The sequence below is a fragment of the Pseudomonas sp. A-R-19 genome, from assembly GCF_019956575.1.
Taxonomy (GTDB): Bacteria; Pseudomonadota; Gammaproteobacteria; order Pseudomonadales; family Pseudomonadaceae; genus Aquipseudomonas.
On record NZ_JAHBDR010000011.1, the window covers coordinates 1 to 55,076 of the forward strand.

At 59.9% G+C, this 55,076-nt stretch carries 55 protein-coding genes and 4 tRNA genes (1 of these 59 running past the window's edge); 22 read left to right on the forward strand and 37 right to left on the reverse strand.

Annotation, left to right across the window (positions count from 1 at the left end; genetic code table 11):
* Positions 1–93: 93 nt before the first annotated feature.
* Complete coding sequence (rdgC, locus tag KGA88_RS00265; RefSeq protein ID WP_110662726.1) at positions 94–1,014, reverse strand: recombination-associated protein RdgC; 921 nt, start codon at positions 1,012–1,014, stop codon at positions 94–96.
* Positions 1,015–1,173: 159 nt separating this feature from the next.
* Between rdgC and KGA88_RS00270 the strand changes: the two genes are divergently transcribed.
* The 4 genes from KGA88_RS00270 (at position 1,174) to KGA88_RS00285 (ending at position 1,717) form a co-directional block, all read left to right on the forward strand.
* Positions 1,174–1,249 (forward strand) — tRNA-Val (locus KGA88_RS00270).
* Positions 1,250–1,268: 19 nt separating this feature from the next.
* Positions 1,269–1,345, forward strand: a tRNA-Asp gene (locus tag KGA88_RS00275).
* 200 nt (positions 1,346–1,545) lie between these two features.
* Positions 1,546–1,621 (forward strand) — tRNA-Val (locus KGA88_RS00280).
* 19 nt (positions 1,622–1,640) lie between these two features.
* Positions 1,641–1,717: transfer RNA gene (locus KGA88_RS00285), tRNA-Asp, on the forward strand.
* 188 nt (positions 1,718–1,905) lie between these two features.
* Here KGA88_RS00285 and KGA88_RS00290 read toward each other — a convergent pair.
* Entirely contained in the window at positions 1,906–3,042 is a 1,137-nt protein-coding gene (locus tag KGA88_RS00290) for a catalase family protein (protein ID WP_223588138.1), read from the reverse strand.
* Between the two features lie 28 nt (positions 3,043–3,070).
* Positions 3,071–4,873 (reverse strand): di-heme-cytochrome C peroxidase, encoded by a 1,803-nt coding sequence (locus tag KGA88_RS00295; protein ID WP_223588141.1) that lies wholly within the window; start codon positions 4,871–4,873, stop codon positions 3,071–3,073.
* A gap of 269 nt (positions 4,874–5,142) precedes the next feature.
* Here KGA88_RS00295 and KGA88_RS00300 point away from each other — a divergent pair, with 269 nt between their 5' ends.
* From KGA88_RS00300 to KGA88_RS00320, 5 genes are all read left to right on the forward strand, one after another.
* Complete coding sequence (locus tag KGA88_RS00300; RefSeq protein ID WP_103394837.1) at positions 5,143–5,859, forward strand: FKBP-type peptidyl-prolyl cis-trans isomerase; 717 nt, start codon at positions 5,143–5,145, stop codon at positions 5,857–5,859.
* Between the two features lie 293 nt (positions 5,860–6,152).
* A complete protein-coding gene (locus KGA88_RS00305) occupies positions 6,153–6,608 on the forward strand; it encodes a YkvA family protein (RefSeq protein WP_223588144.1) in 456 nt (151 codons plus the stop codon).
* A 114-nt stretch (positions 6,609–6,722) separates the two neighbouring features.
* Positions 6,723–7,064, forward strand: coding sequence for a helix-turn-helix transcriptional regulator (locus KGA88_RS00310; protein WP_110659356.1), 342 nt, complete (start codon positions 6,723–6,725; stop codon positions 7,062–7,064).
* Entirely contained in the window at positions 7,061–7,432 is a 372-nt protein-coding gene (locus KGA88_RS00315; RefSeq protein WP_046049139.1) for a hypothetical protein, read from the forward strand. The genes KGA88_RS00310 and KGA88_RS00315 overlap by 4 nt, the downstream gene beginning before the upstream one ends.
* A complete protein-coding gene (locus KGA88_RS00320; protein ID WP_110659345.1) occupies positions 7,433–7,840 on the forward strand; it encodes a sel1 repeat family protein in 408 nt (135 codons plus the stop codon).
* A gap of 231 nt (positions 7,841–8,071) precedes the next feature.
* Here KGA88_RS00320 and KGA88_RS00325 read toward each other — a convergent pair whose 3' ends face one another.
* Positions 8,072–9,862 (reverse strand): bifunctional diguanylate cyclase/phosphodiesterase, encoded by a 1,791-nt coding sequence (locus KGA88_RS00325; protein ID WP_223588146.1) that lies wholly within the window; start codon positions 9,860–9,862, stop codon positions 8,072–8,074.
* A 145-nt stretch (positions 9,863–10,007) separates the two neighbouring features.
* Entirely contained in the window at positions 10,008–12,089 is a 2,082-nt protein-coding gene (locus KGA88_RS00330; RefSeq protein ID WP_181432027.1) for a carboxy terminal-processing peptidase, read from the reverse strand.
* Between the two features lie 138 nt (positions 12,090–12,227).
* Between KGA88_RS00330 and KGA88_RS00335 the strand changes: the two genes are divergently transcribed.
* Entirely contained in the window at positions 12,228–13,190 is a 963-nt protein-coding gene (locus tag KGA88_RS00335; protein ID WP_223588149.1) for a zinc-binding dehydrogenase, read from the forward strand.
* Positions 13,191–13,302: 112 nt separating this feature from the next.
* Here KGA88_RS00335 and KGA88_RS00340 read toward each other — a convergent pair whose 3' ends face one another.
* The 6 genes from KGA88_RS00340 to KGA88_RS00365 all read right to left on the reverse strand — a co-directional run bounded on the left by KGA88_RS00340 (position 13,303) and on the right by KGA88_RS00365 (position 18,659).
* A complete protein-coding gene (locus tag KGA88_RS00340) occupies positions 13,303–13,956 on the reverse strand; it encodes an HAD family hydrolase (protein ID WP_110659350.1) in 654 nt (217 codons plus the stop codon).
* A gap of 34 nt (positions 13,957–13,990) precedes the next feature.
* Positions 13,991–14,980: an ABC transporter ATP-binding protein gene (locus tag KGA88_RS00345; protein ID WP_160390139.1), complete on the reverse strand. Its 990-nt coding sequence runs from the start codon at positions 14,978–14,980 to the stop codon at positions 13,991–13,993.
* Positions 14,977–15,777, reverse strand: a complete 801-nt coding sequence (locus KGA88_RS00350) for an ABC transporter permease (RefSeq protein WP_160390138.1) — start codon at positions 15,775–15,777, stop codon at positions 14,977–14,979. The genes KGA88_RS00345 and KGA88_RS00350 overlap by 4 nt, the downstream gene beginning before the upstream one ends.
* The gene (locus tag KGA88_RS00355) at positions 15,764–16,600 is read right to left on the reverse strand and encodes an ABC transporter permease (protein ID WP_181432028.1); all 837 of its coding nucleotides are present in this window, start codon (positions 16,598–16,600) and stop codon (positions 15,764–15,766) included. The genes KGA88_RS00350 and KGA88_RS00355 overlap by 14 nt, the downstream gene beginning before the upstream one ends.
* A gap of 5 nt (positions 16,601–16,605) precedes the next feature.
* The gene (locus KGA88_RS00360; protein ID WP_223588154.1) at positions 16,606–17,412 is read right to left on the reverse strand and encodes an alkaline phosphatase family protein; all 807 of its coding nucleotides are present in this window, start codon (positions 17,410–17,412) and stop codon (positions 16,606–16,608) included.
* A 179-nt stretch (positions 17,413–17,591) separates the two neighbouring features.
* Positions 17,592–18,659: an ABC transporter substrate-binding protein gene (locus KGA88_RS00365; RefSeq protein WP_110662181.1), complete on the reverse strand. Its 1,068-nt coding sequence runs from the start codon at positions 18,657–18,659 to the stop codon at positions 17,592–17,594.
* A 363-nt stretch (positions 18,660–19,022) separates the two neighbouring features.
* On the opposite strand from KGA88_RS00365, the gene phnR reads away from it, so the two are divergent.
* Positions 19,023–19,736 carry a phosphonate utilization transcriptional regulator PhnR gene (gene phnR, locus KGA88_RS00370; protein ID WP_110662182.1) on the forward strand — a complete coding sequence of 238 codons (714 nt, stop codon included), beginning with the start codon at positions 19,023–19,025 and terminating at the stop codon, positions 19,734–19,736.
* 108 nt (positions 19,737–19,844) lie between these two features.
* Here phnR and KGA88_RS00375 read toward each other — a convergent pair whose 3' ends face one another.
* The 7 genes from KGA88_RS00375 to minC all read right to left on the reverse strand — a co-directional run bounded on the left by KGA88_RS00375 (position 19,845) and on the right by minC (position 26,837).
* The gene (locus KGA88_RS00375; RefSeq protein WP_223588158.1) at positions 19,845–21,962 is read right to left on the reverse strand and encodes a mechanosensitive ion channel domain-containing protein; all 2,118 of its coding nucleotides are present in this window, start codon (positions 21,960–21,962) and stop codon (positions 19,845–19,847) included.
* Positions 21,963–22,088: 126 nt separating this feature from the next.
* Positions 22,089–22,265 (reverse strand): hypothetical protein, encoded by a 177-nt coding sequence (locus tag KGA88_RS00380; RefSeq protein ID WP_008048365.1) that lies wholly within the window; start codon positions 22,263–22,265, stop codon positions 22,089–22,091.
* A 235-nt stretch (positions 22,266–22,500) separates the two neighbouring features.
* The gene (locus tag KGA88_RS00385) at positions 22,501–23,790 is read right to left on the reverse strand and encodes a M18 family aminopeptidase (RefSeq protein WP_007974949.1); all 1,290 of its coding nucleotides are present in this window, start codon (positions 23,788–23,790) and stop codon (positions 22,501–22,503) included.
* 209 nt (positions 23,791–23,999) lie between these two features.
* Entirely contained in the window at positions 24,000–24,635 is a 636-nt protein-coding gene (locus tag KGA88_RS00390; protein ID WP_223588161.1) for an RluA family pseudouridine synthase, read from the reverse strand.
* 192 nt (positions 24,636–24,827) lie between these two features.
* Positions 24,828–25,082 (reverse strand): cell division topological specificity factor MinE, encoded by a 255-nt coding sequence (gene minE, locus KGA88_RS00395; RefSeq protein WP_007974947.1) that lies wholly within the window; start codon positions 25,080–25,082, stop codon positions 24,828–24,830.
* A 3-nt stretch (positions 25,083–25,085) separates the two neighbouring features.
* The gene (minD, locus tag KGA88_RS00400) at positions 25,086–25,898 is read right to left on the reverse strand and encodes a septum site-determining protein MinD (protein WP_223588164.1); all 813 of its coding nucleotides are present in this window, start codon (positions 25,896–25,898) and stop codon (positions 25,086–25,088) included.
* A 201-nt stretch (positions 25,899–26,099) separates the two neighbouring features.
* The gene (minC, locus tag KGA88_RS00405) at positions 26,100–26,837 is read right to left on the reverse strand and encodes a septum site-determining protein MinC (protein WP_046037759.1); all 738 of its coding nucleotides are present in this window, start codon (positions 26,835–26,837) and stop codon (positions 26,100–26,102) included.
* 118 nt (positions 26,838–26,955) lie between these two features.
* Here minC and KGA88_RS00410 point away from each other — a divergent pair, with 118 nt between their 5' ends.
* Positions 26,956–27,888: a lipid A biosynthesis lauroyl acyltransferase gene (locus KGA88_RS00410; RefSeq protein WP_223588166.1), complete on the forward strand. Its 933-nt coding sequence runs from the start codon at positions 26,956–26,958 to the stop codon at positions 27,886–27,888.
* 63 nt (positions 27,889–27,951) lie between these two features.
* On the forward strand, positions 27,952–29,124 hold the full coding sequence (locus tag KGA88_RS00415) for a patatin-like phospholipase family protein (protein WP_223588168.1): 1,173 nt from the start codon (positions 27,952–27,954) through the stop codon (positions 29,122–29,124).
* A gap of 114 nt (positions 29,125–29,238) precedes the next feature.
* Here the strand turns inward: KGA88_RS00415 and KGA88_RS00425 are convergent, their stop codons facing one another.
* The 8 genes from KGA88_RS00425 to puuE all read right to left on the reverse strand — a co-directional run bounded on the left by KGA88_RS00425 (position 29,239) and on the right by puuE (position 37,380).
* On the reverse strand, positions 29,239–30,024 hold the full coding sequence (locus KGA88_RS00425; RefSeq protein ID WP_110661893.1) for an outer membrane protein OmpK: 786 nt from the start codon (positions 30,022–30,024) through the stop codon (positions 29,239–29,241).
* Positions 30,025–30,401: 377 nt separating this feature from the next.
* A complete protein-coding gene (locus KGA88_RS00430; protein WP_223588171.1) occupies positions 30,402–31,187 on the reverse strand; it encodes an outer membrane protein OmpK in 786 nt (261 codons plus the stop codon).
* A 170-nt stretch (positions 31,188–31,357) separates the two neighbouring features.
* On the reverse strand, positions 31,358–32,716 hold the full coding sequence (locus KGA88_RS00435; RefSeq protein WP_223588173.1) for a nucleobase:cation symporter-2 family protein: 1,359 nt from the start codon (positions 32,714–32,716) through the stop codon (positions 31,358–31,360).
* A 161-nt stretch (positions 32,717–32,877) separates the two neighbouring features.
* On the reverse strand, positions 32,878–34,179 hold the full coding sequence (locus tag KGA88_RS00440; RefSeq protein WP_223588175.1) for a urate hydroxylase PuuD: 1,302 nt from the start codon (positions 34,177–34,179) through the stop codon (positions 32,878–32,880).
* Between the two features lie 50 nt (positions 34,180–34,229).
* Positions 34,230–34,733, reverse strand: coding sequence for an ureidoglycolate lyase (locus KGA88_RS00445; protein ID WP_085723223.1), 504 nt, complete (start codon positions 34,731–34,733; stop codon positions 34,230–34,232).
* A 122-nt stretch (positions 34,734–34,855) separates the two neighbouring features.
* On the reverse strand, positions 34,856–35,851 hold the full coding sequence (gene alc, locus KGA88_RS00450) for an allantoicase (RefSeq protein ID WP_110660462.1): 996 nt from the start codon (positions 35,849–35,851) through the stop codon (positions 34,856–34,858).
* A gap of 90 nt (positions 35,852–35,941) precedes the next feature.
* On the reverse strand, positions 35,942–36,457 hold the full coding sequence (gene uraD / locus KGA88_RS00455) for a 2-oxo-4-hydroxy-4-carboxy-5-ureidoimidazoline decarboxylase (protein WP_223588178.1): 516 nt from the start codon (positions 36,455–36,457) through the stop codon (positions 35,942–35,944).
* The gene (puuE, locus tag KGA88_RS00460) at positions 36,454–37,380 is read right to left on the reverse strand and encodes an allantoinase PuuE (protein WP_108218982.1); all 927 of its coding nucleotides are present in this window, start codon (positions 37,378–37,380) and stop codon (positions 36,454–36,456) included. Before puuE ends, uraD begins: the two co-directional genes overlap by 4 nt.
* A gap of 434 nt (positions 37,381–37,814) precedes the next feature.
* Here puuE and uraH point away from each other — a divergent pair, with 434 nt between their 5' ends.
* Positions 37,815–38,168, forward strand: a complete 354-nt coding sequence (gene uraH / locus KGA88_RS00465) for a hydroxyisourate hydrolase (RefSeq protein WP_008017679.1) — start codon at positions 37,815–37,817, stop codon at positions 38,166–38,168.
* Between the two features lie 193 nt (positions 38,169–38,361).
* Here uraH and KGA88_RS00470 read toward each other — a convergent pair whose 3' ends face one another.
* The 3 genes from KGA88_RS00470 to KGA88_RS00480 form a co-directional block, all read right to left on the reverse strand.
* Positions 38,362–38,988, reverse strand: coding sequence for a LysE family translocator (locus KGA88_RS00470; RefSeq protein WP_223588180.1), 627 nt, complete (start codon positions 38,986–38,988; stop codon positions 38,362–38,364).
* A gap of 72 nt (positions 38,989–39,060) precedes the next feature.
* Positions 39,061–40,410: an NCS2 family permease gene (locus KGA88_RS00475; RefSeq protein ID WP_015096117.1), complete on the reverse strand. Its 1,350-nt coding sequence runs from the start codon at positions 40,408–40,410 to the stop codon at positions 39,061–39,063.
* 316 nt (positions 40,411–40,726) lie between these two features.
* Positions 40,727–41,173: a MarR family winged helix-turn-helix transcriptional regulator gene (locus tag KGA88_RS00480; RefSeq protein WP_110660466.1), complete on the reverse strand. Its 447-nt coding sequence runs from the start codon at positions 41,171–41,173 to the stop codon at positions 40,727–40,729.
* 82 nt (positions 41,174–41,255) lie between these two features.
* Between KGA88_RS00480 and KGA88_RS00485 the strand changes: the two genes are divergently transcribed.
* The gene (locus tag KGA88_RS00485; protein WP_223588182.1) at positions 41,256–42,422 is read left to right on the forward strand and encodes a PLP-dependent aminotransferase family protein; all 1,167 of its coding nucleotides are present in this window, start codon (positions 41,256–41,258) and stop codon (positions 42,420–42,422) included.
* A gap of 113 nt (positions 42,423–42,535) precedes the next feature.
* Here KGA88_RS00485 and KGA88_RS00490 read toward each other — a convergent pair whose 3' ends face one another.
* The 5 genes from KGA88_RS00490 to KGA88_RS00510 all read right to left on the reverse strand — a co-directional run bounded on the left by KGA88_RS00490 (position 42,536) and on the right by KGA88_RS00510 (position 45,320).
* Positions 42,536–42,907 carry a glutathione S-transferase N-terminal domain-containing protein gene (locus KGA88_RS00490; protein ID WP_110659518.1) on the reverse strand — a complete coding sequence of 124 codons (372 nt, stop codon included), beginning with the start codon at positions 42,905–42,907 and terminating at the stop codon, positions 42,536–42,538.
* A 102-nt stretch (positions 42,908–43,009) separates the two neighbouring features.
* Positions 43,010–43,555: a GTP cyclohydrolase I FolE gene (gene folE, locus KGA88_RS00495; protein ID WP_003204506.1), complete on the reverse strand. Its 546-nt coding sequence runs from the start codon at positions 43,553–43,555 to the stop codon at positions 43,010–43,012.
* 77 nt (positions 43,556–43,632) lie between these two features.
* Positions 43,633–44,190, reverse strand: a complete 558-nt coding sequence (locus tag KGA88_RS00500) for a Smr/MutS family protein (RefSeq protein WP_110659502.1) — start codon at positions 44,188–44,190, stop codon at positions 43,633–43,635.
* Positions 44,191–44,278: 88 nt separating this feature from the next.
* Positions 44,279–44,599 carry a hypothetical protein gene (locus KGA88_RS00505; RefSeq protein ID WP_103394865.1) on the reverse strand — a complete coding sequence of 107 codons (321 nt, stop codon included), beginning with the start codon at positions 44,597–44,599 and terminating at the stop codon, positions 44,279–44,281.
* A 130-nt stretch (positions 44,600–44,729) separates the two neighbouring features.
* Complete coding sequence (locus KGA88_RS00510) at positions 44,730–45,320, reverse strand: cysteine hydrolase family protein (RefSeq protein ID WP_223588184.1); 591 nt, start codon at positions 45,318–45,320, stop codon at positions 44,730–44,732.
* A 239-nt stretch (positions 45,321–45,559) separates the two neighbouring features.
* Between KGA88_RS00510 and prmB the strand changes: the two genes are divergently transcribed.
* Positions 45,560–46,468 (forward strand): 50S ribosomal protein L3 N(5)-glutamine methyltransferase, encoded by a 909-nt coding sequence (gene prmB, locus KGA88_RS00515; protein ID WP_110659504.1) that lies wholly within the window; start codon positions 45,560–45,562, stop codon positions 46,466–46,468.
* A gap of 121 nt (positions 46,469–46,589) precedes the next feature.
* Here prmB and KGA88_RS00520 read toward each other — a convergent pair whose 3' ends face one another.
* Positions 46,590–47,381 (reverse strand): hypothetical protein, encoded by a 792-nt coding sequence (locus KGA88_RS00520; protein WP_110659505.1) that lies wholly within the window; start codon positions 47,379–47,381, stop codon positions 46,590–46,592.
* 99 nt (positions 47,382–47,480) lie between these two features.
* On the reverse strand, positions 47,481–48,479 hold the full coding sequence (locus KGA88_RS00525) for an alpha/beta hydrolase (protein ID WP_223588186.1): 999 nt from the start codon (positions 48,477–48,479) through the stop codon (positions 47,481–47,483).
* A gap of 84 nt (positions 48,480–48,563) precedes the next feature.
* On the opposite strand from KGA88_RS00525, the gene aroC reads away from it, so the two are divergent.
* From aroC to mtnC, 5 genes are read left to right on the forward strand one after another with little or no spacing between them, the layout of a single operon-like run.
* Positions 48,564–49,655, forward strand: coding sequence for a chorismate synthase (gene aroC, locus KGA88_RS00530; protein ID WP_085716874.1), 1,092 nt, complete (start codon positions 48,564–48,566; stop codon positions 49,653–49,655).
* Positions 49,656–49,684: 29 nt separating this feature from the next.
* Positions 49,685–50,836, forward strand: coding sequence for an MFS transporter (locus KGA88_RS00535; RefSeq protein WP_223588188.1), 1,152 nt, complete (start codon positions 49,685–49,687; stop codon positions 50,834–50,836).
* Positions 50,833–51,453 (forward strand): methylthioribulose 1-phosphate dehydratase, encoded by a 621-nt coding sequence (locus KGA88_RS00540; RefSeq protein WP_110659509.1) that lies wholly within the window; start codon positions 50,833–50,835, stop codon positions 51,451–51,453. Before KGA88_RS00535 ends, KGA88_RS00540 begins: the two co-directional genes overlap by 4 nt.
* A gap of 20 nt (positions 51,454–51,473) precedes the next feature.
* Entirely contained in the window at positions 51,474–52,019 is a 546-nt protein-coding gene (locus KGA88_RS00545; RefSeq protein WP_110659510.1) for a 1,2-dihydroxy-3-keto-5-methylthiopentene dioxygenase, read from the forward strand.
* Positions 52,020–52,023: 4 nt separating this feature from the next.
* Positions 52,024–52,707, forward strand: coding sequence for an acireductone synthase (gene mtnC / locus KGA88_RS00550; protein WP_223588190.1), 684 nt, complete (start codon positions 52,024–52,026; stop codon positions 52,705–52,707).
* A 108-nt stretch (positions 52,708–52,815) separates the two neighbouring features.
* On the opposite strand, the gene KGA88_RS00555 is transcribed toward mtnC, so the two are convergent.
* The gene (locus KGA88_RS00555) at positions 52,816–53,094 is read right to left on the reverse strand and encodes a DUF3509 domain-containing protein (protein WP_110659519.1); all 279 of its coding nucleotides are present in this window, start codon (positions 53,092–53,094) and stop codon (positions 52,816–52,818) included.
* Between the two features lie 369 nt (positions 53,095–53,463).
* On the opposite strand from KGA88_RS00555, the gene KGA88_RS00560 reads away from it, so the two are divergent.
* Positions 53,464–55,076: the 5' portion of a long-chain-acyl-CoA synthetase gene (locus KGA88_RS00560; protein ID WP_223588192.1), read on the forward strand. The gene runs 226 nt beyond the window's last position; only the first 1,613 of its 1,839 coding nucleotides appear in the window; it begins with the start codon at positions 53,464–53,466; its stop codon lies off the right edge, out of view.

A 55,076-nucleotide genomic window follows, 5' to 3' on the forward strand; every position in this document is an offset into this window, starting at 1 on the left:
GCTCGCGAAGGCGGAGTATCAGTCAGTTCATATGTCGACTGACACTCCGCCTTCGCGAGCAAGCCCGCTCCCACAGTTTGAGATCACACGCTTTTAAATCCCCTGCGGCGTCTCTTCGCCACCCAGCGCTTCAACCAGCGCCGGCAGGAAGTCGCCGAAGGTCAGCATCATCAGGGTGAAGCTGGCGTCCAGTTGGCCCAGGGCTTCTTCGCCGCCGTCCTGTTCCGCCTGGTCCTGCAGCAGGTCTTCGAACTTCAGGCGCTTGACCACCATCTTGTCGTCGAGGACGAACGACAGTTTGTCCTGCCAGGCCAGGGACAGTTGCGTGACCACCTTGCCGGTGCTCAGGTGCAGCTGGATTTCTTCGCTGGTCAGGTCCTGGCGCTTGCAACGCACGATGCCGCCGTCTTCGTGGGTGTCGCGCAGTTCGCACTCGTCCAGCACAAAGAAATCGTCCGCGGCTTTCTGGGTGGTGACCCACTCGGTCATGGTCGCGGTCGGGGACATCTTCACGGTCAGTGGACGCACCGGCAGGGTGCCGATCACTTCGCGCAAGGTCGACAGCAGGTCTTCGGCGCGTTTCGGGCTGGCCGAGTTGACCAGGATCAGGCCCTGTTTCGGCGCGATGGCGGCGAAGGTCGACGAGCGGCGGATAAAGGCGCGGGGCAGGAAGGCCTGGATGATTTCATCCTTGATCTGATCGCGTTCCTTCTTATAGACCTTGCGCATTTGCTCGGCTTCGATCTCTTCGACCTTTTCCTTGACCGCGTCACGTACGACGCTGCCCGGCAGAATGCGTTCTTCCTTGCGGGCGGACACCAGCAGGAAGTCACCGCTGACGTGTACCAGTGGCGCATCTTCGCCTTTGCCGAACGGCGCGACGAAACCGTAGGTGGTCAACTCCTGGCTTGCACATGGGCGCGCCAGTTTGGTGGCCAGTGCAGTTTCCAACGCCTCGGCATCAACAGGCAGATCTTGGGTCAGGCGATAGATAAGCAGGTTTTTGAACCACATGGGGTGAGTCTCTCCTTTATACAAAGGGGGGCATTATTGTCTTCGCCGTGCCATAGGCCAACCTTTCTCTAAGCCTTTGGAAGGGCTGAGAAAATTATTTTAAAAAGTGCTTGCCAGAGGTTAGGTCGCTCCGTAGAATGCGCGCCACACCGAAGCGAAGGGTGATTAGCTCAGCTGGGAGAGCGTCTGCCTTACAAGCAGAATGTCGGCGGTTCGATCCCGTCATCACCCACCATTCGTTTCAAGTGTTTAGCGCAGCGGTAGTTCAGTCGGTTAGAATACCGGCCTGTCACGCCGGGGGTCGCGGGTTCGAGTCCCGTCCGCTGCGCCATATTCGGTAACCTGGATCACTGAACGCCAGGTCACCACGGAAGAACCCGCAAACGCGGGTTTTTTTCTGCCTCAAAGTTTGTACGGTTGTACCCGCGGGATGTGTCGTTTTACCGGTTTTCGGATTTATTTGAAAAAAACTTCAATTAAATCAACACTTTACGAAAACTTGTGGCATAATGCGTCCCGTAACGAAGCGAAGGGTGATTAGCTCAGCTGGGAGAGCGTCTGCCTTACAAGCAGAATGTCGGCGGTTCGATCCCGTCATCACCCACCATTCGTTTCAAGCGTTTCGCGCAGCGGTAGTTCAGTCGGTTAGAATACCGGCCTGTCACGCCGGGGGTCGCGGGTTCGAGTCCCGTCCGCTGCGCCATATTCGGAATCTGGAACACTGAACGTCAGATTCCACAGAAAGCCCGCCTAGTGCGGGCTTTTTGCTGTCTGGGATTTGGCTTTCCCCGCGCTCTGCAGGAGCGAGCTGGCTCGCGCAGGTCGTGAACGATAACGCGTGACTTCAGATTCCCAGCGGCGCCTATGGGTTTTTCGCGAGCAAGCTCGCTCCTACAGTCCGGCATTGCGGCTGTGACGGTAGTCGCTGACGGCTTCGTACACGGCTTTGCGCAGGCGATTGATCCCGCCGATGGGGCGGTGCGCCTCAATGCCGAACCAGGGATTGAACGACTGGTTGTCGCATTGCAGGTTCAGCGCCGGTGTATCGAAGTCCTGCGCCGCAATCTTGATTAGCGCCACCGTCTCGAAGGGCGCATCGCTTTCGCGCCACTCAATACTGGTGTCTTCAATCGGCATGTACTTGTTGGCGTCCTGTCGCTGGATTTGCAAGACGAAGCACGCGGGCACCCGATCGGTCGAAAGCTGCTGGTTCAGCGCATTGCGCAGAAAGTTCGGCAACTTGCGATTTTGTTCCGGCAGGTTGTAGGCCGGGCAACTGTCCGGGTCAGGGGCGACCCGGAACTTCGCATTGGCTGCACCGAATTTGTAGGGCGAAACCGAAAAGTAGGTCGTCCGGGTTGGGCTTGGCGGGGCAGGGGACAGTGTCGCCAGGGCGATAAACAAGTGGCGAACCTGCCAGGCGCGCGGATCCCAGCTGGGGAAGAAAGCCATCATCTTTTTACCGTCGGCTTGAGCGGCGACGTTCTGACGGTACTCGGCGACATTGCTTACAAAGAAGTTCGGATGGCTGAACATCACAAAGTCCTGTTCGCCTCGCGCCTGTTGATCACTCAACAACTGCTTGCCCGGCACATCGAACAGTTTGATCGCCATGCCCCGGGCGTCTCGAATGCTGTCGAACTGCGGGTAGGCATTGCCATTGGACAGGCGCATCGTCGCTTGCCAGGTTTTGCCCGGCTCGCTGAACACCCCCTGGCGCAGTTCGCTGGCGAGTTCCGGCAGCACCTGAACCTCGGCCTTCACGCAGCCGTGGGCCTTGGCGTGGGCATCGCGCAGGTAGCGGGTGCTTTCGCGGTGCTGATCGACGATGCGCACGGCGGTCTGGATGATGTCCTGGGTCATCGCGGCTTCACCGTCGGGAATCAGCTCCTGTGCCGAGACCGGTCCGCGCTGCTGCCAGGCAAACCAGGCGGTGGCCAATGCCCAGCCAAGCACGCCGAGACCGAGTAACCACAGCAATAACGTGCCGAGGAAGGCGCCCAGTCGTAGCCAGAGTGTAATCAGCATGGGAGAGTCCTTTTGACTGGGTCTGTGATCATGGCAATTGCGCTTCCAGCGGGCCGCCCAGCACTTTCAGGTATTCCAGCAGTGCCCAGCGTTCTTGCGGCTGCAACCAGCGGCCGATCACGCCATCGCCGAGTTTGCCGGCACGGAATTCATGACCGCTGTTGTGGTTGCCGGTGATTCGCGTGTCGAACACAAAGGCATTGTCGAAGGCTTCGGTGCGATAACCCAGGTGTCCCGGGTCGTATTCGAAAGTGCCTTTGTAGAATGTGGTCGCACGCTCATCCTGAGGCGACAGCAATTGATAGATGCTCGGAACCGAACCGTTGTGCAGAAACGGTGCCGTCGCCCATACACCCGCCAATGGCCTGGCCTTGTATGCCCGTAACTCACGCACACCGATTGGCAGGCCGAAACCGTCCATTTGCGGACGCTCGGCAGGGGTGACCTTGGCGTCTTGATAGGCGCGGTCCTGGACATAGGCGGTGACATAGGCCAGCCCCTTGGCCACGGACATTTTGCTCAGGTCCAGTGGTTCGGTTGGTTTTGGTTCTACATCAAGTTTTTCCAGTTCCGCCTGCTTCCATTGCAGCGCTGTCAGGTCGAAGCGGTGGTCGGCGATGTTGTTGGCCGCGCCGGGGTCGGTGCCAATGTATTCCACCGGAATCATTTTCAAGTGCTGGACATACCGCCCCTCGCCCTGGGTGGTGCGCGGTACATGACATCCCGCGCAGTTTTCCGCGAACAAGACGCGACCCTTTGCTGCCAGCGTCTTGTCGACCGCGCCCAACAGATCTTCCGGCCAGGCCGGAGGCGCGAGGCGTTGCAGGGTTTCTTCGATCAGGTGCAGGTCGCGCACACGGACGCTGGAGGGGTAACGGGCATCGCCCATCAGCGGCTGGCCGTTCTTGTCGAAGAAGTTCAGCGTGGCACCGACACCAAGGGCCTCGCCGATGTTGCGCGCCATCGGTTGTTTCGCCGAGCCATTCCACTGCACCCATTCGAACGTCCACATGTCCCACAGCTGCGGATAATCGACCGGGGCATTGGCCACGCGGTAGTTGTCGGGGGAGATCGCGTCACCGAAGCTGGCGTTGGCAATGCGCCCGAAGGCATCTGTGCGCCCCGGGCCTTCCTCGGTCGGATAAAGCCCGCGATGGGTGTCGTTCCAGGCCACCTTGATGAACGTATCCAGTGAAGACTTGAGTTCTTTGCGTAGCTGTTGGTGACGGGCGTCGTAGTCCTTGCCCAGCACATTGCGTGCGAAACGTTCGAACTTCCACGGGTTGTAGTAGGTCGAGGCCAGGCTGGCTACCAGCGCTTGTCCGAAACTGCCCCCTTTGAGTGTAGGAACACTGGACGGCAGGACATGCTGCGCCGGGCCGCCGTCGATGCGCACGGCCTGGCCCTTGAAGCGAAGTTCGCCGGTGTGGCAGGCCGCGCAGGTGATATCCAGAAACATATCCGGGCTTCCCGCATTCTGATGCCGGGTGAAGCCGACCGGAAGGTTGCCGGGGTTGTTCGCTGTCGGTTTCTGGCCAGGGTCCACCAGAAAACCGAAGCGGGCGAGGTATTCGGGGGCGGCGAAGCGTTGCTGCGAGAAGGGCAGTTCAAGGGCGGTGAACCAGTCGTAACGCAAGCCTTTGACCTGAGTGCCCTGAGGGGTGAAGTAGTAGGTTTCGCGGTCGGCCGCGCTCCATTGCTCCAGGTAATGCACCTGTTGTGCCGGCGCCCAGACCGGCAATTTCGGGTTGGCGACGTAGTAAAGCACCACGGCCATGACCAGCCCGAGCAGTACTGCGATGAGAACCAGCAAGCGAATGAAGAGGCGCAAGATAAACATCCTTGTCGAATTATCATTCCGTTATGCCCGAGTGCCCGAGGTGCGGCAAGAGGCCATTACGCCAGATATTGTAGGTTCAGGAATCAGTCTGCATCGGAACAAGATGAAAGAAGCTTCATCAGCCGAATTGTGAAATGCGTTTAAACACCTGAACTTATCAATTGATTCCGGCTCTCATGCCGGTAGCCATTGGTCGTGGCGGCCTGATAAGCTCGCGGCTTTACTCGATTGCCCTTTAGGCGCATGAACAAGGAAATAGCATGAAACAGCATCGGTTGGCGGCGGCGGTGGCCCTGGTTAGCCTGGTACTCGCGGGTTGTGATTCGCAGACCAGCGTAGAGCTGAAAACTCCGGCGCAAAAAGCTTCCTACGGCATTGGCCTGAACATGGGCAAGAGCCTGGCTCAAGAAGGCATGGATGACCTGGATTCCAAAGCTGTAGCCCAGGGCATCGAAGACGCCGTCGGCAAGAAAGAGCAGAAGCTCAAGGACGAAGAGTTGGTTGAAGCGTTCGCCGCACTGCAAAAGCGTGCCGAAGAGCGCATGGCCAAGATGAGCGAAGAGTCGGCCGCTGCCGGCAAGAAGTTCCTCGAGGAAAACGCCAAGAAAGCCGGCGTGACTACCACCGCTTCGGGCTTGCAGTACGAAGTTGTGCAGAAGGCCGATGGCCCTCAGCCAAAGCCGTCTGACGTAGTGACCGTTCACTACACCGGCAAGCTCACCAATGGCACCGTATTCGACAGCTCCGTCGAGCGCGGTAGCCCGATCGATCTGCCGGTCAGCGGTGTGATCCCGGGTTGGGTCGAAGGCCTGCAACTGATGCACGTTGGCGAGAAGTACAAGCTGTACATCCCTGCTGACCTGGCTTACGGCGCTCAAAGCCCGAGCCCGGCGATTCCAGCCAACTCGGTGCTGGTATTCGACCTGGAACTGCTGGCCATCAAGGATCCGGCAAAAGAAGACGCCGCTGCCAAGTAATCAGCGCCTGCTTCGATAACAACGCCTCGCTCATGCGGGGCGTTGTTGCATCTGGCGTTCGGTACGGGTAAACAAAACGAACAGACGCTCTGGCCCGCAGTCTTAGCCATAGTAGCCTCGGCGGTAGACGCACAAGGCTGCCAAGTCAATGAAATTATGGGTTTTTTTTGATGAGTAAAAAACGCCCGATCTGAACGCAGGCCTTGTAAAACGGGGCTTTCAGCGGTGAAAAGCAGCTCTGTTCACAAGGTTATCCACAATTTGTGTGGATAACATTTCAACGGGAGGAATTGATGAAAGCACCCTGGAATTTCGCTCGTTTCCTGCCACTGGCCGGACGCCTGCTGGCACGCGGTCGATTGCCGACCCTGTTGTTCGCGGTCGCCAGCAAAGGCGCGAGCCAGGGCTATCGACTGGGCAAGATCAAGGATGACTTGAAGCTGTTGCAGGCACTTTGCCTGGCGTACTGGCGTGGTGAGTATCGAGCCATCAGCCCCAAGGCGCTGATTTCGGTTGTCGCGGGCCTGATGTATTTCCTCAGCCCGGTGGATGCGATCCCGGATTTCATTCCGGTTTTCGGCATGTTCGATGACATCGCGGTACTGGCGTGGCTGATGAAAGTGCTAGACGACGAACTCAATGCCTTCCGCGCCTGGCGAAAACGGCAAGTACCGGAGAAGCTCGCGGTGGTCGAGCGTCTGCCTGATAGCCCCGAGCAACTTCAACTTCAAGGCCCGAAAAAACACTGAGTCGATTTCGACCTGTTCACAGATAGATGCCCCCCGCGACCTTGGCCGCTGTTAGGATTACACTTCTAGGGAAAAGTGCCGACTCGCTAAGTGTTGTTGTCCTACGGGGTAGTCATGGATATTCAGATAATTACACGCGAAGGCGAGCCCGAATACGCGGTTCTGCCATGGGCTCAGTATCAGGCGTTACTCAAAGCAGCAGGCATCAAGGAGCAAGCGTCGCCGCAGGCCACGAAGCTTCAAGCCGCAACACCAGACGCGATTCTTCCTGGTCTGGATCAACTACGCAGTTTGCGCGAAGGGAAGGGCATCGCCATCGAGGCGCTGGCCCGCACGGTAGGCATCAGCCCGTCTTACCTGGCCATGATCGAAAGTGGCGAGCGTCTGCCCGACGCCGCGATTCGCCGCAGCCTGGCGTGGGAATTGACGGTGCCTGGGTGGAGGGAAGAATCGTGAGCGTACGCATCAGTCGTCAACATTGGGACGGATTGTTGGGCGAACTGGATCAGGCGCGCCGCCAGCGCCATCTGTTGACGTATCGGGCATTGCTGGAGCGTTTGCAGTTGCCGACCCCGGCCATGCTGACCCTGACGGCGGCCCTTGAGCATCTGGCCGCACTGGATGCCAAGGCGGAGCAGCCATTGCGCAGTTCATTGGTGATCAGCCAGGGCGCCAGCCGTTTGCCGCGCACCGGATTCTTTGAGTGTGTCGAGCGCCTGGGGCGTTTCTCGGGGCCTTCGGATGGCGTCGCCGCCGCGTCCTGGCACGCCTCGGAAGTGGTGCGGGTGTTCGAATACGAATACCCGGAATCGGCCGAGGCCTGAGTGTTTTTACAACTCAAGGCGCGGGCCGGCTACTGGCTCGCGCGCCGGCTGTTTCACTGGTCGTGGTTTGTCCGTCAGCCACGTGGCTGGCACTGGCTCGAAGGCCAGTTCGCGCGCATGGCCAACCTGGGCGATGTCGGCGCCCAGAGCTTCTATGGGCACATCCTGACGTTTCGCGGCGTCGGCCTTGGTGCTCGTGAGGAGGGCGTGCGTTTGTTGCGCCTGGCGGCCTTGGCAGGCGATGGCAAGGCGGCGTATCAAGTGGGCGTGATCAGCCTGGCGGGGACGGCGAGCAAGGCACCGGATCCGGTTGAAGCGGCGCGATTCTGGGGGATCGCAGCGAAGGCCGGGCATCCGTTGGCACCGATCAAGTTGCAAGAGCTGATGTCTCGCGAGCCTGACCTGTAACCCCAAGGCTGCAGGGTGATGGTTGTGAGATGCTCGACGTGATTGGGCGACGGTTGCGGACCAGGCCTCTTGAATCCCTGTAGGAGCTGGCTTGCCAGTGATGGCGGTGTGTCAGGCGAAGTAAATGTTGGCTGTGCCGGCCTCTTCGCGAGCAAGCCCGCTCCCACAGGTTTATTGGATGCTCCCGGGATTTGTGCCTGGTCGTGATTGCCCGCGATGGCGTCCGGTTAATCAGCGCTGCCCTGTCAGCCAAACCGCTTCGGGCTCCGGCACCACCAGGCTATCAATCACATGCACGCTATACCCTTGCACACTCTTCGCATGGTGCTTGGCCTGTGAGGCCATCTCGGCCAACTGGCTCGCATCGAGTTGTCCACAGGCCTGTGGATGCAAATGCACCACGCCGATCGACAGCGACAACAGTGCAAACTCCTGCCGTACACCCTGGCGGTTCGGTGCGATGAAGCAGCCGGCTTCCAGGTGCTCGCTGCGGTAGAAGCGTCGACACTGGCTCTGGAAGTCGTCGAGCAACTGGTTCAAACGTTTGCGCCAATCTTCCGGGCCGAGTACCAGCAGGAAATCATCACCGCCGATATGGCCGACGAAGTCGCGGGCCGGGTCGACGCGGTCGTTCAGGCATTGCGCCAGGCACAACAGGACTTCGTCGCCGCGGCCGTAGCCGTAGATGTCGTTGAAGGGTTTGAAGCTATCGATGTCGACGTAGCAGATCACCGATTCCCGTTGCTGTTGCAGCAGCCGCGTCAGGCATTGCTGAATGGGTACGTTGCCTGGCAGCAAGGTGAGCGGGTTGGCGTAGCGGGCCTGCTGTATCTTCAGTTCGGTTATCAGTTTGAGCACGTCTATCACCCGGCCCAGCCCGAGGTAGCCGCCATTGAGGGTGATGATGAAATCTTCTTCGATGCGCTGGCGGGCACGGCTGGTGATCAGGCGGCTGACCTGTTGCAGCGACTGGCTCAGCTCGACGGCGAGGAAGTCATCGTTCATCAAGCGGCTGATGGGCTTGCGGGCGAACAGGTCGGTGGCAAAGGGCTTGAGCAGGGCGTCGGAGAGCGAGTGCCGATGGACAATGCCGCAGGGCTGACCCTGTTCATCCAGGACCGCCAGCGAATTCAGGTTGGCCTGGCGGCGAAAGGCCTCGAGCACCGTGGCGGTCGGGGTGTCCCGGTTCACTGCGGGTTGCTCGTTGAGCAGGGCGCTGAGGTCGCTGCCGTCTTCGCTCAGTACAACGGCGGTGCTGTCGTGTCGGGGCATCAATGCCCGGGCATCCCGTGGCGGGTGTTCGTGGGGGCGGCAAAGCAGGTAGCCCTGCACCAGGTCCACGCCCATATCGGTCAGCACCGTGAGTTCTTCGGCTAGCTCGATGCCTTCGGCGATGACTTGTGCCCGCGATGCCTTGGCGATTTGCAGGATCGAGCCGACGAACTCGCGCTTGAGCGCATCCTGATGAATGCCATCAATGAAATGCCGGTCGATTTTCACATAGTCCGGCCGCAGTTCCGACCACAAGCGCAAACTCGAATAGCCCGCGCCCAGATCGTCCAGCGCAATCGAAAACCCCATCGCCCGATAGTGATGCAGGGCGGTTTGCAGCAGTTGGAAATCATCCGTCGGCGTTTGTTCCGTGAGTTCGATGACGACCTGACTCGGCGCAATGCCGAAGTCTTGCAGCAATTGCAGGGTGCGCCCCGGTTGATGCGCCGCTTCGAGCAGGGATTCCGGAGATACGTTAAGGAACAACAGCCCAGGCAGTTGTTGCTCCTTGAAGCGTCGGCAAGCGCTTTCGCGGCAGGCAATTTCCAGCTCGCTCAGGCGTCCGGCCTGGCGGGCGACGGCGAACAGGGCGACAGGGGAGTGCAGTGGGCTGTTGGAGGGGCCACGGCTGAGGGCTTCGTAGCCGAGAATTCGCCGTTCAGAGAGACTGATGATGGGTTGGAACAGGCTGTGTAAACCGCTTTGAGTCAGGATTGAGCTCAAGGCACTCAGCTGTTCGGTTGTGGTCATGGCGATCTCTGGCGATAAAAAAAGGACCGGGCGTGCCCTTGGTAAAAGAGCACGCCCGGTCCTTTATTTCACGACAGAATGATGACTGTTTGATGACGCTCCGGGGAGCGTCAGTATTAAATTGCCATCAGTTGCGTGTGAAAACTCAGTGCTTGGCCACGGCCGTGTTGAGTTTCAGGTAGTCCAGCAGAATCCGTCCGGTTTCGCTCAGGTAGGCATCGTCTTCCGGTTTGGTCTTGTCATCCTCGGCGGCAATGGCGTCCTCGTCTTCTTTCTTCAGCTCTTTGAGCGGTTCTTCGCCCTTGGCCTTGCGACGGATGTTTTCCATTGTCAGCTGCTTGGCTTCGATGTCGGCGTGTTGTGCGCGACGTTCGGCTTCGTTGAGGCTGACGGTTTTCTCGGCCATCAGTTTCTGCGCCAGGGCCAGCTTGTCGCGGATGAACACGAACTCCGCATCCTTGGCCGTGCGCAGGTCATGCTCGGACTTGAGCTGCGAGATGTACGGCTTGAACGGATCCACCGCAGGCTTGATTGCCGCCTTGATGGTGTCCCACGGCATGGCTTCCGGCAGGGCGCTTTCACCGATTTCCTTGGTGTCGATGATCGACGGGTAGTCGATGTCCGGCAGGACGCCCTGATGCTGGGTGCTCTGCCCGGAAACCCGGTAGAACTTGGCCAGGGTCAGTTTCAGTTCGCCATGGTTGAGCGGCTGAATGGTCTGCACGGTGCCTTTGCCGAAGGTCTGGCCGCCAATGATCAGTGCGCGGTGGTAGTCCTGCATGGCGCCGGCAAAAATCTCCGAAGCCGAGGCGGACAAGCGGTTGACCAGCAACGCCATCGGGCCTTTGTAGAACGCGCCCGGGTTTTCATCTTCCAGGACATCGACCCGGCCATCGGCGTTACGCACGAGCACGGTCGGGCCTTTGTCGATGAACAGGCTGGTCAGCTCGGTGGCTTCCTGCAAGGAGCCGCCGCCGTTGTTGCGCAGGTCGATGACCACGCCGTCGACTTTCTCTTTCTGCAGTTCAGTCAGCAGTTTCTTGACGTCGCGGGTGGTGCTCTTGTAATCCGGGTCGCCGGCACGGAAGGCCTTGAAGTCCAGATAGAACGCCGGGATCTCGATGACGCCGAGTTTGTAGTCCTTGCCGTCCTGCTTCAGGTTCAAGACCGACTTCTTCACGGCCTGGTCTTCGAGCTTCACCGCTTCACGGGTGATCGGCACGATCTTGGTGGTCTGGTCGTTCGGCGCATTGCTGGCCGGGATGACTTCCAGGCGCACCACGGTGCCCTTCGGACCACGAATCAGCTTGACCACTTCGTCCAGGCGCCAGCCCACCACGTCGACCATCTCTTTGTTGCCCTGGGCAACGCCGATGATCTTGTCGGCCGGAGCAACCTGCTTGGTCTTGTCCGCCGGACCTGCCGGCACCAGGCGCACGACTTTCACCTGGTCGTTATCGCTCTGCAACACGGCACCGATGCCCTCGAGGGACAGGCTCATGTTGATGTCGAAGTTCTCCGCGTTATCCGGCGACAGATAGTTTGTGTGCGGGTCGTAGGACATGGCGAAGGTGTTGATGTACGCCTGGAAGATGTCTTCCGCGCGGGTCTGGTCCAGGCGCGCCAACTGGTTCTTGTAGCGCTTGGTCAGGGTTTCCTGGATCTGCTTGGGTTCTTTGCCGGCGATCTTCATCCGCAGCACTTCATCCTTGACGCGTTTGCGCCACAGGTCGTCAAGTTCTGCAGTGGACTTGAGCCAAGGGGCGTCCTTGCGGTCGATCAGCAAGGTTTCCTTGGTGGTGAAGTCGATCTTGTCGACGCCTTTGTTCAGTTCGGCAAGGGCGAAGTCCAGGCGCGCCTTGACGCGATCCAGGTAGCGTTTGTAGATGGTGAACCCGGCGTTCAGGTCGCCGCTCTTGAGGAAGTCGTCGAACTGCGTCTTCCACTTGTCGAATTCGGCAATGTCGCTGGCCATGAAGTAGCTGCGCGACGGATCCAGCAGCTTGAGGTAGCTGTCGTAGATGATCACCGAGCGCGCGTCATCGAGTGGCGGCTTGCTGTAGTGGTGGCGCTTGAGCAACTCCACGACGTTCAGGCTGGCGATCACTTCGTCACGATCGGGTTGAAGCTTGTCCCAGCTATTGGCTGCGAATGTATTGCTCGACATCGGCAGCAAGCCGATACCGATGAATAGGGCGAGGGCAGTGCTGGGGAACAGATGCTTCATGCTGATTCGACGCGGGGACAATTGATAACGCATATTAGGCCGTCTTTGAAGTCGCCGGATCTTTGGGAACCGGTCGCATAATGCAAAAAGCCCGACGCTATAGCTTCGGGCTCAGTCCAGACTCACTATGGAGGCACTGTGAAAGCATTGCAAGGCGTTGACGGTCAAGTGGTGTGGGTTGATGAACCGAGTCCTGTGTGCGATGTAGGACAAGTTCGTATACGAGTGGCGGCATCGGGCCTCAATCGCGCCGATTTGTTGCAGAAAGCCGGTCTATACCCGCCACCACCAGGGGCCAGCCAAGTGCTCGGTCTAGAGTGCTCGGGGGTGATCAGCGAGGTCGGCGCCGGGTCCTCCTGGCAGGTTGGCGATCGGGTTTGCGCCTTGCTGGCCGGGGGCGGGATGGCCGAAGAGGTGGTTGTCGACGGGCGGCATGTGCTGCCGGTTCCCGACGGAGTGTCACTGGTCGAAGCGGCGGCATTGCCCGAAGTTTATGCAACAGTCTGGTTGAATTTGTTTCAACTGGCTGCGCTCAAGCCGGGTCAGAAGGTTCTGCTGCACGCGGGAGCAAGTGGAATCGGTTCAGCGGCCATTCAGCTGTGCAAGGCCTTCGGCAATCCGTGCTGGGTCAGTGTCGGTTCCGCCGAGCGGTTGGCGTACTGCGAAGCGCTGGGTGCCCAGGGCGGCGTGGTGCGTGACGGTAATCTGGAAAGCTTGCGGGACCTGGGGCCGTTCGACGTGATTCTCGATCCGGTGGGTGGCAATTACTCGGCATTGAACCTCAAGCTGCTGGCCCAGGATGGTCGCTGGGTGCTGATCGGTCTGATGGGCGGGCGCGAGGCCAAGCTGGATCTGGCCCAGGTACTGGCCAAGCGCGTGCAGTTGCTGGGCTCGACCCTGCGCAGCCGTGATGATCAGTTCAAGGCCGATCTGTTCAGTGATCTAAGCCAGCACGTGTGGCCGTTGTTTGCCGAGGGGCGCTTGAGCCCGCAACTGGCCAGGACATTCCCGATCAAGGATGCGGAGGCCGCGTTTGCCGAGCTGGCGAGCAATACCGTGGCGGGGAAGGTGGTGTTGGTGATTGACGAGAGTCTGAGCTGACAACACGGCACCTGTGGGAGCGGGCTTGCTCGCGAAGGCGTCGTGTCTGTCAATACATCGTTGAATGACACACCGCTTTCGCGAGCAAGCCCGCTCCCACAGGGGACTTCGATTACTTCCAGAGATGGATCGGCCAGCCTGCCTTTTCGGCGTGCTCAAGCAACACCGGATCCGGGTTCACCACATGTGGGAAATCCACCTTGAGCAACAGCGGCAGATCGTTGCGTGAGTCGGAATAGAAACTCGCGCCTTCGAGGTTTTCCTCCTCTGCATCCAGCCACTCCAACAAGCGGGTGATCTTGCCTTCGCGGTAGGTCAGGATGCCGACGGTATGGCCGGTGTAAACACCGTGCGCCACTTCCAGTTCGATGCCCAGAATTTCGTCGATGCCCAGGCGCGCGGCGATGGGGCCGACCAGATGGGTGCCCGAGGCAGAGATCACCAGAATCCGGTCGCCAGCCTTGCGATGAGCCGCGATGGTTTGGGTGGCGTCACTGAAAATGATTGGCTCGATGTGGTCTTCCACCCACGGTCCGACCAGATGGTCGACCTCTTCTGGCGTACGGCCGATCATCGGCTCGAGGCTGAAGGTCATGTAGTCCTCCATGCGTAATTTGCCGTGGCTGTAGGCGTCCATCATTTCATTGTTCTGCCGCATGAACGACTCGGCGTCGACCCAGCCCAGGCGGCCCATCTGCTCGCTCCAAAGGGTGGCGCAGTCGCCGTGGATCAGGGTTTCGTCCAGATCAAAAATTGCCAGGGCCATCAGTGCAGTTCTCTCTTCAGCATAAGCAAAGGCATCAGGCTACCTCACACAGGGCCGTCGGATCGATGGAAAGCGCCAGGCGCTGCCCATCGGGATGCAGGTCGGCCGCCGAGCGGTTCAGCACATCCACCACCAATTCCACGCCCCGGGCTTCGACCCGGTAGCGGATTACGTTGCCTAACAGGCTGTGGCTGCGTACCTGCGCGTCCAGTTCGCCGTTGAGGCTCAGCTCGATGGCCTCGGGGCGAATGGCGATGCGCTTGCTGATGGGCCGCTGCAGCAGCTTCGAGGCGCTGTCGGCGTCCAGCAGGTTGTAGTTGCCGATGAACCCGGCAGCGAACACATCCACCGGCGCAGTGTAGAGGGTTTCGGCGTCGCCACTTTGTACGATCTTTCCCTGATTCATGAGGAAAATCCGGTCAGACATGGTCAGGGCTTCTTCCTGATCGTGTGTGACGAAAATCGTGGTCAAGCCCAGTTCGCGCTGGATCTGACGGATCTGCTCGCGCAGATGCTTGCGGATCCGCGCGTCCAGCGCCGACAGCGGTTCATCCAGCAGCAACAGGCGTGGCCGCGTGACCAGGGAGCGGGCGAGGGCGACGCGTTGGCATTGGCCACCGGACAGCTGATGGGGATAGCGCGACGCGAAGTCGTTCAGCTCCACCAGCTTCAACACCTCGGCGACACGCTTCTGGCTGTCGTCGGCGTTGACTTTCTGCATGCGCAAGCCGAAAGCGACGTTCTGTTCCACGCTCATGTTGGGGAACAGGGCATAGCTCTGGAACACCATGCCGATCCCGCGTTTCTGCGGGCTCAGGGGCACGATGTCCTGGCTGTCGAGGAGGATCTTGCCGCCATCCACCGAAGTCAGGCCGGCGATGCAGCGCAGCAGGGTGGACTTGCCGCAGCCGGAGGGGCCGAGCAGGGTGACGAACTCGCCTTTCTGGATTTCGCAATTGATGTCGCTGAACACCGTGGTGCCCGCATAGTCTTTTTTAAGGTGTTGGACGCTGACGAAGCTCATTGGCTTTTGTCCTTGTTCAAGATGTTGGCAGCCCAGGTCAGGACCAGCACAAACAAGAAGTAGGAAATCACCAGCGCACTGGTGAAATGACCGCTGCTGTTGCGCATGTTGTTGAGGTAGACCTGCAGGGTTTCGTAGCGGGTGCCGACCAGGATGTTGGCGAACACGAACTCACCGAACAGGAACGAGAACGACAGCAGCAATGCCACCATCAGGCCCTTGCGCAGGTTCGGCAGCACCACCAGGAAGGCGGCTTGAAAGGTGCTGGCGCCGAGCAACTGGGCGGCGTCCATCAGGTCGCGCAGGTTGATCGCTTGCAGGTTGTTGGTGATCGCCCGGTACATGAACGGCAGCGCCACGGTGAAGTAGCAACCGATCAGGATCCACGGCGTACCGACCATGGCGAACGGTCCGGAACCATAGAGCTGCAGCAGCCCCACCGACGACACCACCGGTGGCACGGCGAAGGGCAGCAGGATCAGGATGTTCATCAACGCGTCGAGTTTCGGGAAGTGGTAATGCACCACGAACAGCAGCGGCAGAATCAGCACCACCGCCAGGATCAATGCGCCGACACACACCAACAGCGATTGGCCGAAAGCGCTCAGGAAGCGCGGATCGCTCCACAGCTGCGCGTACCATTTGATACTGAAACCGCTGGGCAGAATGGTTGCCGACCAACTGCTGGAAATCGAGTAGATAAAGGTGCCGAGCAGCGGCAGCAACATTATGGCAAACAGCAGGTAAACCACCACACGATGGTAGATGCCAGCGGGCCCCAGTTCAGCGCGAGACATGGTAGCTCCTCTTCAACAGCAGTTGATGCACGATGGTCACCAGCGTCATCAACGCCACCAGTACCACGGCCAGGGCACTGGCCAGATTCGGGTCCAGGGAAATGTCGCCCGAGACCATCGCTGCGATCCGGATCGTCAGCACGTTGAAGTTGCCGGTGGTCAGGGCGTACACCGTGGCGTAGGCGCCGAGGGCGTTGGCCAGCAGGATCACGAAGGTGCCGAGCAGCGCCGGGGTCAGTACCGGCAGACCGATGTGCCGCCAGAACTGCCAACCATTGGCGCCGAGCAGCTCGGCGGACTCGCGCCAGTCTTCGCGCAAGGCATCGAAGGCCGGGTACAGCAGCAGCACGCCGAGGGGAATCTGGAAGTAGGTGTAGAGAATGATCAGCCCGGTTTTCGAATACAGGTTGAAGTCCTGAATGATCCCGGCCTGTTTGAGCATGATGGTGAAGCTGCCGTTGAAACCCAGCAAAATGATGAAGGCAAAGGCCAAAGGCACGCCGGAAAAGTTGCTGGTCATGTTGGCGAAGGCGTTGACGAAGTTGCGCAGCTTCGAATCGACCTGACGCAGGGAGTAAGCGCCGAGTACCGCGATGATGATGCCGAACACGCTGGACCAGAAACTGATCTCGAGGCTGTACTGGATCGCTTGCAGGTAAAACTTCGAGCTGAAGATCTTGCTGAAATTGGCCAGGCCCCAGCCGAACTCTTCCGATTGCAGGCTGTTGATCATCACCCAGGTCAGCGGTGCGATTTCGAACACGATGAAGAACAGAGCGAACGGGACCAGGCACAGGGCAGCGAGCCATTTACTGCGGGTCATGGCATTCACTTGAGCAACTCCCGGCAGACCGGTTTGTCGTGGGGCACGCCCAGCAACGCGCAGACGGTCCCGCAGATATCGGTCTGTTTCGGCGCGGCGTCGGCGTCGAAGCTGAATGCGTCACCGAGAACGAACAACGGCACTTCGCGTTCTTCTTGCAGCAGGCCGTTGTGGGAGCGGTCGTTGTTCATGCCGTGGTCGGCGGTGACCAGCACCTGATAACCGGCATCGAGCCAGCCTTGCAGGTAGTCGGCCAGGATAATGTCGGCCGAGCGGGCGCTGTTGCGGTATTGCGGGGTGTCGAGGCCGTGCTTGTGCCCGGCATCGTCGATGTTCATCGGGTGGATCAACAGGAAGTTCGGCGCATGGCGCAAACGCAGGTTTTCGGCGTCGGCGAACAGGTGTGAATCCGGATAGTGGTCGTTCCAGTAGAAATGCCCGTGCTGGATCGGCAGTTGCGGGTCATCGGTGTGACGATCCCGGGCCGCCACGAAGGGTGAGCGGTTGTACAGCTCGCTGACCCAGTGATAGGCCGCCGCCGCAGTGACAAGACCTGCGTCGGTGGCGTAGTGATAGATGCTGCGCTGGTTGGACAGGCGCGAGACGTTGTTGTGGACAATCCCGCTGTCGATGGGCGCGACGCCGGTCAGGATGCATTCGTACAGCGGACGGGACAGGGCCGGCAACTCGCACTCCAGTTTGTAGAGTGCGGCACGTCCTGCACCGACGTAAGCCTGAAGGTGCCCCATGGCGTGGCGGGCAACCTCGTAGTTGAGGCCGTCGAGCACGACAAGGATGACGTTGTGCTTCATAGGGGCAAAACTCCGTGAAACAGATGATTCAAGTACGCAACCAATCCCTTGTGGGAGCGGGCTTGCTCGCGAATGCGGATTGACATTCAACATTGATGTCGACTGACACACCGCTTTCGCGAGCAAGCCCGCTCCCACATTTGGATCGCCATCAGATCCCGAGAAGAGGATCTACCCGGTTATTGCATATTGATGATGACTTCTTCCTGCCACTTCTGAGGAAGGGCCTTGGAAGTCTTTTCCCACGCATCCGCGTCCTTGATCGGCGTCACTTTCTTGTACTGCTCATTAGGCAGCAGCTTGGCCTGCACCTCGGCTGGCAGGGTCAGGTGTTCGGCGCGGATCGGACGGGCGTTGCCCTTGGCCAGGTTGATCTGGCCGGCGTCGCTGAAGATGTATTCGCGGGTCAGCTTGGCGGCGTTCGGGTTTTTCGCGTACTTGTTGATGATGGTGGTGTAGCCGGAAATTACCGAGCCGTCGGACGGGATCAGCACCACGTAGTCATCCGGATTGGCCATCTTGGCCTTGTAGCTCAGGCCGTTGAAGTCCCAGACCACGCCGACTTCGATCTCGCCTTTTTCCATGGCACCAATGACCGGGTTGGACATCGACAGGCGGCCCTGCTTGGCGATGTCGGCGAACAGATCCAGAGCAGGCTTGAGGTTCTTCTCGTCGCCACCATTGGCCAGTGCCGCGGCCAGTACGCCGTTCGCAGCCTGGGCAGCAGTGCTTACGTCACCGATGGAAACCTTGTACTTGCCGGTCTTGAGGTCAGCCCATTTGGTCGGCACTTCGGAACCGTGCAGCAACTTCTTGTTGACGATGAAAGCGATGGTGCCGGTGTAGGCCAGCGCCCAGTTGCCGTCCTTGTCCTTGGCCCAGGCTGGAACCTGGTCCCAGGTGGAGGGCTTGTAAGGCTGGACCACGCCTTGCTTGACCGCGATCGGGCCGAAAGCGGCACCGACGTCGCCGATGTCGGCGCTGGCGTTGTCTTTTTCCGCGGCGAACTTGGCGATCTCCTGGGCCGAGCTCATGTCGGTGTCGATGTGCTTGAGGCCGTACTTGTCGCTCAGGTCTTTCCAGGTGCCGGCCCAGTTGGCCCAGTCATCGGGCATGCCGACGCTGTTGACGGCGCCTTCCGCTTTCGCAGCGGCTTCCAGGGTTTTCAGATCGGTGTCGGCCGCCATGGCGGCGGTGCACATTGCAATGGTCGAGCCTAACAGTGATGCCAGGAAAAACTGTTTCATTCCGAAGCTCCTTGGGTCGTGTTCAACGCTGCGATTGCGGTTTGTGTTGGTCTAGGTCAGCAATACCTGAGCCAATTTAAGGGGGCTGGATGACACTTTGATGTCGTTCGTCGCCCGGAATGACTAATTGTTCGGCGGTATCGCCAGTGGCCTGCTAAGCGTAGACCATGGTCAAGGCCCCAGCTGGCAAGGGAGATGGCCGATGAATTGCAAGTCGTTGGAGGGCGAGAGCGGCGACCGTTGGGCGCCTTTGTCACACCTCGGTCATCTGCACTGCCTACGCTTGCAGGCTATTGAGTGAACCGGTTTACGCTGCGGTTCCGCCCTGAATTGGTGCTGGTCTAGTCCAGATAGGAAACATTGATGCGTGACGAGGCAACAAAAGCGGTGACCGCCATCGGCCAGGTGCTTCAGGAACAGATCGATCACGGACTGTTGGCTCCCGGCAGCAAATTGCCGGCCGAGCGCAAGCTCAGTGAGTTGTTCGGCACCACACGAATCACTTTGCGTGAGGCGTTGTTGCAGCTGGAGTCACAGGGGCAGATCTACCGCGAGGAGCGTCGCGGCTGGTTCGTCTCGCCGCCACGCCTGGCCTACAACCTGATGCAGCGCAGCCACTTTCACGCGATGGTCAGCGCCCAGGGGCGGGAGCCGTCCACCGAGGTGATTTCGGCGCGATTGCAACCGGCATCGGCGGCGGTCTGTGCCTGGCTGCAATTGCCGGCGTTGTCGAGCGTGATCCAGATCTGCCGTTCACGGCGCATCGACGGGCGACTGGTGCTGTATGTGGAGCACTATCTGAACCCGCAGTACTTTCCAGGGATCCTTGATTTCGATTTGAATCAGTCGATCACCGAGCTGTATGCGCGGCATTACGATTTGCACTACGGGCGGGTGCGTTTCGAGATTGTGCCCACGGCGTTGTCGGTGGATGCGGCGGCGGCGTTGAAGGTGTCCGTGGGTAGCCCGGGCTTGCGGATTGCCCGGGTCAACTATGACCAGCATGAACGGTTGATCGACTGCGACCTGGAGTTCTGGCGGCATGATGCGATTCATGTGAGTGTGGATGTGGTCTAGCGTCCGACCTTCCTGTAGGAGCGAGCTTGCTCGCGAAAAACCCATATGCACCGCTGGGCATCTGAATTTACGCGTTATCGTTCATGACCTTCGCGAGCAAGCTCGCTCCTACACGGGCCCCTCATTCTGTGGGCCACCACCAGCGGTGATCACCTGGATACTCATCCGCGGTGTCGCCAGATCCAGTCCGGCTTCATCCATGTGCCGCTTGAGCGACAGGTTGAACGCTCGCGACACTTCCCACTGCTTGATTGGCGCGGTCTTGAAGCGGGCGCGAAGGATTGCGTTGCCCGACTCGAAACTTTCCACTCCCTGGAACTCCAGCGGCGACCAGATATTGCGCCGTTGCAGCGGATCGGTGCGCATTTTCTGGGCAACTTCGCGCATCAGTTTGATGGCGTTGTCGATGTCCATGCTGGCGGGCACCGCGACCCGGAAGATCGCGTAGCCGAATTCCCGGGAGTAGTTCTTGATGCTCTTGATTTCGCTGAACGGGATGGTGTGGACGATGCCGTCGATGTCCCGCAGGCGCACGGTACGGATGGTCAGGCCCTCGACCGTACCGAGGTGGCCGCCGACATCCACGTAGTCGTCGATGGCCAGGGAGTCTTCGATGATGATGAACAGCCCGGTAATCAGGTCGGCGACCAATGACTGCGCACCAAAGCCGATGGCCAGGCCGATCACGCCGGCACCGGCCAGCAGTGGCGTGACGTTCATGCCCATGTTCGCCAGGGCGACAATGAGCGCGATGATAAAAATCGCGATGAACAGCACATTGCGGATCAGCGGCATCATCGTCTGTGCGCGGGCATTGGCCAGGCCTTTGCGCGAGCGGGTCAGGGCGTGGTGCACGGCGGTATCGCTGAGAATCCAGATCAGCCAGGCGAACAGCAGCGTGCCGGCAAGGCTGAACAGCTTGACGCTGACTTCGTGGCCGTCGCCTTCGGTAAAGCGGATCAACGACATGCCCCAGACACGCAAGCCAAGCTCGATGAAAGCCAGCCACACCATCAAGTGGACGATGGTGTAGAAGAAGTTTTTCAGTCGTTCCGAATACACGGCATAACGCCGGATGCCGCGCTGGGGTTTGAGGGCGTGGCGGCGTACCAGGCCGTTGATGACCATGCACAACACCAGCAAGACGGTACAGATCAGCGACTGGCGCAGGGCGGTGCTGGTGTCGCCGGCGGAAATGAACGTCGCGAACAGGGAAATAGCCACCAGCACCAGCGCCGGTACGTACCAGAAGGTGCCGAGAATCGACAGGGTGTCGTTGAGGGCGCGGCGGGTCAGGCGCCGGGACAGCGGTTGATTGCGGATCAGGTGGGCGATCGGCCGACGGAAGCGCAGGATGAACCGGCCGGTGGACAGCGCTGCCAGGACATTGGCGACGGTCGCGGCGGTATGGGCCAGATGGCTGCCGAGGCTGTTGACCAATTGCGGATCGCTCAGCGCTTCGCCAAACGCGGCGAAGCTACCGATCAGCCACAGTGGCCGAAACGCCTGGTGCCGCAGGATGTACAAGGCGCGGTGGCGGTGTGGGCCGTCGAGCAGGGAAAAGGCAATCACGCAGATGGCCGAGAAGCAGGTGCCGACCACCAGTGCATAGGCCAGCACCATGGCCAGGCTTTTGCCCAGGGACGAGGGCAGGGCGTAGCTCATGTAGACCGTGATCACCAGGGCGATCAGCCATGGCCCGAGCTTGCGCAAGGCAAAGCGCAACATGTCCAGGGCCCGAGGGTGCTGCGGCAGTTCTTCGGTCAGGCCGAAACGCATCCGCACGCGGTGGCTGATCCAGATCAGGGCGGCGGCCAGCAGGCTCCAGACCATCAGGATCATGGCGAAGGCGAACAGCATGGGCAGCCATTCATTGGCCGGCAGCGCCAGGGCCGTTAACTCTTCCTGGGCCTGATCGAACTCGCTGGACCAGCGCGTGAGCGGACTGTCGTCGCCGGAAAATTTCTTCTCGAGAGTGGCCAGGGTTCCGCCAATCAAGCCCAGCACGCCTTCTTCGGTAATTGGCTGGGCCTTTTTGGTGGCGTCGCGGAGCTTTTTCAGGTCGGCCAGCAGCTTGGTGCGTTGCTGATCGTTCTCCAGTGACTTGATCACTTCGTCCAGGGATTGCCCCAGCGGTTCCTGTGCTTCGGGTTGCGCCTTGGTCTGGCCACTGAGAAGGCCTGGCAGGCCGGCCGCCTGGGCAGGCGCCACTGCCAGCAGCGTCATCAGGCAGACCAGGAAAATACACGGGAGGGCAAAAAGACGAGCGAGCACTAGGCGGTCAACCTCACAAGGAGCGGATCGACCGAGTGTACGAGCCCGTCAAAATCAATGCGAGCCAAGGGTGATGAATTATTCGTTGAGTTTGGCGAGGATCTTGATCACCACGGTCGCGAGAATGGTCAGCATGCCGATCCACATGGCGAACACACCGGCATTTTTATCGCGAAAGTTGAAGCCGACGGCCAGCAGGAGCATCCCGGCGAGAATCGGGATCAGCATGGCGTGAAAGGTAGACATCGAAATCATGGAGACAGCCTTGTCGAGGGGTACTTGAAGTCTAGGTCGCTTTTGATGCGGCCGGTGTGATGTGTATCAATGCTGTATGGGCAACGAGCTTTTGTGGCGAGGGGGCTTGCCCCCGTTGGGCTGCGCAGCAGCCCCAAGCATTTCTGTCAGACGGACTGCATCAGCAGAATTTGCGACCGCTTCGCGGTCTTACGGGGGCAAGCCCCCTCGCCACATGTCCCTCATTGCATCGGATTTACGGCAACTCGCGGCAGGCGTAGAACGCGCTCAACACCTTGACCAGGTGCGCCAGGTCATGGCTGCCGCACAGTTCGCGGATCGAGTGCATGGCGAACGTCGGCAAGCCGATGTCCACGGTGCGTACGCCCAGGTGGCTGGCGGTGATCGGGCCGATGGTCGAACCACAGCCCATGTCGCTGCGCACCACGAAACTCTGCACCGGCACCTCTTCAGCCATGCACAGGTGACGGAAGAACCCGGCGGTTTCGCTGTTGGTGGCGTAGCGCTGGTTGCTGTTGACCTTGATCACCGGGCCGGCGTTGAGTTTCGGACCGTGGTTGGCGTCGTGCTTGTCGGCGTAGTTCGGATGCACGCCGTGGGCGTTGTCCGCCGAAACCAGCAGGGATTTCTGAATGGTGCGTACGAATTCATCACCTTCAGGCAACAGACGGCGCAGGGTTTGTTCAAGCATCGGGCCGTCGGCACCGCAGGCCGAGCAGGAACCAACCTCTTCGTGGTCGTTGCAGACCAGCACGCAGGTTTCGTCGGTGTCGGCCGTCAGCAGCGCTTGCAAGCCGGCGTAGCACGACAGCAGGTTGTCCAGGCGCGCGCCGGCGATGAAGTCGCCATGCAGGCCGATGACCGCAGCGCTTTGGGTGTCGTAGAAACTCAGCTCGTAATCGAGCACCACGTCAGCGTTCAGGCCGTGTTCGCGGGCCAGTTGATCGGTGAGCACGGCGCGGAAGTCCACGCGCTCGTCACCGGCAAATTGCGCGAGGATCGGCGGCAGTTCGGTCTGGGCGTTGATGGCCCAGCCCATGTTGGCTTCACGGTTGAGGTGAATCGCCAGGTTCGGAATGATCGCGACCGGTGCCTTGAAGTCAATTAACTGGCTCTCGACCTTACCATCACGACGGAAGGTTACGCGGCCCGCCAGGGACAGGTCACGGTCGAACCACGGCGCCAGCAGCGCGCCGCCATAGACTTCGACGCCCAGTTGCCAGAAACCCTGGCGTTGCAGTTCCGGTTGCGGCTTGACCCGCAAGCACGGGCTGTCGGTGTGGGCGCCGACCAGGCGAATGCCGCCATGCAACGGTGAATGGCGACCCATCTTGATCGCGACAATCGAAGAGTCGTTGCGGGTGACGTAGTAGCGACCGTTGGCTTCGGTATTCCACGGCTCGCGCTCGTCGAGGCGCTGATAGCCCGCCGCTTCCAGGCGCTGAACGAGGCTGGCGGTGGCATGGAACGGGGTAGGGGAGGCCTTGAGGAAATCGATCAGGCCTTGGTTCAACTCTTCGCGCATAAAGTAGCTCCAGACAGCAATGGCGCCAGTTTAACGTATTGGTCAGGGAATTGGCGTGGGACTGCTGGTGGGGAGGGCCCCGGTATCGAACCTGTAGGAGCGAACCTGCTCGCGATGGTCGTCAACGATAACGCGGGGAGCCTGGCGCCCCGCGGCGTTCTCGGGCTCATCGCTGGCAAGCCAGCTCCTACAGGGGGAGTGTATGGACCTCAGAACGGTGCCGGGCACTCGAAGCGCAGGCGTTCGCCGGTCTGCGGATGGGTAAAGCTGAGCATGCTCGCGTGCAGGCACAGGCGAGGCCAGGCGGCCAGCGCCTGCTCGTGAGCGTAGAGCCCGTCGCCCAACAATGGATGACCAATCGAGAGCATGTGCACGCGCAACTGGTGGGAACGGCCGGTGATCGGTGTCAGTTCCACACGGCACCAGTCGCCGCAACGTTCGAGCACTTGCCAGAAGGTCAGCGCGTGCTTGCCGAATTCGTGATCGACCACATGCCGTGGCTTGGTCGGCGGGTCGTAGCGCAAGGGCAGGTCGATGCTGCCGCTGTCCAGTTCCGGCTGGCCCCAGCACAGGGCGGTGTAGGCCTTTTCGGTTTCCCGGTCGTGAAATTGCCGGGACAGCTCGCGATGAGTGTCCGGATCGCGGGCCAGCAGGATGATGCCGGAAGTTTCCCAGTCCAGGCGGTGGACGATTCGCGCTTCCGGGTAGCCGTTTTCCTGCAGGCGGGTAATCAGGCAGTCCTTGTTGTCATCGGCCCGGCCAGGGACGGAGAGCAACAGGGTCGGTTTGTTCACCACCAGTACGGCGGCATCCTGATGGATGATGTGGATGTTGGACAACGGCATTAAAACAGCCTCGTAACAAACGCCAACGGCGGCTCGATCATTCTCACGCCCCTCATTGCAGGGGCCGGCTTGCTGGCGATGCAGGCAACGCGGTCTGACTGTTACAACGCGTTGAAGCTATCGCTGGCAAGCCAGCTCCTACAGGGAGTGCGTTTCGAATGATCGAGCCGCCGTGGCTCCTGGCGGATCGACTCAGCGATCAGGCAGGGTGATATTGAGTTCCAGAATCGAGCAGCTGCCCTGGCTTTCCAGTGCGACATGCACGTCATCGGACCCGATATTGACGTACTTGCGGATCACCTCGACCAGTTCCTTCTGCAAGGCTGGCAGGTAGTCCGGGGTGCTGCGTTGGCCGCGTTCGTGCGCCACGATGATCTGTAGACGCTCTTTCGCTACCGACGCGGTGCTTTGCTTTTTGTTGGCACGAAAGAAGTCAAAAAGGTTCATTGCTTAGTTGCCTCCAAACAGGCGCTCGAAGAATCCCTTCTTCTGTACATCGAGGAATCGATGATCCACGGTCTTGCCCAGCAGGCGGTCAACGGTATCGCTGTAGGCCTGACCGGCATCGCTCTGGTCGTCGAGAATCACCGGAACACCCTGGTTGGATGCCTTGAGCACCGCCTGGGATTCAGGGATCACGCCGAGCAGGGCCACCGAAAGGATTTCCTTGACGTCTTCTACGCCGAGCATTTCGCCTTTGCTCACACGTTCCGGGTGATAACGGGTAATCAGCAGGTGTTCCTTGATCGGGTCTTCGCCGCGTTCGGCACGACGGGACTTGCTGGCCAGAAGGCCGAGCATGCGATCGGAGTCACGTACCGAGGAGACTTCCGGGTTGGTCACGACGATCGCTTCATCGGCGAAGTACATGGCCAGGTGGGCGCCTTTCTCGATGCCCGCCGGAGAGTCGCAGACCACGAATTCGAAGTCTTCCTTCAGGGCCATCAGGACTTTTTCCACGCCTTCGACGGTCAGCGCGTCTTTGTCGCGGGTCTGGCTGGCGGCCAGTACGTAGAGGTTTTCCAGGCGCTTGTCTTTGATCAGGGCCTGTTGCAGGTTGGCTTCGCCGTTGACCACGTTGACGAAGTCATACACTACGCGGCGCTCGCAACCCATGATCAGGTCGAGGTTACGCAAGCCCACGTCGAAGTCGACGATCACTGTTTTGTGGCCGCGCAGAGCGAGGCCGGTACCGATAGCGGCGCTGGTGGTGGTCTTACCCACACCACCCTTGCCGGATGTAACCACGAGAATCTTGGCCAAGGTGTTTCACCCCTAAGGAAGAAGGACTTTCCAGCCCCTGAAAAACATCTCCTGAAAACTACTGCAGTCGGACAGCCTTGGCTGGAATTCGGTTTTGAGCGGCGTTTACCCCCGGTAAACACTGCTTTCGGCCTTTTTCCTACTTCGTTTGAGCCGTTTTCGCTACGTTTTAGAGATGCTTGGAAAATGCGGCAGTATCCGTTAAAGCCGAATGATGTTCAACACGTCGCCGGACAGGCTGACCTGCACACCCGAACCCCATAGCGGGTCGCGGCGCAGATCTTCGGAAACCTTGTAATGTCCGGCGATGGAAATCAGTTCAGCACTCATTTGCTGACAGAAAATCCGCGCCTTGGTGTCGCCCTTGACGCCGGCCAACACGCGACCACGCATCGGGCCGTATACATGGATGTTGCCATCGGCGAGAAGTTCCGCCCCCGGGCTGACCGAGGAGATCACCACCAGATCGCAGCCCTGGGCATAAATCTGCTGGCCACCGCGTACTGGCGAAGTGATGATTTTCGTCGGCTTGATGGTTGGCTCGGGCGGTTTTTCCGGTTTTTTCTTCGGTTCGCCTTCGGTCAGGTCCAGTGGACGCTCGCGGGCACCGGACGGTGGCAGCACCGGCAAGTCGACCGCAATGGCGGCGGCGATGTCTTCGATGCGGCTGGCGCGGATCGCCAGGGTGCGCAGGCCGTGCTGGCGGCACACGCGCATCAGGCCGGGCAGATCGACCGCGCCTTCGTTGGCCGGGAGTTTGTCCAGGGCCAGTACCAGCGGCGCGTTGCTGAAGAAGTTGGGCGCCTGGGCGACCTTGGCGGCCAGTTGCCGATCAAGGCTTTCGAGGTCGTTACGGGCCAGTTCCAGCACCGTAATGGCCAGCATGCTGCCCTTCAACTGGAACACGGGATCTTGGTCTAGCGGTTCGGTTTGGCTCATGGTCGGCATACAACGACTTGTCACTAAAAGTGCCGAGACTTATAACGAGAACGCCCGCAGGCCGCAAGCCGGGTCGAACGATGTAGAATGCGCGGCCATTGTCATTCCGGAAGCATTAATGGACCGCCCGCGTTTTCGAAAAGCATTTCTATCTCCACGTTTCTGGCCGCTGTGGTGTGGCCTGGGGCTGTTGTGGCTGATCGTCCAGTTGCCGTATCCGGCACTGCTGTGGGTCGGTCGTGTCCTGGGTTCCTTGATGTATCGCGTGGCCGGCGACAGACGGCGCATTGCCAAGCGCAACCTGGAGCTGTGTTTTCCTGAAAAGACCGCCGCCGAACGCAAACGCCTGCTCAAGGAAAACTTCGCCTCCACCGGCATCGCTTTTTTCGAGATGGCGATGAGCTGGTGGTGGTCGCGCAAACGCCTGGCGAATCTCGCTCACGTTGAAGGGCTGGAATATCTGCAGCAGGCCCAGCGTGAAGGCAAGGGCGTGATCCTGATGGCGCTGCATTTCACGACACTGGAAATCGGTGCGGCATTGCTCGGCCAGCAGCACACCATCGACGGCATGTACCGCGAGCACAAGAATCCGCTGTTTGACTACATCCAGCGCCAGGGCCGCGAGCGGCATAACCTCGACTCGCTGGCGGTGGAGCGCGAAGACGTGCGCGGCATGCTCAAGTTGCTGCGTTCGGGCCGGGCGATCTGGTACGCACCGGATCAGGACTACGGCGCCAAGCAGAGTATTTTCGTGCCGCTGTTCGGCATCCAGGCCGCGACCGTCACCGCCACGAGCAAGTTTGCACGGCTGGGCAAGGCGCTGGTGGTGCCGTTCACCCAGGAGCGTCTGGCGGACGGCAGCGGGTATCGCCTGGTAATCCATGCGCCGCTCGAAGGCTTCCCCGGTGAAACCGAGGAAGACGACTGCATTCGCATCAACCAATGGATCGAAAGCGTGCTGCGCGAGTATCCCGAGCAATACCTGTGGGCCCACCGCCGCTTCAAGAGCCGCCCGCCGGGCGAGCCGAAGCTGTACGCCAAACGTCGTTGAATCCCGATACAGGGGAATGGGGCGAAACAACGAAATCCCGTCAAGCACCATGGAGAGTTGCGAATGAATCCAAGCGAACCGGTTACAGGGTTGATTCTTTCCGGTGGCGGGGCTCGTGCGGCCTATCAGGTTGGGGTTTTGGCGGCGATCGCCGAATTGCTGCCACCGGGGGCGAGCAACCCGTTTCCGGTGATCGTCGGCACGTCGGCGGGCGCGATCAACGCCGTCAGCCTCGCCAGCGGGGCAATGGACTTTCGTAACGCCATCGAACGCCTGACGGCCTTCTGGCAGGGCTTTCGCAGTCATCTGGTATTGCGTAGCGACTGGCCAGGGGTGATCCGCCAGGCCAGCCGCTTTGTCAGCCACAGTTTGCTCGGCATCGGCAGGCACATGCCGGTGGCGCTGCTCAACAGTTCGCCGCTGCGGGATTTACTCAACGACAAGCTGCACATGGGCGGCATCGACGAAGCGATCGCACAGAAGCAATTGCACGCGGTGGCGGTCACGGCGTTCGGCTATGAGTCCGGCCAGGCCGTTACCTTCTATCAGGGCGGCGGCAAGATCGATGCCTGGTTGCGCCATCGACGCATCGGCGTTCCCACCCGTTTGTCCGTTGAACATTTGCTCGCCAGTTCGGCGATTCCGCTGCTGTTCGCCCCGGTGAAAATCGGCGAAGAGTATTTCGGTGATGGCGCGGTGCGCCAATCGGCTCCGATCAGTCCGGCGCTGCATCTGGGCGCCAGCCGGGTGCTGGTGGTGGGCGTCAGCGGCAACCCCCGTGGATTCGACCCGCAACAACCCTTGCAGCGCAGCTACACCGGTCAGCAGCCGACCCTGGCGCAGATCGGCGGGCACATGCTCAACAGTACGTTCATTGACAGCCTGGAAAGCGACATTGAACTGTTGCAGCGCCTGAACCAGTTCAGTCACCTGATGCCCGACGGCACGCCGACCCGGGCATTGGGCGTGGCGCCAGTGGATGTACTGGTGATTTCACCAAGCCAGCCGATCGACGAGATTGCCGCGCGCCATCGCCAGGAGCTGCCGGCGGCATTGCGCCTGTTTTTGCGCGGGCCGGGTGCGACCAAGACCAGCGGGGCGGGGGTGTTGAGCTATCTGCTGTTCGAGTCGGGGTATTGCAGCGAATTGATCGAACTGGGGCGGCGGGATGCGTTGGCCAAGCGCGGGGAGTTGAGCCGGTTTCTCGGGTTGGAGGAACCTGTGGTTTCGGCTTGAGATAGGCGGTCTGTAGGAGCGAGCTTGCTCGCGATGGACGTTAACGATGACGCTGGGAGCCTGACACCCCGTGGCGCTCTCTGGTCCATCGCGAGCAAGCTCGCTCCTACATGATCAGAAGTGAACCTTGACCAGGAAACTGGTCACGCTCTGATCAGTTTTAAAGCCCTGGCTGTCTTCAATGCCGTACTTGTTTTTCCAGTAGTCATACTCGACACCGACGTACAACTGCTTGGCACCCAGGTTCAGCGCCTTGCCCAAGTCGTATTTGACCTGCGGATTGAAGTGCAGGTTGGCGTGGTATTCGCCTTTTTTGTTCACGTCGTTGTCGACGACCCAGTCCATGAAGCCGTCGATCAGCACATCCGAGCCGCCCACCGGGATGGTGTAGGACCAGACCGGCGTGACCTGCCAGATGTTGTCGCCCGGGCGGTCGCCTTCGGTGTGGCGGTTATAGAAGTTCAACTGGAAGTAGTCGAAGCCCGGGATGGCCAGGTCGAAGCCTGGGCCGATCAGGTACGACTCGGTGTCGTCTTCACCGAACTCGTAGGTCATGGCCAGCAGGACGTCCTTGATCGGGCCTAATTCGAACTTTTGGTCGAAGATCTTGTTGAACGACAGGCGCGGGCTGAGCTCGCCGTAGTGGCTGTTCTTGCCCGCGAAGGCGTCTTCCTTGCCGTTGTAGAAGATCTTGTCGATGAAGAAGAAGTTGTCGCCGTACTTCCAGCCATCGGCGTGTTCGAAGGTCACCGTCTGCTGGATGCGCGGGTTGACCTGGAAGTCCTTGCCATACAGGTAGCTCAGGCTGTTGTTCTGCCACTGCAGCAAATCGCCGGCCATGGCCTGGCCCCCGGCCAGCATCGATCCCGCCAGCATCAGGCTAGTGCACGTACGTTTCATTCGGTTGCTCCCAAAAAGTAGGTGGTTCCACGTTATTTTTTTAAGATCGGCGCTCTGGTGTGGCGCCTGTTTCTGAAGCGGTAAAAAATCATCCATTCGGTCAGCTTTAGTGCTGTTAGCAATAGCTGGGCCAAGGCTTTCAAAAAGCAAAAAAACTCCCGTTCGGCAGCTCAAGAGCGGTCGATTGAGAGGGGTTTTGGAGTGCCTTGGTGCCTGCCAGAGCCGGGATAAGTTGGCCTGCTGGTCAGGTTTTACATCCGGGCTTTTTTTTAAACCGGATTCGGGCGGCCGCGGAGAATACTGACTCCTCGGCCAGGTCTCAAGTGCTCCGCAACGGCGCACCGACGACAGGTGTGGGGCACGGTTGCGGGGCAGCATCAGAAATGCACCTTCACCAGCAGGCTGGTGGTGTTTTCATTGGTGTCGAACTTGCCGCTGTTTTCGATGCCGTACTTGTCTTTCCAGTAGCTGTATTCGATGCCGGCGTACACCTGTTTCTCCCGCCAGCCCAGGGCCTTGCCCAAGTCGTATTTGACCTGCGGGTTGAAGTGCAGGTTGGCGTGATAGGTGCCATGGGCGTTCTGGTCGTTATCCACCACCCAGTCGATGTAGCCGTCGATCAACAGGTTCGAGTTGCCCAATGGCAGGGTGTAGGACCAGGCCGGCGTGATCTGCCAGACATCATCGCCAGGACGCGAGCCTTCGGTCTGGCGGTAATAGAAGTTCAAGGTGAAAAAGTTGAAGCCTGGCACCGAGAGATCGAAACCGGGGCCGATCAGGTAGGCCTCGGTATCGTCCTCGCCGTTCTCGTAGGTCATGGCCAGCAGCACGTCCTTGATCGGGCCGAATTCGAAACGGCGGTCGAGGATCTTGCCGAGGGAGAGGCGTGGGCTGAACTCGCCGTAGTAGGCGTGGACGCCTTTGTTGCGGTCTTTCTCGCCGTTGTAGTAGGTGCTGTCGATGAACATGAAATTGTCGCCGTACTTCCAGCGGTCGGCGTGTTCGAAGGTGATCGTCTGCTGGATGTGCGGGTTGACCACGAAATCCTTGCCGTACAGGTAACTCAGGCTGTTGGTCTGCCACAGCAGTAAATCGCCGGCCATGGCTTGACTTGCGGCCAGCAGGCCGCCACTCAACAGCAAGTTGGTTTGTGTCCGAATCATCTGTTGCTCCCTCTTGTTTTTATTTTTCTGTGGCGAGGGGGCTTGCCCCCGTTGGGGCGCGGAGCGGCCCCTGACGTCCCTTCAGACAGATCGAATTGATTGAATTTACGGCTGCTTCGCAGCCGAACGGGGGCAAGCCCCCTCGCCACAAAAGCCCTTTCACAGGTCCATCAATGCGTGTGAGCCTGGCAGTCGTTGATGGCCGCGCGTTCAGCGCCGCCAAGGATGTTGAACAGCAGGTTCAGCGTCAGCGCGCTGAGGGTGGCCATGGCGATGCCGCTGTGGGTGATCGGGCTCATCCACACGGGCAGGTGGGCGAAAAACTCCGGGCGCACCACCGGGATCAGGCCCATACCAATGCTCACCGCCACCAGTAACTGGTTGCGACGGTCACCGATGTCGGCTTCCTGGAGAATCTTGATCCCGGTGGCGGCGACCATGCCGAACATCGCGATGGCCGCGCCGCCCAGTACCGCTGGCGGAATCGAGGCCACCAGGAACGCGGCCTTGGGCAGCAGGCTCAGGACGATCAGCAAGCCGCCGGCAACGATGGTCACCGAGCGGCAGCGCACGCCGGTCATCTGCACCAGGCCGATGTTCTGGGCGAAGGAGGAGTGGGTGAAGGTGTTGAAGAACCCGGCGAAGAACGAGGCGCCGGCGTCGCACAGCAAGCCGCGACGCAGCATCCGTGGGCAGACTTCCTGACCGGTGATCTTGCCCAGGGCGAGGAACATCCCGGTGGACTCGACGAAAATGATCACCACCACCAGGCACATCGACAGGATTGGCGCGAGTTCGAATTTCGGCATGCCGAAGTGCAGCGGGGTGACGAATTGCAGCCATGGCGCCTGAGCCATGCCGCTGAGGTCGACCATGCCGAGCAGGCCGCAGAGCACGTAGCCCAGGCACATGCCGATCAGCACGGAAATATTGACCCAGAAGCCGCGCATGAAGCGGTGCACCAGCAAGATGGTGCCCAATACCAGTGCGGCGATGGTCAGGTAGATCGGTGAACCGAATTGAGTGGCGCCAGCACCGCCGCCGGCCCAGTTGACGGCCACGGGGAACAGCGACAAACCGATCGAGGTGATGACCGTGCCGGTCACCAGAGGTGGGAAGAAGCGCACGACCTTGGACATGAACGGGGCGATGAGCATGCCGAAGAACCCGGCGGCGATGGTCGCGCCGAAGATCCCTTGCAGGCCGATACCGGGCATGCCGGCCATGGCGACCATGCTGCCGACGGCAGCGAAACTGGCACCCATCATCACCGGCATGCGAATGCCCATGGGGCCGATGCCGAGGGACTGGACGATGGTGGCGATGCCGGCGACCAGCAGGTCGGCGTTGATCAGGAAGGCGATTTCTTCACGACTCAGGCCAGCGGCCTGTCCGATGATCAGCGGTACCGCGATGGCACCACCGTACATCAGCAGAACATGTTGCAAACCGACCAGGATCAGTTGCAAGAGGGGTAAACGCTGAATGGCGGGTGCGTCGGGGATGCGCGCTTTGGAGAGCTCGGACATGCAACACCTCGGATCTTTTTATTCTTGTGATTTTTCGTATCAGGCAACCGCTGCGCGGTTGATCGCCAGCAAGCCGGCTCCTACAGGTTTTGGGTCGGTCGCATCATTTGTGAACGACATAAATCCGTAGGAGCCGGCTTGCTGGCGATGCTTTTCAACGATTAATTGGTCTGGGCTCCCTGCACAATCCAGGCACCGATCAGGTCACGTTCCTGCTGGGTCATCTGTGTGATGTTGCCCAGTGGCATGATCTGGCTGGTGACGGCTTGTGCCTGAATCCGCGGTGCGTTCTGGCGGATCTGCTCGGGGGTGTCGAACATCACACCGGCAGGGGCCGCACTGAACAGCGGGCTGGTTGGCTTGGCCGAGTGGCAAACCGCGCAACGCTCCTGAATCACGCTGTGCACTTTGTCAAAGCCAGGGCCTGCGTTGGACGCTTGCGCCGGAGCGGCGACTGGCGTTTCTGCAGGTTTGGCTTCAGCCGGTTTCAAACCACCGCCCACTGCTGTTTCCGGCAGCGGCTGGTATTCGATCTTCGCGGGGGCCTTGGCCACTTCCGGGTTGTTCAGCGGCGCAGGGCCGGTGACGTAGGCCAGGCTGATCATGCCGACGGCTGCGACTGGAAGCGTCCAGGCAAACTTGTGGCTGTCGTGACGGGTGTTGAAGTAGTGACGCACCAACACCGCCAGTACCGCGATCCCGGCCAGGATCAACCAGTTGTACTGGCTGCCGTAGGTGCTCGGGAAGTGGTTGCTGATCATGATGAACAGCACTGGCAAGGTGAAGTAGTTGTTGTGACGCGAACGCAGCAGGCCCTTGGCCGGCAGTGCCGGGTCCGGCGTGCGGTTCTCGGCGATCGCCGCCACCAGTGCGCGTTGCGCCGGCATGATGATGCGGAACACGTTGCCGACCATGATGGTGCCGATGATCGCGCCGACGTGCAGGTACGCCCCCCGACCGCTGAACACCTTGCTGAAGCCATACGCCGCGCCGATGATCAGGACGAACAGGATGCCGCCGAGCAGGGCAGGGCGTTTGCCCAGGGCCGAGTCACACAGGAAGGAGTAGACGAACCAGCCGATGAACAGCGAGCCAATACCGATGGCCACGCCTTCAGGACCGCTCAGGGTGCTGCCCGGAGCCAGCAGGTAGAGCGTCGGGTTGGAGTAGAACACCACGCACAGCAGCGCGATACCCGACATCCAGGTGAAGTAGGCTTCCCATTTGAACCAGTGCAGGTTGTCCGGCATGGTCGGTGGAGCCAGTTTGTATTTTTCCAGGTGGTAGATACCGCCGCCGTGGATCGCCCACAAATCACCGGCCAGACCGCTTTTCGGGTTGACCCGATTGAGGTTGTTTTCCAGCCAGACGAAATAGAACGACGCACCGATCCAGGCCACGCCAGTAATCATATGAACCCAGCGCACGCTCAGGTTCAGCCATTCCAACAGATGTGCTTCCACAGTCTTTACCTCTCGCCTGTCACTCTGTTGTCGAGTGATCAGACCTTCTCTTATTGGTGGGGGGCGAGGATCAAACGCTCATCCTCTTTGAAAAAATGCTCATCGCAGTTATTGCCTGTGCCACTGCGATCAACCACCAGGAAGTCATCCCGCTTTTCGATCGTCAGCACCGGGTGGTGCCAAACGCCGCGATGGTAATTAATGCCCTGCCTGCCGTTGGTGACGAAGGCGCGGACCAAGCCTGATACAGGTTCATCGCCAAGTGGCGCGACCACGATCAGAAAGGGGTTGCCGAGCAGCGGAATGAAAGCCTGGCTGCCCAGCGGATGGCGCTCCAGCATGCTGACGGTCAGCGGCATGTCCTGCGCGTCGGCGCGGAAGATGCTGATGATCGCGTTGTCCTCTGGCGTTGCAGTTTCGACCACAGCCAGTTTGTGGAAGCGCATGGTCGAACCGTTGTTGATCATGAAGTGATCGCTGCCGTCGGTTTCGATCACGTCACCGAAAGGGGCGAAGGCTTCTTTGGTCAGCGGTTCAATCGTCAGTGTGCGCATGCTGTTCTTCTTAATCTCAAATGTGTTGGGGTGTTGCTCTTGTAGGAGCCGGCTTGCTGGCGATAGCGACCTCGCTGACGCCATCGCCAGCAAGCCGGCTCCTACAGGGTTTTCATCGGTGCTTATTTAGCGACCTTGCCCAAAACGCGCAGGCGGCTCACACCACCATCCGGGAACACGTTCAGGCGGATGTGGGTGATCGGGCCCAGTGCCTTGATCTGCTCGGCGAAGGTGTGTTCGGCGTGCATTTCCAGTTTTTGTGCTGGCAGCAGTTCGCGCCAGAACAGCGACTGGGTTTCGATCTGGCTGTCGGTACCGCCCTTCACGAACGCGCCCTGGATCGAGCAAGTGTCCGGGTAGTTGCCCTTGAAGTGCAGGGTGTCGACGATGACTTTCTCGACTTCGCCGGCATGACCCAGCGCGACGATCACCCAGTCATTGCCCGGGGTACGACGACGCGCGGTTTCCCAACCGTCGCCCATATTGATGCCACGGCCCGGGTTGAGGATGTTGCTCATGCGGCCGAAGTGTTCGTCGGAGCAGGCAAGGGCGCGGCCACCGTTGAGGGCGGAGGCCAGGTCGACTTGCTCGTTGTCGCCGGTAGCCGACCAGTCGCGGAACGGCACACCGTACACGCGCAGACGAGCCACGCCGCCATCCGGGTAGATGTTGAAGCGCAGGTGGCTGAAGGCCTGGTCGTTGTTGATTTCGTGGTAGTGGTGGCTGTTGCCTTGCAGCTCGACGGCGGACAGTACTTCAACCCACTGGGTGTTTTCGGTCGGCTCGCCTTCGGCCAGGAAGCAGGCTTCCAGGGATGCCGACGGCGGGAAGTTGCCGGTGAAGAATGAAGTGTCGATGTCGACGCCCTTGATCGAACCCGGTACGCCCAGGCGGATCACGGCGCTGTCGAAGCCTTCGAAGCGCTTGCGGCGCGATTCCCAGCCGTCCATCCACTTGCCGTTGTCATCGAACACGCCCTCCTTCCATACGGCCGGGGTCGGTTGGAACAGACGATTGGCGTCTGCGAACCAGTCATCGGTGACCGAGATGATTTTGGTGCCCAGGCGGGCATCGGCCAGGTTGACGAACTTCTCGAAAGGTACGGCGTAAGCTTTCATTCTTCTTGTCTGCCTTTAAATAAGTGGCTTGGGATGCTCTCGGGGCCCTGGGCGGGTTCGGCGTTCTTGAACGTGCTCGGGCCAGGATCGCTATAGGGTCAGTAATCGGAACAGGGCGATCTTGTTGATCTCCGCCAGCGCGCACTTGAATTCGGTGTCGACCGAGTTGTGGATGCGCGTTTCGAACGCTGCGAGGATCTGATGCCGGTTGCTGCCTTTTACCGCCATGATGAAGGGAAACTTGAACTTGGCTTTGTAGGCGTCGTTCAGCTCGGTGAAGCGCTGGAACTCTTCGGCCGTGCATTGGTGAATACCGGCGCCAGCCTGTTCATTGGTGCTGGCTTCGGTCAACTGGCCCTGGACGGCGGCTTTGCCGGCCAGGTCCGGGTGAGCATTGATCAAAGCCAGCTGGCTTTCGTGATCGGCGCTCAACAGGATGTCGCTCATGCGCTGGTGCAGGGTTTCGATCTCGTCGATCGAAGCGTCCTGGCCCAGGTCGAAGGCCTTCTCGGCCACCCATGGCGAATGTTCGTAGATGTCGGCGAAAGCGGCGACGAAGGCGTCGCGGCTCAGGCTCGATGGCTTGAGGGTTTGAAAGGTGCTCATTTGGCAGCCCCTGTGTACGGGTGGGTTTCTTGCCAGTGGCGAGCGATGTCGACGCGACGGCTGAACCACACCTGTTCATGACTTTTAGCGTATTCGATAAAGCGCTTGAGCGAAGCCAGACGCGCCGGACGGCCGATCAGGCGGCAATGCAGGCCGATCGACAGCATCTTCGGTGCTTCGGCGCCCTCGGCGTAGAGCACGTCGAACGCATCCTTGAGGTATTCGAAGAAGTCGTCGCCCTTGTTGAAACCCTGGACCTGGGTGAAGCGCATGTCGTTGGTGTCCAGGGTGTACGGGATCACCAGGTGCGGCTTGCCGGTCGGGTTGTTCGGTTCCCAGTAGGGCAGGTCGTCGTCGTAGGTATCGCAGTCGTAGAGGAAACCGCCTTCTTCCATCACCAGGCGACGGGTGTTCGGGCCGGTGCGGCCGGTGTACCAGCCCAGCGGGCGTTCGCCGGTGATTTCGGTGAGGATGCGGATCGCTTCGAGCATGTGCTCGCGTTCCTGGGCTTCGTCCATGTACTGGTAGTCGATCCAGCGATAGCCGTGGCTGCAGATCTCGTGGCCGGCATCGACCATGGCGCGGATCACGTCCGGGTGACGCTGTGCGGCCATGGCCACGGCGAAGATGGTCAGCGGAATGTCGAATTCCTTGAACAGCTTGAGGATCCGCCACACGCCGGCACGGCTGCCATACTCGTAAAGGGATTCCATGCTCATGTTGCGCGCGCCTTGCAGCGGCTGGGCGGAAACCATTTCCGAGAGGAAGGCTTCGGACTCTTTGTCGCCGTGCAGGATGTTGCGCTCGCCGCCTTCTTCGTAATTGAGTACGAACGACAGGGCGATGCGGGCATTGCCCGGCCAGTGTGGATGAGGAGGGTTACTGCCGTAACCGACCAGGTCGCGTGGGTAGTCAGCGCTCACTGCAGGCTTCCTTCTTGTTCGATGATGACGGTTGGTGTGACGCAGCTGAAAATTGGATGGCAGGCTGGCGTCACAGCGATGGGCTGATTGTATACAACTTTATATTCACTTTGTAAGCCTGAATTTTCGCATTTTTCACCGACTGTCATCTTTTACTGCTATTGGCGTGAGCCTGCAAGAAATCTGCCTGACTGGTCAGTAATTCGCTGAAGGGTTCATGGGCTGTGCGGTTTGGCGGGAAATCGACGGTAAATATGCGGATGGCGAGGGCAATGCGAAAAATGTCGTTTTTATTGTGTACAATTTTTTTGAAAAATGTCTTAATCAGTCGCTCGCCGCAGCTTTTCGTGCTCCGAATCGGTGCGGTCTCCTTTTCAACTGACTTTGGGAGGCGCGAAGTCTGACTGCTCCACGCAGGCAGGCGCGCAGAATCAATGGGACGTTTGACTACTCACGTTTTGGACGCAGCACACGGTTGCCCGGGCAGCTCGATCAAGGTCGAGTTGTACCGCGTTGAAGGTTCGCAGCTGGAATTGGTCGCCACTGCAGTCACCAACAGCGATGGCCGTGTCGATGCACCGCTGCTGCAAGGCGATGACTACCGCACCGGGGTCTATCAGGTTCAGTTTCATGCCGGCGATTACTACCGCGCTCGTGGCGTCAAGCTGCCGGAGCCTGCTTTCCTCGATGTCGTGGTGCTGCGTTTTGGCATCTCCGCCGAGCAGGATCACTACCATGTGCCGTTGTTGATTTCGCCTTACAGCTATTCCACGTACCGCGGCAGCTGATCCCCCAAGCAGCTGCAGCACCCTGGAAGCGACTGCGCATATAGCTTCTTTGGTCTTTCGCCCGCTCACACTGCGGGCTTTTTTTCGCCTGTAGGAGTGAGCTTGCTCGCGATGGAGGCCCAGACAACGCGGGCATTCAGATGTCCCGCGTCATCGTTGATGTCCATCGCGAGCAAGCTCGCTCCTACAACTGTTAGCGGCTCAGCAGGGACGCTGCACCCGCACCACCAAACAACCCGGCACTGATCCGGTTAAACCAGCTCTGGCCCTTGCCGCTGCGCAGATATCGCGCCGCACCATGGGCGCCGAGGCCATAGGCCAATTTGCACAGCAGGTCGAGCACGGTCCAGGTCGCAATCATCACCAGCAGTTGCGGCAGGAACGGCTGTTCGGCACTCAAGAACTGCGGCAGGAACGCGGCAAAGAACAGAATGTCTTTCGGGTTGCTCGCGCCGAGCATGAACGCTCGACCAAACAGCGCACGAAAGCGCGGCACCGGCGCAGCCTGTGGCACTTCAGCGCCGTGGGATGGCAGGCGCGATTGCTGCCAGCTTTGCCAGGCGAGGTAGAACAGGTACAGCGCGCCAAGGATCTTCAGGGCACTGAACAGCTGTTCGGAAGCCAGCAACAACGCACCCAGGCCCAGCGCCGAAGCACTCAGCAGGCAGATCGAGGCCGATACGCCGCCAAGAAAAGCCGGGTATGAGCGGCGCAGGCCGTAATTCAGACTGTTGCTGATCATCAACAAAGACAGTGGCCCCGGGATCAGGATCACAATCAGCGCAGCGCCGCTGAACAGCAGCCAGGTTTCCAGACTCATCACTTTCCTCCATTTGCACAAAAGCCCCACCCGACGGGGTGAGGCTGTTTTCAAGCGGGTCCCGCGTAAGGTTTACAAGAAGATGAACTTGGCGATGAAGATCGCGCAGAGCACCCACAGACTCACGGAAATTTCCTTGTACTTGCCGGTGCCGGCCTTCAACGCCACGTAGGTGATGAAGCCCAGCGCGATGCCGTCAGCGACCGAGAAGGTCAACGGCATCATGATCGCGGTAACGATGGCCGGAATACTGTCGGTGGCTTCGTCCCATTCGATGTGGGCCATGCCGCCCATCATCAGCATTGCCACATAAATCAGTGCGCCAGCGGTGGCATAGGCGGGAATCATGCCGGCCAGTGGTGCGAAAAACATTGCGGCTATAAATAGCACACCAACGGTGACTGCGGTAAGACCAGTCCGACCACCAGCGGCCACACCGGCAGCACTTTCCACATAGCTTGTCACTGGCGGAACACCCACCACCGCACCGAATACGCTGGAAGCACTGTCGGCTTTCATCGCGCGGGAGAGGTTTTCGATCTTGCCGTCAGCGCCGACCAGGTTGGCGCGCTGGGCAACGCCCATCAGGGTGCCGGCGGTGTCGAACATGTGCACGAAAAGGAACGCCAGGACCACGCTGATCATGCTGACGTTGAACACGCCGGCGACGTTCATGGCCATCCAGGTCGGAGCCAGGCTTGGCGGGGCCGACATGATCCCTTCGTAATGCACCAAGCCCAAGCCCCAACCGGCGAGGGTCACGGTGATGATGCTGATGAGGATTGCGCCGAAGACCTTGTGGTAGCTGAGGATGGCGATCATCAGGAAACACACGGCGGCGAGCAGTGGGCCAGGCTCGCGCAGGGAACCGAGCTTGATCAGGGTGGCCGGGCTATCGACGACGATACCCGCGGTTTTCAGGCCAATCAGCCCCAGGAACAGACCCACGCCGGCGCCCATGGCGAAGCGCAGGCTGACCGGGATGCTGTTGAGCAACCATTCGCGGATTCGCGAGAAGGTCAGGATCATGAACAGCACACCGGAAACGAACACCGCGCCGAGGGCGGTTTCCCAGTTGTAGCCCATGGTGCCGACCACGGTGTAGGTGAAGAAGGCGTTCAGCCCCATGCCCGGTGCCAGGCCGACCGGCCAGTTGGCGTACAGGCCCATCAATAGGCAACCCAAGGCCGCAGCGATACAGGTAGCGACGAATGCCGCGCCATGATCGATCCCGGCGTCAGCCATGATGTTGGGGTTGACGAAGATGATGTAGGCCATCGTGATGAAGGTAGTCAGACCGGCAATCAACTCGGTCTTCACCGTGGTGCCATGCAAGCTGAGTTTGAACAGACGCTCCAGCAAGCCATTGCGTAGTGGCGGCGAGAGATCCAGCGTCGATGCTTCGGATTTGCGGCTTTCCACAGCGAGTACTCCTCAAGAGTTTTATTTTTATTTCCAGGGCCGGATCCGAGAGGGGTGGCAGCGGCCCTTTGAGGTGCTTGCGAATTTGTTGACCGCTTGGTCAGGAACTCGCACGAAGTGGATTATGCTTTTGTATACAAAGAAAGCAAATAATGTTTTTGGTTTTGTCGACGAAATATTTGGCTTTAGGGATATATCGCCTGTTCCGACGCCTTCGCGAGCAAGCCCGCTCCCACCTTCGAACGGGTTTCAAATGTGGGAGCGGGCTTGCTCGCGAAGGGGCCAGATGACCGACGCATGTCTAAAAGGAAAACATTCATTCAGCCGCTGAATGATTTTTCCCCAATGCCAGATTCACCGCCAACCACCCATTCACGGCCTGTTCCCCAGCCTCGCCAAACACCCGCTCGAGCAATTTCACCTGCTCGCGCCGCAACGCTTGTTCAAACCGGGCACCTTCGGCAGTCAATTCCAGCAACCGCTTGCGCTTGTCAGTTTCGGACGCGACGCTCTCGACCAGGTGCATCTCCAACAATTGCCGCAGCGGCATGTTCAGCGCCTGCTTGCTCACGCCGAGCAAGGCCAGCAGTTCCTTGACACTCAGGTTCGGATAGCGGGCGATGAAAAACACGATGCGTTGATGGACCCGGCTCAGGCCGCGACGTTCGAGCATTTCATCGGCCTTGGCGGTGAAGGCCTGGTAGCCGAAGAAAAACGCTTCCATGGCTTGTTGCTGGGATAGCGGGTTTTTAAGGTCAAGCATATTGACGTATCCATTCGAGGAAGCGTAATTTCGGTCAATAAGTTTGACTCATTTTCTTCATGCCTCGCTACCGGTGATCCCCATGGCTTTTTCCGAACGTGTCTCGCGCCTTAAAAGTTCTTTGATCCGTGAAATCCTCGCTGCGGCGCAGCGTCCGCAAGTGATGTCGTTCGCCGGAGGTCTGCCGGCTGAAGCCATGCTGCCCAAGGTCGATTGGGCCGACATGCCGGTGTCCATCGGCCAATACGGCATGAGCGAAGGCGAGCCGGCGCTGCGTGAAGCGCTGGCCGCCGAAGCGCGGGCGTTGGGAGTGGCCTGTGAGGCCAGTCAGGTGCTGGTGGTCAGCGGATCCCAACAAACCCTGGACCTGGCTGCCAAGCTGTACATCGACAAAGGCACCGAGATCCTGCTTGAGGCGCCGACTTATCTGGCGGCACTGCAAATATTCCAGCTGTTTGGGGCCGATTGCCTGACCGTGCCGCTGGAGGCTGACGGTCCGAACCTGGTGCAGTTGCGCGCTCGCCTGGAACAACACCGCCCGGCGTTCATCTACCTGATCCCGACTTTCCAGAATCCTTCGGCGGTGCGTTACAGCGAAGCCAAGCGCGACGCGGTGGCAGCGCTGCTCGACGAGTTCGGCGTCACCCTGATCGAGGACGAGCCTTATCGCGAACTGAGCTTCGATGGCGACAGCGCCACGCCGATTGCCGGACGCTTGAAAAAAGCCAGCTGGATCTACACCGGGACCGTGTCGAAAACCCTGTTGCCGGGTTTGCGCGTTGGCTATCTGATCGCCAGCCCGGACCTGTTTCCTCATCTGTTGAAACTCAAGCAGTCGGCGGATCTGCACACCAATCGGGTTGGTCAGTGGCAGGCATTGCAATGGATTGGCAGTGAGAAATATCAGCAGCACTTGAGTGAGTTGCGCGGGTTCTATCGGGAGCGGCGTAATGCGTTTCAAGTTGCACTGGAAACACACTTTTCAGATCTGGCTGACTGGAACATGCCGCAGGGCGGGCTGTTTTTCTGGCTGAAACTCAAGCAACCGCAGGACACCCGCACCTTGCTCGATGCTGCTTTGGCCAACGACGTGGCGTTCATGCCGGGCGAGCCGTTTTTCCCTGAGCCGGATAATCATCCGGGCTATCTGCGGCTGAATTTCAGCCACATCGATCCGGCGCGATTGGATGAAGGTTTGAAGCGATTGGCGGGGGTGGTGCGTAAGGCGCAGACTGCGGTGGCGGCCTGATCGCCAGCAAGCCGGCTCCTACAGGGGGGGCGGCGGTCACGAATCTTGTGTACGCCGCCACTTTGTAGGAGCCGGCTTGCTGGCGATGGCGTCCGCAAGGACACCACAAAACCTCAGGCTGCAGCGAAACGCTTATCCAGATAATCAATGATCACCTTGGACTCATACATCCAGGTGGTCTGGCCATTCTCTTCAATACGCAGGCACGGCACCTTGATCTTGCCGCCTTGCTCCAGCAGGGTCTGGCGATCCTGTTCGTTGTTTTTCGCATCGCGCAAGGCCACCGGCACATTCAGGCGGCGCAGGGTACGGCGAGTCTTCACGCAGAACGGGCAGGCGTGGAATTGATACAGGGTCAGGCCCTTGGCGGCGGATTCGACCTGGGCCTGAGCAGCGGCGGGGCGCTTCTTTTTGCCTGGGCGGGTGATGAAGTCGATGAAGATGATCAGTTGGCCAAGGCCGACACGAAGCGCTTTTACGAACACGTTGAAAGCCTCACGGTGCAAGAAGAAAGGCGCGCAGCTTACCTGATTTTTTACGGACGAAAAAAAACCGGCGATGAACGCCGGTTTTCTTCGTGCCGCGAATTACTTGATGAGGCTGAGGAATTCGCTGCGAGTGGCGGCGTTCTCGCGGAACTCACCGAGCATCACCGAGGTGATCATCGAAGAATTCTGCTTTTCCACACCGCGCATCATCATGCACATGTGCTTGGCCTCGATCACCACTGCAACGCCCAGGGCGCCAGTGACCTGCTGGACCGCATCGGCGATCTGGCGGCTGAGGTTTTCCTGGATCTGCAGGCGGCGGGCGTACATGTCGACGATCCGCGCCACCTTCGACAGGCCCAGGACCTTGCCGCTCGGGATGTAGGCAACATGCGCCTTGCCGATGAACGGCAGCAGGTGGTGTTCGCACAGCGAGTACAACTCGATGTCCTTGACCAGCACCATTTCGCTGTTGTCGGAGCTGAACAGGGCACCGTTGGTGACCTCTTCCAGTGTCTGTTCATAGCCGCGGCAGAGGTACTGCATGGCTTTGGCGGCACGCTTGGGCGTGTCGAGCAGGCCCTCGCGGGAGACGTCCTCGCCCAGTTGGCCAAGGATCGCGGTGTAATTCTGTTCCAGGGACATGAAACTACCTGTGGGATTTTACGCAAAGGGCAAGGGTACGGTGGCGGACACGACGCTGCAAGCGTGGCGCGTCAGCTTTACTCGTCGCGACCTTCCATCATGGTGCGTTTGAGCATCACATAAACCGCGCCGGCACCGCCATGTTTCGCCTGGCACGAGGTGAAGCCGAGCACCTGTGGATGCTGGCGCAGCCAGGTGTTGACGTGGCTTTTGATCATCGGCCGCTTGCCGTCCAGGCGAACAGCCTTGCCATGGGTGACGCGCACGCAGCGGATTTCGAATTTGGTCGCTTCGGCCAGGAAAGCCCAGAGGGTTTCCCGGGCTTTTTCCACGCTCATGCCGTGCAGGTCGAGGCTGCCTTCGAACGGAATCTGTCCGATCTTGAGCTTGCGCATCTGGCTTTCCTGCACGCCGTCACGCGCCCACATCAGCTCGTCTTCAGGGCCGACGTCGATGACGAACTGATCGGACAGCCCGTCGACCGTGGTGGATTCGGTGCGCACAGTGGCAGCCTGGCGCAGCTTGGCAATCTGCGCGCGGTCTGCCTTGGGTTTGCCGGTTTCGGCGCGATCGTGCTTGATCGGCTTGACGCCTTGGATCGCGCTTTTGAACAGGGAAAAATCGTCGTCTTGCATGTCAGCCTCCGCGAAGGGCGGCCAGTTTACCCAACTCGAAGCGAATCGGGCGCGACAAAACGCACGGCGCTCGGTCTCGACCTTGCTCTCAGTCGTGTTTTTTCATCAAGTGCGGGGACATGGCCAGCTCCCGCGATTGCCGCGAGCGGCGCCGGCAACGACGCCACAGCCACACGCCCAGGTACAGCACGAACAGGCCAATCGCCAGGATCACTGCCGCCCCGGCCCGGTTGGTGTTCAACTCGCCCAGGGCAGGTGCATGGCCGAACAGGGCAGCGGCACCGGCCATGGCGAGCAGCACTCCACTCATTGCCAGCAACGCAGCGAACGCTGCGCCGATTCTAAAACGCCAGTTGCGTTGGCCTTTGGGCCGCAAGCGGCGAGCGTCAAAACCATCGGATAACTTCATTCCGACCTTCCTCAATGGGTATCGGCCCTTCGACCGGGAGTTGACCGGGATGTTCCTGAGGCTAAGACAATTACGGCTAATGAGAGGCTTTTGCGGATGAGCGGCGTTTTTGACCGCTCATGGGCGCCGATCAGACCAGTTCGTGGGTCAAGGCGAGGGTGGCGAAGTTGTCGCCCATGATCGCCATTTCGGTCTGATGAACATGCTCGGCGCTCAGGACGCCACCCTTGTAAGGCAAATCGCGAGTGGCGCAGGCGTCTTCAATGAGTGTGCAGCGAAAGCCAAGGTTCTTCGCTGCGCGCACGGTGGTGCTGACGCTGGAGTGACTCATGAAGCCGCAGACGATCAGGTCGAGGGCGCCGAGGTCCTCCAGGCGTTTGGCCAGTTCGGTGCCGTGGAACGCGCTTGGCAGCAATTTACCGATGATGGTTTCGTCGCTCTGCGGTTCCAGGCCCGGAATGAACTCACCGCCGACGCCTTGCGGGTTGAACATGCCGCCGAGGGTGCCGAGATGGCGGACATGCACGATCGGCCGGCCGGCGGCACGGGCAGCGGCGAGCAATTGCTTGATGTTCGCGACGGCCTCATCCATGCCGCTGAGGGCCAGTGGCCCGCTCAGGTATTCTTTCTGGGCATCGATGATGATAAGGGTCGCGTGGCTCAGTTTGGCTGCCGGATAACCGCGGCCGCTGAGTTGAAACATCGTTTTTGGAACGGACATTCTGGGGCTCCTTGGAGTGGGGCTTTTGCGACATTGTCCTCTGGCTGAGCGGTTCTGTGAATCGCTACGATCGTAGGTGCCGCCGTTGCTGGCCTGTAGCCTTGTCAATAGTCGCGTTTTGTTCAATAGCGTTGCGAAAAAATGGATAACTCCTACATTCGATTCGGAAGTTTTCCCGCGTCGTCGTGACGCTGTTTGACTGGTAGAATCGTCCGTCGATTTTTCTGGAGTTTGCCGTCGTGATCACTTCCCGCCTTCGTACCCTGCGTGACCATATCCGTTGGGCCGTCAGCCGCTTCCATGGGGAGGATCTGTTTTTCGGCCATGGGACGGACAATGCCTGGGACGAAGCCCGTCAACTGGTGTTGGGTGCGCTGCACCTGCCGTGGGAAATTGCCGACAGCTACCTCGACTGCAATCTGGAAGAAGACGAGCTGGTCCACGTGCAGCTGCTGCTCAAGCGCCGCATCGAAGAGCGCGTGCCGACCGCTTACCTGCTGGGTGAAGCCTGGTTCTGCGGTATGTCGTTCATCGTCGATGAACGTGTGCTGATCCCGCGTTCGCCGATTGGCGAGCTGATCGAAAATCGTTTTACCCCGTGGCTGGCTAACGAGCCGGCGCGGATTCTCGACCTGTGCACCGGCTCCGGTTGCATCGGTATCGCCTGCGCCTACGAGTTCCAGAACGCCGAAGTGGTATTGGCCGATCTGTCGTTCGAAGCGTTGGAAGTGGCCAACCAGAACATTGAGCGTCACGGTGTCGATGAGCGCGTCTACACGGTGCAGGGTGATGGTTTCGATGGTTTGCCTGGCCAGCGTTTCGACCTGATCGTGTCGAACCCGCCCTACGTCGATGCGGAAGATTTCGCCGACATGCCGGACGAGTACCAGCACGAACCGGAACTGGGCCTGGCCTGCGGTGATGACGGTTTGAACCTGGTGCGGCGCATGCTTGCCGAAGCGGCGGATCATCTGACCGAGAAGGGCTTGCTGATTGTCGAGGTAGGCAACAGCCAGGTGCACGTCCAGGCGTTGTACCCGGAAGTCGACTTCGCCTGGCTGGAGTTCGAGCGTGGCGGGCATGGCGTGTTCATGCTCAGCGCACAGCAGTGCCAGGAGCACCAGGCGCTGTTCGCTTCCCGCGTCTGACCCCAATCATTGTGGCGAGGGAGCTTGCTCCCGCTCGAGCGCGAAGCGGTCGCCGAAAGGGGCTGCTTCGCACCCCAGCGGGAGCAAGCTCCCTCGCCACAGATGAGTCACTACCTACACATCACCGGTGCGTGGCAATCCAGATCAGCAACCCTGCCTGAAACACCGCAAACGCCACCAGACACGTAATGGTGAAGCGCAACCCGGCATCTTCGCGTTTGTATTTGCTGACTTTTTCTTCGTGGTTCTTGAGTTTGACTTCCTGCTCGGCCAGGTTCTGCTCGGCTTGCTGGAGCATTTGTGCGGCCTCGAGAATTTCCACGACCTGCAGTTTTTCGCTGTTCCAGTCACCCAAGAGGTCGCCGACCTTGACCGGCTTGACGCTGCCTTTCAAATGCTGGGCATCGGCGTACACCACGTCGAAACCGTGCACGCGCAAAAAATGATCGCGGCGCAGGCGGGTGTCTTCGTTCAGTGCATCCTTGTTGTTCAGGTCAAAGCCGTCGACGGTGTAGGTCGGCCAGCGTTTCTTCGCCCAGTTGATGCCCTGGGCAGCCAGGTAGCGGCCGATACCACGGTTCAGCGGTTCAATCTGCAGACCGCTTTCCGGTTCGAAATGCACGCGTTTTTCGGCGTGATCGACCCATACATCCAGAAAATTCTGTTCCTTGCGTACGCGCTGGCCGGGCAGGGTGATGCTCATGCGCATCAGGCTGCGCGCCTTGTCGTTGCGTTCGGCATAGCCCAATTCGACAAAGCGCAACGGGCGGCCGCCGGTATTGCGGTCAGTCTTCAGCGGCGCCAGACGGAGCATCTTGTGGTGCTCGACGTGGACGTCCGCCCAGGGCAGCTCGACCGCTGGCGGTGCGTCTGTTTCAGCGGTGGTGTCGGGTGAAGTCTGGGTGTCAGTCATAACGGCGAGATCCTGTCCAAGCTCAACTTGTCGCCAACCAATGTGTTGGCGACAAAGGCTTATCGGCCGTTTTCTTCAAGACTGGAGGGCAAACAGCGCTTAACTGGTGCGAAGTCCGTCAATAAACCCGAGGATCCGCGTGCCCAGTTCCGCCGCCAGGGGCAATTGCGGGTCTTTATAGGAAGCCAACTGGCGCTTGACGTCGTTGGGCACGATGCGCATGACGTGGTTCATGCCCTCGATCAGCGCCAGTTCGGCGTCCGGTTTGGCCGCCTTGAGCAATCTTGCGTCATTGACGCCGACCTGGATGTCGTTGCTGCCCTGGATGATCAGCGCCGGCATCTTCAGCTTGGCGAACGCCGCGGCCGGGTCCTGGCGGAACAGGGAAATCAGGTAAGGCTGCACGCTCGGGCGGAAAATCGCCTGCAAGGGTGGCGGCACATTATCGTCGGGTTTCCCGGCCTTGAGGCTGTCGAGCAATTCATTGCTGCGCAGCATCAGCGGTGGCGGCAGGCGATTGCCCAGTTGCTGGCGGATGACCTGATCGACCGGCCTGGCGCTGCCGGAGACAGAAATCACCGCGTCGGCATCGATGCCCGGCGCCGCGAGACTGGCGATCAAGGCGCCTTCGCTGTGACCCAGCACAATCAGCTTGCCGAAACGCGGATCGGTCTTGAGCTTGCGGCCCCAGGCTTGCGCATCGGACACATAGGCGTCTACCGTCAGGTTGCGCTCGTCCGGGGTCGCGGCCAGGCTCGCGGCCACGCCACGTTTGTCGTAACGCACGCTGGCGATGTTGTGTTTGGCCAGCACCCAGGCGAGGCGCTTGAGGCTGTCATTGCGCCCGCCATCGGTATTGTTGCCGTCGCGATCCGTAGGGCCGGAGCCGGAAATGAACAGGACAACCGGCACCGGATTGTCGGATTTTGGCAGTAACAGCGAGCCGAAAAGCTCGCCAGTGCCGGTGTCCAGCGTCATCGGCCGTTGCAGGACAGTCGCCTGGGCGAAGCCGGAAATCAGGGTAAGGCTCAAGGCTAGAACTCGCAGCATCATCGCGCCATTATCAAGAAGATGCCGGTTGGACTCACAGGCACCCATAAGGTTCGAGGATGAACTACTTGGGTAGCCTGCGTATACTGGCGCGCATTACGTATTCAGGTTCGATTTCACGGAGCGCCCTGCATGTCCGGCAATACCTACGGCAAGCTGTTCACTGTCACCACCGCGGGCGAAAGCCATGGTCCGGCGTTGGTCGCCATTGTCGATGGCTGCCCGCCGGGGCTGGAGATATCCCTGGAGGATCTGCAGCGTGACCTGGACCGCCGCAAGCCCGGCACCAGCCGCCACACCACCCAGCGCCAGGAAGCCGACGAAGTCGAAATCCTCTCCGGCGTGTTCGAAGGCCGCACCACCGGTTGCGCCATCGGCCTGCTGATCCGCAACACCGACCAGAAGTCCAAGGACTACTCGGCGATCAAGGATCTGTTCCGCCCGGCCCACGCCGACTACACCTACCACCACAAGTACGGCGAGCGCGACTACCGTGGCGGCGGTCGCAGCTCAGCCCGCGAAACCGCGATGCGCGTCGCGGCCGGTGCGATTGCGAAAAAATACCTGGCCAGCCAGGGCATCGTGATTCGCGGCTACATGAGCCAGCTGGGGCCGATTGAAATCCCGTTCAAGACTTGGGAGTCGGTGGAGCAGAACGCCTTCTTCAGCCCGGACCCGGACAAAGTGCCGGAACTGGAAGCCTATATGGATCAGTTGCGCCGCGACCAGGATTCGGTCGGCGCGAAAATCACCGTGGTCGCCGAAGGCGTGATGCCGGGCCTGGGCGAGCCGATTTTCGACCGACTCGACGCCGAGTTGGCCCATGCGCTGATGAGCATCAACGCGGTCAAGGGCGTGGAAATCGGCGCCGGTTTCGCCAGCGTTGCCCAGCGCGGTACCGAGCATCGCGATGAAATGACCCCGCAAGGTTTCCTCAGCAACAACGCCGGCGGCATTCTCGGCGGTATCTCCTCCGGTCAACCCATCGTTGCGCACCTGGCGCTGAAGCCGACGTCGAGCATCACCACGCCGGGCCGTTCCATCGATATTCATGGCAACCCGGTGGAAGTGATCACCAAGGGCCGTCACGATCCGTGCGTCGGCATCCGCGCCACGCCGATTGCCGAGGCAATGATGGCCATCGTGCTGATGGATCACCTGCTGCGTCACCGTGGGCAGAACGCCGATGTGCGTGTGAGCACGCCGGTGCTGGGTCAGCTGTAAATGGCTGACTTCCTGGTCGCAGCCGTCTGATGGCGGTTGCGGCGCTCCCGTACTGGCGGCTCTCCAGTTTCTATCTGTTCTATTTCGCCTTGCTCGGTTCGACAGCGCCTTTTCTGGCGCTGTACTTCGATCACCTGGGCTTTAGTGCCGCGCGCATCGGCGAACTGGTGGCGATCCCGATGCTGATGCGCTGCGTGGCGCCGAATATCTGGGGCTGGCTGGGCGATTACACCGGCCGCCGCCTGGCCATCGTGCGCTTCGGCGCGGTGTGCACGCTGCTGACCTTTTCGCTGATCTTCGTCAGCAAGACCTACGCCTGGCTGGCGATGGTCATGGCCTTGCATGCGTTCTTCTGGCACGCAGTGTTGCCGCAGTTCGAAGTCATCACCCTGGCGCACTTGCAGGGCCAGACCTCGCGCTACAGCCAAATCCGCCTGTGGGGCTCGATCGGTTTCATCATCACCGTGGTCGCGCTGGGTCGGCTGTTCGAATGGCTGAGCCTGGATATCTACCCGGTGGCGCTGGTGCTGATCCTGGCCGGTATCGTGCTCAGCAGCCTGTGGGTGCCCAACGCCCAACCGGCGCCGGGCAACCGGGTGGCGGGGGAGGGATTTTTCAAGCAGTTGCGCAACCCCGGCGTATTGGCGTTTTACGCGTGCGTGGCGCTGATGCAGATGAGCCATGGGCCTTACTACACGTTCTTGACCCTGCATCTTGAGCGTCTGGGTTACAGCCGTGGCGTGATCGGCATGCTCTGGGCGGTTGGCGTGGTCGCTGAAGTCTTGATGTTTTTGGCCATGAGCAAGATCCTCGCGCGGTTTTCCCTGCGCCGGGTGCTGATGGCGAGTTTTCTGTTGGCGGCGCTACGTTGGTTGCTGCTCGGGTCGTTCGCCGAATTCCTTTGGGTCTTGTTGGTTGCCCAGGTGCTGCACGCGGCGACATTCGGCAGCTTTCACGCCGCTGCCATTTCATTCGTGCAACGTAGTTTCGGTGCGCGCCAGCAAGGCCAGGGTCAGGCGCTGTATGCCGCATTGGCCGGCACCGGCGGTGCGTTGGGCGCGTTGTATTCCGGCTACAGCTGGAATGCCCTCGGCGCCGCCTTGACCTTTAGTATTGCCAGCCTCGCAGCCGTCGCGGCTACCGTTATCATTGCCACATGTATGCAAGAGGACAGGCCATGAGCCTTACCCGTGAACAACTCGCCCAGGAAATCATCGACGCCGGGCGTTTTCTGTACGGCCGCGGTTGGTCGCCGGCCACCAGCAGCAATTACTCGACCCGCCTGTCGCCGACCGAAGCCTTGCTGACCGTGTCCGGCAAGCACAAGGGGCAACTGGGCCTGGACGACGTGCTGGCCACCGACCTGTCAGGCAACAGCCTGGAGCCGGGCAAGAAACCGTCCGCCGAAACCCTGTTGCACACTCAGCTCTACAGCTGGCGCCCCGAGATCGGCGCGGTGCTGCACACCCATTCGGTGAATGCCACCGTGCTGTCGCGCCTGACGCCGCAAGACTTCATCGAGTTCGAAGACTACGAACTGCAAAAGGCCTTCAGCGGTGTGACGACCCACGAATCCCGGGTGCGCGTGCCGATTTTCGACAACGACCAGGACATTGCGCGCCTGGCCGCCAAGGTGCAGCCTTGGCTTGACGCCCATCCCGATTGCGTCGGCTACCTGATCCGCGGCCATGGCCTGTACACCTGGGGCGCGCGCATGAGTGATGCCCTGCGGCAGATCGAGGCCTTTGAATTTTTGTTCGAGTGCGAGTTGAAGATGCGCTCGCTCTTTAAAGCATGAACCGTTAAGGAGTTGCCCTGATGAGCAGCCTGTCCGTTTATCACGTCTCCAGCCCTGAGATTCCCAACAAGGTGCTGACCCATTTCGAAGACATCGCCTCGACCCTGGCCGAGCAGGGCGTGCGTTTCGACCGCTGGCAAGCGGCGGCGAAAATCCAGCCGGGTGCCACTCAGGAAGAAGTGATTGGCGCCTACCAGGCGCAAATCGACCAGTTGATGACCGAGCGCGGTTACATCACCGTCGACGTGATCAGCCTCAACAGCGATCACCCGCAAAAAGCCGAGCTGCGCGCCAAGTTCCTCAACGAACACCGCCACGGCGAAGATGAAGTACGATTTTTCGTCGCCGGGCGTGGTTTGTTCACCCTGCACATCGACGATTACGTCTACGCGGTGCTCTGCGAGAAGAACGATCTGATCTCGGTGCCGGCCGGTACCAAACACTGGTTCGACATGGGCGAGCACCCGCATTTTGTCGCGATCCGCCTGTTCAATAACCCGGAAGGCTGGGTGGCCAATTTCACCGGCGAAGACATCGCCAGCCAATTCCCGTGTCTTGAGGACTGAGTCGATGCCGATCAAAGCGATTCTCACCGACATCGAAGGCACCACCAGCGCGGTGAGTTTTGTCTTCGACGTGCTGTTTCCTTACGCGGCCAGGCATCTGCCGGACTTCGTTCGTGAACAGGCCGGGCGCGCAGACGTGGCCGCACAACTGGACGCCGTGCGCCGGGACAGCAACGAGCCGGGCGCCGACGTCGAGCGCGTTGTCGAGATCCTGCTGGGCTGGATTGCCGAAGACCGCAAGGCCACGCCGTTGAAAGCGTTGCAGGGAATGGTTTGGGAGCAGGGCTATCAGGCCGGGCAGTTGAAGGGGCATGTGTACCCGGACGCCGTTGAAGCGCTCAAGCGCTGGCACCAGAGCGGCTATCAACTGTTCGTTTATTCCTCGGGCTCGATCCAGGCGCAGCAGTTGATCTTCGGTTGCTCGGAAGCGGGGGATTTGACGCCGCTGTTCAGCGGTTACTTCGACACGACGTCGGGGCCCAAACGGGAAGCGCAGTCCTACGCCAACATCACGCAAGCGATCAACATCAAGGCGGGGCAGATTCTGTTTCTGTCTGACATTGTCGAAGAGCTGGATGCCGCGCGTGCGGCGGGGATGGCAACGTGCGGCCTGGCCCGTGACGGCGGCGAATTGGCGGGGCATGTCACCGTGGACAGCTTTGCGCGGATAGAACCCTCTACATTCTAAACACCATACAAACGGTGGGAGCGAGCTTGCTCGCGAAAGCGGTGTGTCATTCAACGTTGATGTTGACTGACACTCCCTCTTCGCGAGCAAGCCCGCTCCCACATTTTTTTACAGCGAGTGATAGGTCGGCAGCGCGAACCGTTGCTGGCTTTGCAGCAGGGAAATCTGCGGCAATTCACTGGCTTGTTCGGCAAGGTCGCGGCGAATCGCACTGATGACCCACGTCAGTTGGTCGCCATTGTGCAATTGCTGGTAAGAGATCGAGCGTTTGAATTCTCTGCCGTCGGCGCTGTGCAAGGTCAGCAGAATCCCGCCATCAGGACGGTCCCGGGTAGTGACTGCGAAGTTGGAGAACAAGGACGAAAATTTTTCCTGAATGAGGCTCATGTCGTTCGGCTCCGTGATGACTTGAATGGCAAGCATGGAGAGACGGTTGCAGCCTTTGTGCCAGTATTGTTGGTTAAATAATATTTATTAAAATCAATAAGTTACGATTATTGGTGATTTTTGCTTTCGTGCAATCTGCATGAATGGCCATCGTGCATCCTGCATTTTGCAGGTAGGTCGGCGACTCGATGGAACCAATGGGCGTGCACGGGATCACCTTCGCGCAACGCTGCCGCGGATCAAGATCGCGGATCAAGATCGCGGATACAAAACATTTCAAAAACCGCGTGTACAGCTCAAGAACCGTTGACGTATTTTCGGGTTCAGTCACCGCCGCCCGACAATAAAAAAAGATCGAACGGGAGCATCATGAGCCGCACGTCGCACGACACGATTACCTGGGGCATGATGCTCCGCAAGCTGCCTTCCATCGCCAAAGCCATCCCCCGGGTGGTGAAGGGCATGAAGGTCGCCAACGTCAAGGACCCGACCCAACCGTGTGGTTTGGGCTGGAGTTTCGAGCAAGCCACATTGCGCAATCCGGATGGCCCGGCGCTGTTGCAAGGCGACGTAACGCTCAGTTACTCCGAGGTCAACCAATGGGCCAACCGCATCGCCCATCACCTGATCGACCAAGGCATCGGCAAGCGTGATGTGGTAGCGGTCTTCATCGAGAATCGCCCCGAACTGCTGGTGACGATTCTGGCAGTGGCCAAGGTCGGTGCGATCAGTGCGTTGCTCAATACCTCGCAGACCCGCGACACCCTGGTGCACAGCGTGAATCTGGTGGCGCCGGTGGCGATCATTGTCGGTGAGGAGTTGGTCCCGGCGTACCTGGAGGTGTGTGACCGAGTGGCGATCAAGACTGCGCGCACCTGGTTCGTCGCCGATCAGGACACTTCGCGCCAACCGGGTATCGCGCCTGAAGGTTTTATCAACCTGATGACTGTCAGTCTTGACGACGACACTGACAACCCGGCCAGCAGCCAGCAGATTTTCTTCGATGATCCCTGCTTCTATATTTACACCTCAGGCACCACCGGGCTGCCCAAGGCGGGTGTGTTCAAGCATGGCCGCTGGATGCGCAGCTCTGCGAGTTTCGGCATGATCGCCCTGGACATGCGCCCGGACGATGTCGTCTATTGCACCTTGCCGCTGTACCACGCCACGGGCCTGTGCGTGTGCTGGGGTTCGGCCGTCAGTGGTGCCAGCGGGTTCGCCATCCGCCGCAAATTCAGCGCCAGTCAATTTTGGAACGACGTGCGCAAGTACCGGGCGACCACCATCGGTTATGTCGGCGAACTGTGCCGCTACCTGGTCGATCAATCGCCGAGCGCCGATGACAGCCAGCACGACGTGAAGAAGATGATCGGCAATGGCCTGCGTCCCGGTGCCTGGAACGAGTTCAAGACCCGCTTTGCGGTGAATCACATCTGTGAGCTGTACGCCGCCAGCGACGGCAATATCGGGTTCACCAACATTCTGAATTTCAACAACACCATCGGTTTTTCCCTGATGTCCTGGGAGCTGGTGGCGTACGACCACGACAGCGGTGCACCGATCCGCGAGGCCAATGGCCTGATGCGCAAGGTCGCCAAGGGCGAGCAGGGGTTGTTGCTGGCAAAAATCGACGACAAGGCACCGCTGGACGGCTACACCGATCCGCAGAAAACCGCCAAGGTCGTGCTCCACGATGTCTTCCAGAAAGGTGACCGTTACTTCAACACCGGCGACCTGTTGCGCAACATCGGCTTTGGGCATGCGCAATTTGTCGACCGCCTGGGTGACACCTACCGCTGGAAAGGCGAAAACGTCTCGACCACCGAGGTCGAAAACATCCTCCTGCAACACCCGCATATTTCCGAAGCCGTGGCCTATGGCGTTGAAATCCGCAATACCAATGGCCGCGCCGGCATGGCGGCGATCACCCCCGCCGAGTCCTTGGCCACCCTGGATTTCAGCGAACTGCTGGCCTTCGCCCG

What these genes read in the sequence shown, in the direction of transcription:
- rdgC (WP_110662726.1), bottom strand. Translation starts at nt 1,014, where the DNA reads ATGTGGTTCAAAAACCTGCTTATCTATCGCCTGACCCAAGATCTGCCT.
- KGA88_RS00290 (WP_223588138.1), bottom strand. Translation starts at nt 3,042, where the DNA reads ATGCTGATTACACTCTGGCTACGACTGGGCGCCTTCCTCGGCACGTTA.
- KGA88_RS00300 (WP_103394837.1), top strand. Translation starts at nt 5,143, where the DNA reads ATGAAACAGCATCGGTTGGCGGCGGCGGTGGCCCTGGTTAGCCTGGTA.
- KGA88_RS00305 (WP_223588144.1), top strand. Translation starts at nt 6,153, where the DNA reads ATGAAAGCACCCTGGAATTTCGCTCGTTTCCTGCCACTGGCCGGACGC.
- KGA88_RS00310 (WP_110659356.1), top strand. Translation starts at nt 6,723, where the DNA reads ATGGATATTCAGATAATTACACGCGAAGGCGAGCCCGAATACGCGGTT.
- KGA88_RS00325 (WP_223588146.1), bottom strand. Translation starts at nt 9,862, where the DNA reads ATGACCACAACCGAACAGCTGAGTGCCTTGAGCTCAATCCTGACTCAA.
- KGA88_RS00330 (WP_181432027.1), bottom strand. Translation starts at nt 12,089, where the DNA reads ATGAAGCATCTGTTCCCCAGCACTGCCCTCGCCCTATTCATCGGTATC.
- KGA88_RS00340 (WP_110659350.1), bottom strand. Translation starts at nt 13,956, where the DNA reads ATGGCCCTGGCAATTTTTGATCTGGACGAAACCCTGATCCACGGCGAC.
- KGA88_RS00345 (WP_160390139.1), bottom strand. Translation starts at nt 14,980, where the DNA reads ATGAGCTTCGTCAGCGTCCAACACCTTAAAAAAGACTATGCGGGCACC.
- KGA88_RS00350 (WP_160390138.1), bottom strand. Translation starts at nt 15,777, where the DNA reads ATGTCTCGCGCTGAACTGGGGCCCGCTGGCATCTACCATCGTGTGGTG.
- KGA88_RS00355 (WP_181432028.1), bottom strand. Translation starts at nt 16,600, where the DNA reads ATGACCCGCAGTAAATGGCTCGCTGCCCTGTGCCTGGTCCCGTTCGCT.
- KGA88_RS00360 (WP_223588154.1), bottom strand. Translation starts at nt 17,412, where the DNA reads ATGAAGCACAACGTCATCCTTGTCGTGCTCGACGGCCTCAACTACGAG.
- KGA88_RS00365 (WP_110662181.1), bottom strand. Translation starts at nt 18,659, where the DNA reads ATGAAACAGTTTTTCCTGGCATCACTGTTAGGCTCGACCATTGCAATG.
- phnR (WP_110662182.1), top strand. Translation starts at nt 19,023, where the DNA reads ATGCGTGACGAGGCAACAAAAGCGGTGACCGCCATCGGCCAGGTGCTT.
- KGA88_RS00375 (WP_223588158.1), bottom strand. Translation starts at nt 21,962, where the DNA reads ATGACGCTGCTGGCAGTGGCGCCTGCCCAGGCGGCCGGCCTGCCAGGC.
- KGA88_RS00380 (WP_008048365.1), bottom strand. Translation starts at nt 22,265, where the DNA reads ATGATTTCGATGTCTACCTTTCACGCCATGCTGATCCCGATTCTCGCC.
- KGA88_RS00385 (WP_007974949.1), bottom strand. Translation starts at nt 23,790, where the DNA reads ATGCGCGAAGAGTTGAACCAAGGCCTGATCGATTTCCTCAAGGCCTCC.
- KGA88_RS00390 (WP_223588161.1), bottom strand. Translation starts at nt 24,635, where the DNA reads ATGCCGTTGTCCAACATCCACATCATCCATCAGGATGCCGCCGTACTG.
- minE (WP_007974947.1), bottom strand. Translation starts at nt 25,082, where the DNA reads ATGAACCTTTTTGACTTCTTTCGTGCCAACAAAAAGCAAAGCACCGCG.
- minC (WP_046037759.1), bottom strand. Translation starts at nt 26,837, where the DNA reads ATGAGCCAAACCGAACCGCTAGACCAAGATCCCGTGTTCCAGTTGAAG.
- KGA88_RS00410 (WP_223588166.1), top strand. Translation starts at nt 26,956, where the DNA reads ATGGACCGCCCGCGTTTTCGAAAAGCATTTCTATCTCCACGTTTCTGG.
- KGA88_RS00415 (WP_223588168.1), top strand. Translation starts at nt 27,952, where the DNA reads ATGAATCCAAGCGAACCGGTTACAGGGTTGATTCTTTCCGGTGGCGGG.
- KGA88_RS00425 (WP_110661893.1), bottom strand. Translation starts at nt 30,024, where the DNA reads ATGAAACGTACGTGCACTAGCCTGATGCTGGCGGGATCGATGCTGGCC.
- KGA88_RS00430 (WP_223588171.1), bottom strand. Translation starts at nt 31,187, where the DNA reads ATGATTCGGACACAAACCAACTTGCTGTTGAGTGGCGGCCTGCTGGCC.
- KGA88_RS00435 (WP_223588173.1), bottom strand. Translation starts at nt 32,716, where the DNA reads ATGTCCGAGCTCTCCAAAGCGCGCATCCCCGACGCACCCGCCATTCAG.
- KGA88_RS00445 (WP_085723223.1), bottom strand. Translation starts at nt 34,733, where the DNA reads ATGCGCACACTGACGATTGAACCGCTGACCAAAGAAGCCTTCGCCCCT.
- alc (WP_110660462.1), bottom strand. Translation starts at nt 35,851, where the DNA reads ATGAAAGCTTACGCCGTACCTTTCGAGAAGTTCGTCAACCTGGCCGAT.
- uraD (WP_223588178.1), bottom strand. Translation starts at nt 36,457, where the DNA reads ATGAGCACCTTTCAAACCCTCAAGCCATCGAGCCTGAGCCGCGACGCC.
- uraH (WP_008017679.1), top strand. Translation starts at nt 37,815, where the DNA reads ATGGGACGTTTGACTACTCACGTTTTGGACGCAGCACACGGTTGCCCG.
- KGA88_RS00470 (WP_223588180.1), bottom strand. Translation starts at nt 38,988, where the DNA reads ATGAGTCTGGAAACCTGGCTGCTGTTCAGCGGCGCTGCGCTGATTGTG.
- KGA88_RS00480 (WP_110660466.1), bottom strand. Translation starts at nt 41,173, where the DNA reads ATGCTTGACCTTAAAAACCCGCTATCCCAGCAACAAGCCATGGAAGCG.
- KGA88_RS00485 (WP_223588182.1), top strand. Translation starts at nt 41,256, where the DNA reads ATGGCTTTTTCCGAACGTGTCTCGCGCCTTAAAAGTTCTTTGATCCGT.
- folE (WP_003204506.1), bottom strand. Translation starts at nt 43,555, where the DNA reads ATGTCCCTGGAACAGAATTACACCGCGATCCTTGGCCAACTGGGCGAG.
- KGA88_RS00500 (WP_110659502.1), bottom strand. Translation starts at nt 44,190, where the DNA reads ATGCAAGACGACGATTTTTCCCTGTTCAAAAGCGCGATCCAAGGCGTC.
- KGA88_RS00505 (WP_103394865.1), bottom strand. Translation starts at nt 44,599, where the DNA reads ATGAAGTTATCCGATGGTTTTGACGCTCGCCGCTTGCGGCCCAAAGGC.
- KGA88_RS00510 (WP_223588184.1), bottom strand. Translation starts at nt 45,320, where the DNA reads ATGTCCGTTCCAAAAACGATGTTTCAACTCAGCGGCCGCGGTTATCCG.
- KGA88_RS00520 (WP_110659505.1), bottom strand. Translation starts at nt 47,381, where the DNA reads ATGACTGACACCCAGACTTCACCCGACACCACCGCTGAAACAGACGCA.
- KGA88_RS00525 (WP_223588186.1), bottom strand. Translation starts at nt 48,479, where the DNA reads ATGGGTGCCTGTGAGTCCAACCGGCATCTTCTTGATAATGGCGCGATG.
- aroC (WP_085716874.1), top strand. Translation starts at nt 48,564, where the DNA reads ATGTCCGGCAATACCTACGGCAAGCTGTTCACTGTCACCACCGCGGGC.
- KGA88_RS00535 (WP_223588188.1), top strand. Translation starts at nt 49,685, where the DNA reads ATGGCGGTTGCGGCGCTCCCGTACTGGCGGCTCTCCAGTTTCTATCTG.
- KGA88_RS00540 (WP_110659509.1), top strand. Translation starts at nt 50,833, where the DNA reads ATGAGCCTTACCCGTGAACAACTCGCCCAGGAAATCATCGACGCCGGG.
- KGA88_RS00545 (WP_110659510.1), top strand. Translation starts at nt 51,474, where the DNA reads ATGAGCAGCCTGTCCGTTTATCACGTCTCCAGCCCTGAGATTCCCAAC.
- mtnC (WP_223588190.1), top strand. Translation starts at nt 52,024, where the DNA reads ATGCCGATCAAAGCGATTCTCACCGACATCGAAGGCACCACCAGCGCG.
- KGA88_RS00555 (WP_110659519.1), bottom strand. Translation starts at nt 53,094, where the DNA reads ATGAGCCTCATTCAGGAAAAATTTTCGTCCTTGTTCTCCAACTTCGCA.